Source organism: Azorhizobium oxalatiphilum (assembly GCF_014635325.1).
Lineage (GTDB): Bacteria > Pseudomonadota > Alphaproteobacteria > Rhizobiales > Xanthobacteraceae > Azorhizobium > Azorhizobium oxalatiphilum.
Window position 1 is genome coordinate 285,853 of the sequence record NZ_BMCT01000004.1, and the last position, 57,671, is coordinate 343,523.

At 65.0% G+C, this 57,671-nt stretch carries 44 protein-coding genes, 1 tRNA gene and 2 riboswitches (2 of these 47 only partly in view); of the genes, 29 read left to right on the top strand and 16 right to left on the bottom strand.

Annotated features, from left to right (window positions below; all coding sequences use genetic code 11):
* Nucleotides 1-262 carry the 5' portion of an XdhC family protein gene (locus IEW24_RS15705; protein WP_188580270.1) on the bottom strand. It extends 98 nt beyond the left edge of the window, so 262 of the gene's 360 nt are visible here — the first part of the coding sequence; its start codon is at nt 260-262; the stop codon falls past the left edge of the window.
* 129 nt (nt 263-391) lie between these two features.
* Here IEW24_RS15705 and IEW24_RS15710 point away from each other — a divergent pair, with 129 nt between their 5' ends.
* The 3 genes from IEW24_RS15710 (at nt 392) to IEW24_RS15720 (ending at nt 4,472) form a co-directional block, all read left to right on the top strand.
* Nucleotides 392-1,438 (top strand): lysine-2,3-aminomutase-like protein, encoded by a 1,047-nt coding sequence (locus tag IEW24_RS15710; protein ID WP_188580272.1) that lies wholly within the window; start codon nt 392-394, stop codon nt 1,436-1,438.
* Nucleotides 1,439-1,651: 213 nt separating this feature from the next.
* Entirely contained in the window at nt 1,652-2,359 is a 708-nt protein-coding gene (locus IEW24_RS15715) for a glutathione binding-like protein (RefSeq protein WP_188580274.1), read from the top strand.
* 124 nt (nt 2,360-2,483) lie between these two features.
* Entirely contained in the window at nt 2,484-4,472 is a 1,989-nt protein-coding gene (locus IEW24_RS15720) for a tetratricopeptide repeat protein (protein ID WP_188580275.1), read from the top strand.
* A 461-nt stretch (nt 4,473-4,933) separates the two neighbouring features.
* On the opposite strand, the gene IEW24_RS15725 is transcribed toward IEW24_RS15720, so the two are convergent.
* From IEW24_RS15725 to IEW24_RS15735, 3 genes are all read right to left on the bottom strand, one after another.
* Nucleotides 4,934-5,025 (bottom strand) — tRNA-Ser (locus IEW24_RS15725).
* Nucleotides 5,026-5,179: 154 nt separating this feature from the next.
* Nucleotides 5,180-6,226, bottom strand: coding sequence for a phenylacetaldoxime dehydratase family protein (locus IEW24_RS15730; RefSeq protein ID WP_188580277.1), 1,047 nt, complete (start codon nt 6,224-6,226; stop codon nt 5,180-5,182).
* Nucleotides 6,227-6,297: 71 nt separating this feature from the next.
* Nucleotides 6,298-7,506: an ABC transporter substrate-binding protein gene (locus tag IEW24_RS15735; protein ID WP_244644448.1), complete on the bottom strand. Its 1,209-nt coding sequence runs from the start codon at nt 7,504-7,506 to the stop codon at nt 6,298-6,300.
* A gap of 454 nt (nt 7,507-7,960) precedes the next feature.
* On the opposite strand from IEW24_RS15735, the gene IEW24_RS15740 reads away from it, so the two are divergent.
* From IEW24_RS15740 to IEW24_RS15775, 8 genes are all read left to right on the top strand, one after another.
* Nucleotides 7,961-9,181, top strand: a complete 1,221-nt coding sequence (locus IEW24_RS15740) for an ABC transporter substrate-binding protein (RefSeq protein ID WP_188580279.1) — start codon at nt 7,961-7,963, stop codon at nt 9,179-9,181.
* A 62-nt stretch (nt 9,182-9,243) separates the two neighbouring features.
* The gene (locus IEW24_RS15745; RefSeq protein WP_188580281.1) at nt 9,244-10,095 is read left to right on the top strand and encodes a branched-chain amino acid ABC transporter permease; all 852 of its coding nucleotides are present in this window, start codon (nt 9,244-9,246) and stop codon (nt 10,093-10,095) included.
* Between the two features lie 3 nt (nt 10,096-10,098).
* On the top strand, nt 10,099-11,127 hold the full coding sequence (locus IEW24_RS15750; RefSeq protein WP_188580283.1) for a branched-chain amino acid ABC transporter permease: 1,029 nt from the start codon (nt 10,099-10,101) through the stop codon (nt 11,125-11,127).
* On the top strand, nt 11,127-11,876 hold the full coding sequence (locus tag IEW24_RS15755) for an ABC transporter ATP-binding protein (protein ID WP_188580284.1): 750 nt from the start codon (nt 11,127-11,129) through the stop codon (nt 11,874-11,876). The genes IEW24_RS15750 and IEW24_RS15755 overlap by 1 nt, the downstream gene beginning before the upstream one ends.
* Nucleotides 11,869-12,573 carry an ABC transporter ATP-binding protein gene (locus tag IEW24_RS15760; protein ID WP_188580286.1) on the top strand — a complete coding sequence of 235 codons (705 nt, stop codon included), beginning with the start codon at nt 11,869-11,871 and terminating at the stop codon, nt 12,571-12,573. The genes IEW24_RS15755 and IEW24_RS15760 overlap by 8 nt, the downstream gene beginning before the upstream one ends.
* A 25-nt stretch (nt 12,574-12,598) precedes the next feature.
* Nucleotides 12,599-13,525 carry a carbon-nitrogen hydrolase family protein gene (locus IEW24_RS15765; protein ID WP_188580288.1) on the top strand — a complete coding sequence of 309 codons (927 nt, stop codon included), beginning with the start codon at nt 12,599-12,601 and terminating at the stop codon, nt 13,523-13,525.
* Nucleotides 13,526-13,650: 125 nt separating this feature from the next.
* On the top strand, nt 13,651-14,442 hold the full coding sequence (locus IEW24_RS15770; RefSeq protein WP_188580290.1) for a TrmB family transcriptional regulator: 792 nt from the start codon (nt 13,651-13,653) through the stop codon (nt 14,440-14,442).
* A gap of 511 nt (nt 14,443-14,953) precedes the next feature.
* A complete protein-coding gene (locus IEW24_RS15775; protein ID WP_188580293.1) occupies nt 14,954-15,445 on the top strand; it encodes a hypothetical protein in 492 nt (163 codons plus the stop codon).
* A 32-nt stretch (nt 15,446-15,477) separates the two neighbouring features.
* On the opposite strand, the gene IEW24_RS15780 is transcribed toward IEW24_RS15775, so the two are convergent.
* Together IEW24_RS15780 and IEW24_RS15785 are read right to left on the bottom strand one after the other, a co-directional pair.
* Nucleotides 15,478-18,651 (bottom strand): efflux RND transporter permease subunit, encoded by a 3,174-nt coding sequence (locus tag IEW24_RS15780; protein WP_188580295.1) that lies wholly within the window; start codon nt 18,649-18,651, stop codon nt 15,478-15,480.
* Nucleotides 18,652-18,654: 3 nt separating this feature from the next.
* Nucleotides 18,655-19,773, bottom strand: coding sequence for an efflux RND transporter periplasmic adaptor subunit (locus tag IEW24_RS15785; RefSeq protein ID WP_244644449.1), 1,119 nt, complete (start codon nt 19,771-19,773; stop codon nt 18,655-18,657).
* A 719-nt stretch (nt 19,774-20,492) separates the two neighbouring features.
* Here IEW24_RS15785 and IEW24_RS15790 point away from each other — a divergent pair.
* From IEW24_RS15790 to IEW24_RS15805, 4 genes are all read left to right on the top strand, one after another.
* Nucleotides 20,493-21,797, top strand: coding sequence for a DUF3300 domain-containing protein (locus IEW24_RS15790; protein WP_188580298.1), 1,305 nt, complete (start codon nt 20,493-20,495; stop codon nt 21,795-21,797).
* A gap of 89 nt (nt 21,798-21,886) precedes the next feature.
* Entirely contained in the window at nt 21,887-22,732 is an 846-nt protein-coding gene (locus tag IEW24_RS15795) for a DUF2950 domain-containing protein (RefSeq protein ID WP_244644451.1), read from the top strand.
* Nucleotides 22,733-22,858: 126 nt separating this feature from the next.
* Entirely contained in the window at nt 22,859-23,707 is an 849-nt protein-coding gene (gene ppk2 / locus IEW24_RS15800; protein WP_188580301.1) for a polyphosphate kinase 2, read from the top strand.
* Nucleotides 23,708-23,791: 84 nt separating this feature from the next.
* Nucleotides 23,792-25,459 carry a SulP family inorganic anion transporter gene (locus tag IEW24_RS15805; protein ID WP_188580303.1) on the top strand — a complete coding sequence of 556 codons (1,668 nt, stop codon included), beginning with the start codon at nt 23,792-23,794 and terminating at the stop codon, nt 25,457-25,459.
* Nucleotides 25,460-26,067: 608 nt separating this feature from the next.
* Here IEW24_RS15805 and IEW24_RS15810 read toward each other — a convergent pair.
* Nucleotides 26,068-26,451: a hypothetical protein gene (locus tag IEW24_RS15810; RefSeq protein ID WP_188580305.1), complete on the bottom strand. Its 384-nt coding sequence runs from the start codon at nt 26,449-26,451 to the stop codon at nt 26,068-26,070.
* A 743-nt stretch (nt 26,452-27,194) separates the two neighbouring features.
* Between IEW24_RS15810 and IEW24_RS15815 the strand changes: the two genes are divergently transcribed.
* Nucleotides 27,195-28,283 (top strand): flavodoxin family protein, encoded by a 1,089-nt coding sequence (locus IEW24_RS15815; protein WP_188580307.1) that lies wholly within the window; start codon nt 27,195-27,197, stop codon nt 28,281-28,283.
* Nucleotides 28,284-28,365: 82 nt separating this feature from the next.
* Here IEW24_RS15815 and IEW24_RS15820 read toward each other — a convergent pair whose 3' ends face one another.
* The 3 genes from IEW24_RS15820 to IEW24_RS15830 form a co-directional block, all read right to left on the bottom strand.
* Nucleotides 28,366-28,626 (bottom strand): hypothetical protein, encoded by a 261-nt coding sequence (locus IEW24_RS15820; RefSeq protein WP_188580309.1) that lies wholly within the window; start codon nt 28,624-28,626, stop codon nt 28,366-28,368.
* A gap of 267 nt (nt 28,627-28,893) precedes the next feature.
* Nucleotides 28,894-29,133: a CsbD family protein gene (locus IEW24_RS15825; RefSeq protein ID WP_188580311.1), complete on the bottom strand. Its 240-nt coding sequence runs from the start codon at nt 29,131-29,133 to the stop codon at nt 28,894-28,896.
* Nucleotides 29,134-29,223: 90 nt separating this feature from the next.
* The gene (locus IEW24_RS15830) at nt 29,224-30,114 is read right to left on the bottom strand and encodes a hypothetical protein (protein WP_188580313.1); all 891 of its coding nucleotides are present in this window, start codon (nt 30,112-30,114) and stop codon (nt 29,224-29,226) included.
* Between the two features lie 295 nt (nt 30,115-30,409).
* Here IEW24_RS15830 and IEW24_RS15835 point away from each other — a divergent pair, with 295 nt between their 5' ends.
* Entirely contained in the window at nt 30,410-31,501 is a 1,092-nt protein-coding gene (locus IEW24_RS15835; protein ID WP_188580314.1) for a glycosyltransferase, read from the top strand.
* On the opposite strand, the gene IEW24_RS15840 is transcribed toward IEW24_RS15835, so the two are convergent.
* The 3 genes from IEW24_RS15840 to IEW24_RS15850 are packed head-to-tail and all read right to left on the bottom strand — an operon-like array spanning nt 31,471 to nt 33,982.
* Nucleotides 31,471-32,055: a class I SAM-dependent DNA methyltransferase gene (locus IEW24_RS15840; RefSeq protein WP_188580316.1), complete on the bottom strand. Its 585-nt coding sequence runs from the start codon at nt 32,053-32,055 to the stop codon at nt 31,471-31,473. The genes IEW24_RS15835 and IEW24_RS15840 overlap by 31 nt on opposite strands.
* A complete protein-coding gene (locus tag IEW24_RS15845; RefSeq protein WP_244644453.1) occupies nt 32,052-32,819 on the bottom strand; it encodes a PIG-L deacetylase family protein in 768 nt (255 codons plus the stop codon). The genes IEW24_RS15840 and IEW24_RS15845 overlap by 4 nt, the downstream gene beginning before the upstream one ends.
* Nucleotides 32,816-33,982, bottom strand: coding sequence for an acyl-CoA dehydrogenase family protein (locus IEW24_RS15850; protein ID WP_244644454.1), 1,167 nt, complete (start codon nt 33,980-33,982; stop codon nt 32,816-32,818). The genes IEW24_RS15845 and IEW24_RS15850 overlap by 4 nt, the downstream gene beginning before the upstream one ends.
* A 148-nt stretch (nt 33,983-34,130) precedes the next feature.
* On the opposite strand from IEW24_RS15850, the gene IEW24_RS15855 reads away from it, so the two are divergent.
* The 4 genes from IEW24_RS15855 to IEW24_RS15870 all read left to right on the top strand — a co-directional run bounded on the left by IEW24_RS15855 (nt 34,131) and on the right by IEW24_RS15870 (nt 39,363).
* A complete protein-coding gene (locus IEW24_RS15855; RefSeq protein ID WP_188580318.1) occupies nt 34,131-35,198 on the top strand; it encodes a YihY/virulence factor BrkB family protein in 1,068 nt (355 codons plus the stop codon).
* 345 nt (nt 35,199-35,543) lie between these two features.
* Nucleotides 35,544-36,050, top strand: coding sequence for a 2Fe-2S iron-sulfur cluster-binding protein (locus tag IEW24_RS15860; protein WP_188580320.1), 507 nt, complete (start codon nt 35,544-35,546; stop codon nt 36,048-36,050).
* Complete coding sequence (locus IEW24_RS15865) at nt 36,047-37,033, top strand: FAD binding domain-containing protein (RefSeq protein ID WP_188580323.1); 987 nt, start codon at nt 36,047-36,049, stop codon at nt 37,031-37,033. Before IEW24_RS15860 ends, IEW24_RS15865 begins: the two co-directional genes overlap by 4 nt.
* Before the next feature lie 50 nt (nt 37,034-37,083).
* Nucleotides 37,084-39,363, top strand: a complete 2,280-nt coding sequence (locus IEW24_RS15870; RefSeq protein WP_210324234.1) for a xanthine dehydrogenase family protein molybdopterin-binding subunit — start codon at nt 37,084-37,086, stop codon at nt 39,361-39,363.
* 27 nt (nt 39,364-39,390) lie between these two features.
* Here the strand turns inward: IEW24_RS15870 and IEW24_RS28780 are convergent, their stop codons facing one another.
* Nucleotides 39,391-40,002 carry a response regulator gene (locus IEW24_RS28780; RefSeq protein WP_244644456.1) on the bottom strand — a complete coding sequence of 204 codons (612 nt, stop codon included), beginning with the start codon at nt 40,000-40,002 and terminating at the stop codon, nt 39,391-39,393.
* On the opposite strand from IEW24_RS28780, the gene IEW24_RS15880 reads away from it, so the two are divergent.
* From IEW24_RS15880 to IEW24_RS15895, 4 genes are read left to right on the top strand one after another with little or no spacing between them, the layout of a single operon-like run.
* Nucleotides 40,001-43,435, top strand: coding sequence for a response regulator (locus tag IEW24_RS15880; protein ID WP_210324228.1), 3,435 nt, complete (start codon nt 40,001-40,003; stop codon nt 43,433-43,435). The genes IEW24_RS28780 and IEW24_RS15880 overlap by 2 nt on opposite strands.
* Nucleotides 43,420-44,271 carry a CheR family methyltransferase gene (locus tag IEW24_RS15885; protein WP_210324229.1) on the top strand — a complete coding sequence of 284 codons (852 nt, stop codon included), beginning with the start codon at nt 43,420-43,422 and terminating at the stop codon, nt 44,269-44,271. Before IEW24_RS15880 ends, IEW24_RS15885 begins: the two co-directional genes overlap by 16 nt.
* The gene (locus IEW24_RS15890) at nt 44,268-44,834 is read left to right on the top strand and encodes a chemotaxis protein CheB (protein WP_188580327.1); all 567 of its coding nucleotides are present in this window, start codon (nt 44,268-44,270) and stop codon (nt 44,832-44,834) included. The genes IEW24_RS15885 and IEW24_RS15890 overlap by 4 nt, the downstream gene beginning before the upstream one ends.
* A gap of 8 nt (nt 44,835-44,842) precedes the next feature.
* Nucleotides 44,843-45,958 carry a response regulator gene (locus tag IEW24_RS15895; protein WP_188580328.1) on the top strand — a complete coding sequence of 372 codons (1,116 nt, stop codon included), beginning with the start codon at nt 44,843-44,845 and terminating at the stop codon, nt 45,956-45,958.
* Nucleotides 45,959-46,115: 157 nt separating this feature from the next.
* Here the strand turns inward: IEW24_RS15895 and metE are convergent, their stop codons facing one another.
* On the bottom strand, nt 46,116-48,506 hold the full coding sequence (metE, locus tag IEW24_RS15900; RefSeq protein ID WP_188580330.1) for a 5-methyltetrahydropteroyltriglutamate--homocysteine S-methyltransferase: 2,391 nt from the start codon (nt 48,504-48,506) through the stop codon (nt 46,116-46,118).
* Nucleotides 48,507-48,611: 105 nt separating this feature from the next.
* Nucleotides 48,612-48,837: riboswitch (cobalamin riboswitch) on the bottom strand.
* A gap of 223 nt (nt 48,838-49,060) precedes the next feature.
* A riboswitch (cobalamin riboswitch) is annotated at nt 49,061-49,287 on the top strand.
* A 114-nt stretch (nt 49,288-49,401) separates the two neighbouring features.
* Here metE and IEW24_RS15905 point away from each other — a divergent pair.
* Entirely contained in the window at nt 49,402-52,308 is a 2,907-nt protein-coding gene (locus tag IEW24_RS15905) for a ribonucleoside-diphosphate reductase subunit alpha (protein ID WP_188580332.1), read from the top strand.
* 23 nt (nt 52,309-52,331) lie between these two features.
* Nucleotides 52,332-53,456 (top strand): ribonucleotide-diphosphate reductase subunit beta, encoded by a 1,125-nt coding sequence (locus tag IEW24_RS15910; RefSeq protein WP_188580334.1) that lies wholly within the window; start codon nt 52,332-52,334, stop codon nt 53,454-53,456.
* A 117-nt stretch (nt 53,457-53,573) separates the two neighbouring features.
* Here IEW24_RS15910 and IEW24_RS15915 read toward each other — a convergent pair whose 3' ends face one another.
* On the bottom strand, nt 53,574-54,530 hold the full coding sequence (locus tag IEW24_RS15915; protein ID WP_188580337.1) for a helix-turn-helix transcriptional regulator: 957 nt from the start codon (nt 54,528-54,530) through the stop codon (nt 53,574-53,576).
* A gap of 179 nt (nt 54,531-54,709) precedes the next feature.
* Between IEW24_RS15915 and IEW24_RS15920 the strand changes: the two genes are divergently transcribed.
* Together IEW24_RS15920 and IEW24_RS15925 are read left to right on the top strand one after the other, a co-directional pair.
* The gene (locus tag IEW24_RS15920) at nt 54,710-56,731 is read left to right on the top strand and encodes a TonB-dependent receptor (protein ID WP_188580338.1); all 2,022 of its coding nucleotides are present in this window, start codon (nt 54,710-54,712) and stop codon (nt 56,729-56,731) included.
* Nucleotides 56,731-57,671: the 5' portion of an MFS transporter gene (locus IEW24_RS15925; protein WP_188580340.1), read on the top strand. The gene runs 298 nt beyond the window's last position; the window shows 941 of its 1,239 coding nt (coding positions 1-941); the start codon lies at nt 56,731-56,733; the stop codon falls past the right edge of the window. The genes IEW24_RS15920 and IEW24_RS15925 overlap by 1 nt, the downstream gene beginning before the upstream one ends.

Consider the following 57,671-nt stretch of genomic DNA (forward strand, 5'->3'; position numbering starts at 1 on the left):
GCTTCCCGCTATCGATCACGTCCATGGCTTCCGTGACCACGGCGCCCTCGACGCAACCGCCCGAAACCGAACCGAGAAAGTTCCCGGTATCGTCGATCACCAGATGGCTGCCGACGGGCCGGGGAGCTGAGCCCCACGTCTCCAATACGGTTGCGAGTGCCACGGCCTTGCCCTCGGCGCGCCAGCGGACGGCGGCTTCCAGCACATCGTCTTCCCGGGCCAGCGAGGCGGGCGAGGGGGCCGGTTGGATCTCTGGCTGCATGGCTGCTCTCCGGGCTCGGCGGGACGGAGCGCGTTGGCGCGGGCCGATCCTGCCTATATAGAGCCCAGATATAGTCCCGGCGGCAGCGCTTTGCAGCCGTCGCCTGCTGTCGTTTCCGTGAGTTTCGCCATGTCCACCCTTCGCACGGCCGACGATCTGATCGCCGCCGGTCTGGTGCCATCCGATCAGCGCCTTGCGCTGGAGGCGGTGGGCGCACGCTATGCGGTCGCCGTGACGCCGACGCTGGCCGACGCCATCGACCGGCAGGATGGACAGGATCCCATCGCGCGCCAGTTCGTGCCCGATGCCGCGGAGCTTGAGACCGATGCGCGGGAACTGGCCGACCCCATCGGAGATGAGGCCCATTCGCCCGTGCCGGGTATCGTGCATCGCTATCCCGACCGGGTACTGCTGAAGCTGGTGGGGGTTTGCGCCGTCTACTGCCGCTTCTGCTTTCGCCGCGAGATGGTGGGACCGGGCGCCGAGCAGGCGCTCTCCTCTACCGCCCTCGACGCCGCGCTGGCCTATGTGGCGTCCCATGCCGAGATCTGGGAGGTGATCCTCACAGGCGGCGATCCCTTCATGGTCTCGCCCCGCCGCATGGCCGAGGTGGTGGGACGCCTCGCTGCCATTCCGCATGTGAAGGTGGTGCGCTTCCATACCCGCGTGCCCGTTGCCGCGCCAGAGCGGGTCACGGCCGATCTGGTGGCGGCGCTGAAGGCACCGGGCATCACATCCTATGTGGCGGTGCATGTGAATCATGCGCGGGAACTGGGCGCGCCGGCTGCCGGCGCGCTCGCCCGCATGGCGGATGCGGGCATCCCGCTGGTGTCGCAGACAGTGTTGCTGCGCGGCGTGAATGACGAGGTGGAAACGCTGGCCGCGCTGTTCCGTGCCCTCGTCGAGCATCGCGTGACGCCCTATTACCTGCATCATCCCGATCTCGCGCCGGGCACCGCCCATTTCCGCCTGCCGGTGGCGCGCGGTCAGGAGCTGATGCGCGCCTTGCGGGGGCGGCTATCGGGGCTCGCCTTGCCGACCTACGTGCTCGACATTCCCGGCGGGGCCGGCAAGGTGCCGCTGACCCCCGGATACCTCACCCCGGCGGGCGATGCATGGCAGGTGTCGGACAATTGCGGTGGCATTCATGCCTATACGGAAGCTGCCGGTTCTTGAGCCGTCTTCGGGCCGGTACCATATGAGCTTCAACGCGCGGGATGTTCCGGCCCATGAGGGACCGGAGCGCAGCCGCTCTTGGTGAGAAGCGTGTAATTCCAAGGGCTGGCGCGCAGCATTAACGAACTGTTAACAGTCCCGCTTGCCCCACGCCACAGCTCGGCCTAGGTGTAGCCGCATTCGCCGGCGCGCCGGTCGAGGAGGAGCATTGGAATGGCGGACGCTCAACAACAGCCGATCGAGCTGCTGTATTGGCCGACCCCGAACGGATGGAAAGTTTCCATCATGCTCGAGGAATGCGGTCTGCCCTACGACATCAAGCTGGTGAACATCGGCAAAGGCGACCAGTTCGCCCCCGATTTCCTCGCCGTCTCGCCGAACAACAAGATCCCGGCCATCGTCGATCCCGACGGTCCCGGCGGCGAGCCCATCTCCGTCTTCGAGAGCGGCGCGATCCTCCAGTATCTCGGTCGCAAGACCGGCAAATTCTATCCCACGGACGAGCGCAAGCGCGTTGCGGTGGATGAGTGGCTGTTCTGGCAGGTGGGCGGTCTCGGCCCCATGGCCGGGCAGGCCCATCACTTCCGGCTCTATGCACCGGAAAAGATTCCCTATGCCGTCTCGCGCTACACCAACGAGGTTCACCGCCTCTACGGCGTGATGAACACGCGCCTGAAGGACAATGCCTATCTGGCCGGCGACGAATACACCATCGCCGACATTGCCTGCGTGGGCTGGGCCAAGCTGTGGGAGCGGCAGGGGCAGGACATTGCGGAATTCCCGCATTTCGCCCGCTGGCTGGAGACGGTGAAGGCGCGCCCCGCCGTGCAGCGCGGCCTCATGGTGAATGCCGAGGCCAGGGCCGACCTCAGCAAGGACAAGGCCGCGCAAGGTATCCTGTTCGGTCAGCGCGCGCGCTGACCTTGGGTGAAGGACGGCGCCTGCTCCGTCCGAGCCTCTGGCGTACGGCGTTTAATTCTGTCATTGGCGGCGCGGCGGGCCTTCCAGCCCGGCCGCGCTTTTCGTTTTGAGGATGGAAGCCCCCATGACTGCCGGCATGTCTCCCGATCCGCGCGCCCTGCTGGGGCAGGCTTCCGCTTTGCATCGCGCCGGCAAGCTCGACGAGGCCCTCGCGGCCTATCAGACCGCCGCGCGCCTTGCCCCGCGCTTCCTTGATGCCCAGCGCATGCTGGCGTTCGCCTTGCTGCAGGCGGGGCGCCCGAAGGAGTCGGCACGGGCCGCCCAGAAGGCGCGCGATCTCGCCCCGCGTGATCCCAATGGCCACGTGCTCGTGGGAGCCGGGCTGCTGCTGGCGGGCGAGCCGGCCAAGGCGCTCCCGGCGTTCGAGGAGGCTGCCCGGCTTGCCCCCGGCCTGCTGGAAGCCCAGTTCCAGGCCGGCAACGCACTCGCTGCCCTTGGGCGTCATGCGGCGGCGGTGGAGCGCTTCAGCCGAGCGCTGGAAATCGACCCGCGGGCGCCGGAACCGCGGATGAACCGCGCCACCGCTTACGCCCGACTGGGCCGCGACACGGAAGCGCTCGCCGACTGCGAAATGCTGGTGGCGATGCAGCCCTGGGAGCCCCTGCATCTGGTCAGCAAGGCCGGCACCCTGCTGGGGCTTGGAGACATGGCGGGCGCGCTGGCAGCGGCCGAGGCGGCGCTTGCCATCGCTCCGGACCAGGCCGATGCCCTGCATGTGGCCGGGCAGGCCAAGGCGGCGCTGGACGACCAGACGGCTGCAATCTCCTATCTCGGGCGGGCTGCGGCGCTGAAGGGCGCGGAGAGGCCCGAATGGAGGGCCCGCTTCGCCCGCGTCCTGCGCGTGAACGAGCAGTTCGAGGCCGCCCTGGAGCAATGCGACCTGGCCGTTGCCCAGGCGCCGCGTCTGGTGGAGGCCCTGGTGGAGCGCGCGGAGATTCTGCGCGCCATGGATCGGCCAAAGGATGCGCTGGTCGATGCCGACCGGGCGCTCGCGCTGCAGCCGGATGCCACTTTCGCCCATCTTGCGCGCGCCGGTGTGCTGAGCGACCTCGGGCGGGCGCGGGATGCGCGCACCGCCGTGGACCGCGCGGTGCGGGCGGCGCCCGTGGAGCCGCGCGTTCTGTTCGTGAAGGCGCTCGCCGACCTCGCCATTGGGGACTGGGCTGCCGGCTGGGCCAATTACGAACAGCGCGAACAGATTCTGCCCCCGCCCTTCACCCCGCCGTCCCTGACGCGCTGGGACGGCCGGTCCGCCGTGACCGATCTGATCGTCCTTGGCGAGCAGGGCATCGGCGACGTCCTGCAATTCGGCCGCCTCCTGCCGCTGCTGGCGGATCGCGGCCTTCCCGTGCGGCTGCATGTGAAGCCGGCACTGGCGCCGCTGGCGGCCCTGTTCGACCCGCGCATTCCGGTCATCACGCAGATGCCGGCGGATGCGCCGGGCACCTTCTGGCTGCCGCTGGCGAGCGTGCCCGGCCTGTTTGCGCCGAACCCCGCCATGTGGCCGCAGGTGCCCTATCTTACGGCACCGGCGGATCGGGTGGCGAAGTGGTCCACCTTGCATGACCGCCCCGGCCTGCGGATCGGCATCAACTGGCAGGGCAATCCGTCCCGGCTTCTCGACATCGGCCGCTCGGCCCCGCTTTCGGCATTTGCGCCGCTGGCGGAAATTCCCGGCGTCACGCTTGTCTCGCTTCAGCATGGTCCGGCAGGTGCGCAGATCGGGACTGTGCCCTTTGGCGAACGGATCGTCTTTTTCGGTGATGATCTCGATGCCGACGGCATTTTCCTTGATCGCGCTGGGGTGATGGCCAATCTGGACCTCGTTATCTCCACCGACACCTCGGCGGCGCATCTTGCCGGCGCGCTGGGGCGGCCCGGCATCGTCGCCCTGCGGGCGGCTCCCGACTGGCGCTGGGGAGATGAGGGGGAGGAGAGCCTCTATTATCCGACGCTGCGCCTGTTCCGTCAGACGCGGGCAGGGGACTGGGACGAGCTGTTCACCCGCATCGCCGCCGAAGTGCGCCGCCGGGTGGAGATCGCCAGCCAGTGATCCTTGTCGCGGCGGGGTGAGGGCGGCGGCTTTCGCAGAGAGGCGGCACGGTTTGCAGCCCGACGCCGGGAACGGCAGGCAAACCGCAGCTGTGGCGAGTATATAGCTGTTGCGCAAAGCGCTGGGGCGCTTTGTTGCTGCTGAACCGGTGGCCGAAAATTCCGCAGGTGCCGGATCAATGGATCGGCCGCGCTCCTGTGGAAGGGGCGAATCTTCTGGTGGATGTCGGCATCCACTTGGGAGCTGCTGCGGCGCTGCGCAGATGAGCGATCCGCCTCCTCGCCGAGCTGCAAACTGGTGCCTACAGCTATCGTGCCGCCGCTAGCCGTCCTGTTTCGACATGTGCTGCGCAGCCTTGGCTATCTGTCCCAACCTGCGGGACAGATTGTTGGATGCCAACGTCAAGCAAAATCCAGGAACCACAAGGATTCCCTGCGTCTCAACAGCTCTGGAAAGGTAGGTGGCGGAGACGGAGGGATTCGAACCCTCGAGACCCTTTTAGGGGTCTGCTCATTTAGCAAACGAGTGCCTTCAGCCTCTCGGCCACGTCTCCACGCGGTCTCTCTATGCCCAACCCGAGCCGGCTTGGCAAGCCACGCCGGCACAGCAATCGGTTGACAAATCATCCCGCCGGAACTGCACACTGCCCCCGCTGTCGGAAATCGCGCCTCGCGATCGGCGACAGCTATGCCTGACGCCGGCCGGGCCTACGCTTCTGCGAAATAGGGCAGCAGGCCCGTGCCGCAATGGCAGTTCACATACTCGCCGGTGAGGCCGGGGAGCAGCGCGAACACCTCGTGCCAGGTGACGACCTCGCGTTTCTCTTTGTGCAGGCGGTTCATCGCGATGGCGTGGCGGTAGATGTCCAGGTGGGTCTCGTGGCTGCGGGCCCACGCCTCCAGCTGCGACAGGTCCAGCACATGAGCCAGCACGGACGTTTCGGCGCGGGGCGAACCATCCTCGTTGAGGTTGGTCATGATTCGCAGGGACAGGGTGCCGGTCTCCTGCGGGTGCTCCACCAGATGCTGCATGCCGCGCATCAGCTTGGGCTGGAGATTGTCGTGATAGTCGGCAAGCTGCTCTGCGCCCGCGCCCTCCCAGTACTGGCCGGAGCGGATGGCGATCATGTTCAGCGGGGTTGAGGTCCGCAGCCGGCGGCCGGCGGACTGCGGCAAGCGGCGTGGGGGCAGGGTGGTGCCCAGTGGGCTTTCCAGTGCATCCACCGCCGACACTGGCATGCGGTCGCGGGCGGCGCCGAAATAACCGTTCATGGTGATGGGCTGGCGGCTGGCCTTCGGCGTACGGGCAAGACCGATGGCATAGCCGGGCGCAGAATAGATGGTCTCGTGCCGATCGTAGGGCACGGCGATGGTCTCGCGCCAGATGCCGTGGGCCTCGGTTTCGCGGGCGGGATCGCGGAACCAGACCATGAACGGACTTGCCGCCAGCCAGCGGGCGTGGCGCGTGGGATCGAGCCAGTAGGCGACGAGGATGGCGTTGATAGCCCCGTGCTCGTCGGTGGTGCGCATGATCTCGTGCGCGTCCGGCCCATGTTCGGAAAAGCTCGCACGCAGGCGCTCGAAGAAGGCCGACTGCTCCGACCAGCCGAGATCCTGCCCCTGCAGGCCGAAATAGTCGCTGGTGAGGAAGGGGACAGGATCGTCCCAGCGCAGGGAGAAGCGCGGGGCGGCTGGCTGGTGGCCGGGCGGGCGGCGCTCGGGCAGCAGGCGGGGATAGGAGACGTGGAACACCATGGATCACCCCGGGGCAGGGCAGGCCCCGGCTGGTGCCGGAGCCTGCATTCAGGAAAGGATAGCCGGAAGCCTCAGTTCAGCGGCTTGCCGGACCAGATGGCCGAGCCCTTGGCGTCCTTGTCGGGATAGACGGTGACGAGATTGTCGCCCCGCCACTGCACGAAGATGGGGTAGGCGGTGCTCGACAGGCCGTTGCCGTCGAAGGCGGTGCAGCCACCGGGAATGCCGGCGGCAAAGCCCGTGCCGCAGATCTTCAGGGCGGCGATGGCATCGCGGATCTTCTCCGGATCGCGCGACTTGGCGGTGTCGATGGCCTTGGCCATATGCTCCAGCGCGGCGGCGTACATGATGACCTCGTGGGTCATGAACGAGCCGTACTGGTTCTTGTAGGATTCCGCGAGGCGCGGAATGAAGTCATAATTGGCCGGGGCGATGGAGAATACGCCCTCGGAATATTCGCCCAGCCCCTTGAAGAAGTCGGGGATGATGTAGCCGGCAGCTCCGCCCACGGTGGGGATTTCGAGCTTCTGCTGGCGCATCGCACGAATGATCTGCAGCGCGTCGTTGAAATAGGACACCGGGAAGACGATGTCCGCGCCGGAGGTGCGCAGCTTGTTAATGAGCGGCGCCACATCAGTGACACCCAACGGATAGGCTTCGTCGATCACCACCGGGATGCCGGCGCGCTTTGCGGCATCGCGCAGGCCCTTCGCCTGGGCCGTGCCGTAGGCGGTGTCCTCGTAGAAAATGGCCACCTTGTTGACCGGCGTGTTCGCCTTCTTGGCGAGCGCCACAGCATAGTCGAACTGCGCCTCGCCATAGGTGGTGGCCTTGGCCGAGACCTGGAAGATGTACTTGTAGCCGCGCGCAGTGATCTGGTCGGCGAAGGAATGGGTGATCATGGGCACGCCCGCCCGTTCCGTCACCTCGGACGCCGCCAGTGTGATGGAGGAGACGAAGGCGCCGAGAACGCCGGAGACCTTGTCCTGGCTGATCAAGCGCTGGGTCGCCGCCGCAGCCGTGTTGGGGCTGGGTACGTCGGCGAAGACCAGTTCGATCTTCGCGCCGCCGAGCGACTTGATGCCTCCGGTGGCATTGAACAGCGTGGTCGCTATTTCGATGCCGGCGCGGCTGTTGACGCCGAACTGGGCGTTGGGGCCGCTGAGCGGCAGGACGACGCCGATCTTCACCGGTTCCTGCGCCAGCGCCGGCGTGACGGCGGACAGCGCCATCGCGGCGGCGCACGCCTGCAATCCGCCCCTGTGCCACATGCTGAACATGGTGGTTTTCCCTCTTTTTCTGGAAGGCCTTCAGCATGGGAGTGTGTTGGCGAGACTGTCAATAAGTGCCGACGCGATGAATCGAAAAATAATCATAATAAGGCATGAGTCGTTATCTGATAACGCATCGTCCGAGCGCGTTAAGTGTCGAAAATCGCCGACATATTGGATCCGCGTTAGTGCTGCCATCCTATGCGGCGGAATGCTGAGAATCGGCATGTGTCGCTTGTTTTCGACATTGAAATTGCGGGCGTGCGATGCGGTATATGAACAATTTTGCGCCAGAAAAAATATAAGTAAAACAATGATATAATTGCTTCTTAGGCACATTGTGCGTTGCGCGCTTAAAAAATGGAATTGGGTAAGTGTTGACGAAAAATTCCGACAGGAGGTAGCGTGTCCCTCCATCGAGCCGGGTCGCAGAACGGGCCGAGGCCATCAGAGGGACAGCATCATGACTGTGATTTCCGCCAACCGGCGCCGCGCGCTGGCCGTGCTGCTGGGCGCGACCGTCCTTGCAACCGGCATCGGTGCCGGTGGGGCGCGTGCCGCCGATGAAGTGGTGGTCGGCGTGGTCCAGCCGCTCAGCGGCCCCAATGCGCAGTTCGGCATCGGCTCGCTGCGGGGCACGGAGCTGGCCGCCGACATGATCAATGCCGCCGGGGGCATCAAGTCGCTGGGTGGAGCCAAGATCAAGTTGGTGGTGGCTGATGTGCCCACCCCCAATACGGCGGCCGCCACCACCCAGCGCCTGATCTCGCAGAACGGCGTCAGTGCCGTGGTCGGCGCCTTCGTGTCCTCCACCACGCTGGCGGCATCCGAAGTCACCGAGCGCGCGGGCATACCGCTGGTCACCTTCGCCTTCGCCGACCAGATCACCGGTCGCGGCTACAAGTACGCCTTCCAGGTGTCGCCCAAGGGCACGGTGTTCGGCGCCGCGCAGTTCGATTACGCCATGGCCATCGCCAAGGCGGCGGGCGAGAAGATCGACAAGGTGGCCATCCTCTATGAGGACACCGCCTATGGCACGGCGCAGGCGCAGGGCCTGCGCGACGCTGCCAAGAAGGCTGGCGTGCAGGTGGTGATGGACGAGGCCTATCCGCTCGGCATCACCGACGTGGCCCCCCTCGTCAACAAGCTGAAGGCCTCCGGCGCGCAGATGGCGTTCCCGGTTTCCTATCTCAACGACGGTCTGCTGATCATCCGCTCGCTGCGCCAGCAGCAGATCGACATGCCGGTGATCGGCGGCGCCGCCGGCTACATCATCCCCGACTTCAAGAAAGGCCTGGGCGACTATGCCGAGGGCGTCATCTCGGTGGCTGCCGCCGGTGGCGACCTGATCCCGGATCTGGCCGCCAAATACAAGGAGAAGTACGGCACCTTCATCACCCACGAGGCGCTGATCCATGCGGCGGCGCTCGACGCGGTGGCCAAGGCCATGGAGAAGGCCAAGTCCTCCGATCCGGAAAAGGTGCGCGATGCGCTGGCGACGCTGGACGACTGCACCGGCCTTGCCCAGGGCGTGCCCGGCGGCTGCGTGAAGTTCGACGCGACCGGCCTCAACACCTCGGCCTTCCCGATCATGGTGCAGTGGCGCGGAGATGAGCTGGTCACCGTCTATCCCGAGAAGGCAGCCAAGTCGAAGCCGATGTGGCACGGCAAGCCGATCCCCTGATCAGCCTCACGGCCGGGCCCGCCGCATGGCGGCGGGCCTTCCTCCAACAGAACGGGTGAGACATGGTTCAGGCGCTGGTGGACGGCGTTCTCCTCGGCGGGGTCTATGGCGTCATCGCCACCGGCCTGTCGCTGGTCTTCGGCGTGCTCGGCGTGGTCAATTTCGCCCATGCCGAGTTCCTCATGCTGGGCATGTATGTGGCGTGGTTCGCCTGGCGCTATCTGGGCCTTGATCCGCTGCTCGGTTCGGTGCTGTCCTTCATCATCGTGTTCGGCGTGGGCTATGTGGTCCAGCGGACGCTGATCGAGCGGGTGCTCAAGGCGCCCCCGGCGGCGCAGGTGTTCCTCACCGTCGGCCTGCTCATCGCCATCGAGAATGCGGCGCTGATGGTGTTCGGCTCCGAGTTCCGCTCGGTGAGCGTGCCCTATCAGGTTGAAGGCTATCGCCTCGCCGGCATCTTCATCTCCGCCCCCTATCTCTATGCCTTCGCGGCGGCGGTCATCCTGTCGGCGGCACTGTGGTTCTTTCTCGACCGCTCGTGGACCGGGCGCGCCATCCGTGCGGTGGCACAGGATCCCATGGCCTCCGCACTGGTGGGGGTGGATACCAAGCGCACCTATGGCCTCGCCTTCGGCCTGGGCGTGGCGCTCACTGCCTTCGGCGGCGCGGTGATCCTGCCCTACATCACGGTCAGCCCCACCATCGGCGGTCAGTTCGTGGTGCTCATGTTCACGGTGGTGGTGCTGGGCGGCCTCGGCTCGGTGGCCGGCGCTCTGGTCGGTGGCATCGTGGTCGGCGTGGTGCAGTCCATGTCGGCGCTGGTGTTCCCCATCCAACTGCAGAACCTCTGCCTGTTCGTCATCTTCATCGCTGTCCTCGCCCTGCGTCCGCAGGGCCTCATCAAGGGCGCCTGAGCCATGCGCAAACATCTCTCGCCCGGCCTCGTCCTGCTGCTGCTGTTCTTTGTCGCGGCAGCGGCGCTGCCCTTCTTCGTGGATCCGCGCGGCCATCTGCTGCGGGTCGCTGCCATGGCCCTGCTGTTCGCCGCCATGGCGCAGTCGTGGAACATCGTCGGCGGTCTCGCCAATCAGGTGTCGCTTGGTCACGCGGCCTTCTTCGGTCTCGGCGCCTACACCTCCACACTGCTGTTCCTGCGCTTCGGCATCTCGCCGTGGATCGGCATGTTCGCCGGTGCGGCGCTGGCCGCCTTCGCCGCCGCGCTGTTGTCCTTCCCCACTTTCCGGCTGAAGGGGCACTATTTCGCTTTGGCGACGCTCGCCTTCGCTGAGGTGCTGCGGGTGATCGCCAATTCGTGGGCCAGCGTCACCGGCGGCCCGGTGGGCCTGTCCATTCCCTTCCTCGGTACCAAACCCGAGCTGTTCGCTTTCCGCGCGGTGTCCTCCTATTACTGGATCATCCTCGCGCTGCTGGTCATCGTCTGCCTCGCCTTCCGCCTCCTGGCGCGCGGCGCCATCGGCTATCGCCTGCGGGCGGTGCGCGAGAATGAGAATGCGGCCGAGGTGGCGGGCGTGGACACCTTCCGGGTGAAGCTCACCGCCAGCATCATCTCGGCGGCCTTCACCGCTCTGTGCGGCACGGTGTTCGCCCAGTTCACCTTCTTCTTCGATCCGGACTCCATCTTCGCGCTTTCCGGCATCTCCGTGCGCATGGCCATGATCGCCATCGTCGGCGGGCTGGGTACGCTGGGCGGGCCGATCATCGGCGCGCTGTTCCTGATCCCGCTGGAGGAGGTGGCGAACGCCTATCTTTCCTCCGCCGCGGCCGGCCTGTCGCAGTTCGTGTTCGGCGCCATCCTGGTGGCCGCCATCCTGATCCAGCCGCGCGGCCTGATGGCCTACTGGCCCAAGAGCAAGGCTGGCCGGCTGGCGCGCAAGGACGCCAAACCCGTCACTCCCGCCACCCCCGCCACGGAAGGAGGCCGGTGATGGCCACGCATGGAGCGGCCCCCATTCTCGAAGCCTCCGGCGTCGCCGTCACCTTCGGCGGGCTGAAGGCGGTGGACAAGGTGTCCTTCACCCTGCGGCCGGGCGAGATCGTGGGCCTCATCGGCCCCAACGGTGCCGGCAAGACCACGCTGTTCAACAGTCTGGTCGGCCTCCAGCGCCTGACCGCCGGCGAGGTTCGCCTGAACGGCGAGAAGGTGTCGGGTCTCAAGCCCCACCGCATCGCCCGGAAAGGCATGACCAAGACCTTCCAGAACGCCGCGCTCTTCCCCGACATGAGCGTGACGGAGAACGTCATGACCGCCGCCCTGCTGCGGCACGATCTGGCCGGCGCCCGCGCCAAGGCGGAGCAGGTGCTGGAGCGCCTCGGCCTTACCGCTATCGGCGATGCCGACGTGTCGGACCTGACCTTCCCGCAGAAGGCGCTGGTGGAGATGGCGCGCGCGCTGGCCACCGAACCCAAGGTGCTGCTGCTGGATGAGGTGATGGCCGCGCTCACCCCCACCGAGATGGACGATGTGATGGCGGTGATCCGGTCGCTCAGGGACGAGGGCCTCGCCTTCCTCGTGGTGGAGCATCACATGCGCGCCATCATGGCCCTGTGCGAGCGCCTGATCGCGCTCAATTTCGGCCAGCTCATCGCCGAGGGCTCGCCGACCGACGTCGCCAATCACCCCACCGTCATCGAGGCCTATCTCGGCGCCGGCGCAGCGGAGGCCGCCCATGCTTGAGGTCAGCAATCTCAGCGTCTCCTATGGCGGGCCGGATGTGCTCAGTGGCGTTTCGCTGGAGGTGAAGGCGGGCGAGACGGTGGCCGTGCTCGGTGCCAACACGGCGGGCAAGACGACGCTGCTGCGCACTGTCTCCGGCCTCATTCCCAAGGCGCGTGGCAACGTCGTCTTTGAGAACTCGCCGCTGCTCGGACGGCCGGCGCACAGCATTCCCAAACTGGGCATCGGTCATGTGCCGGAGGGCCGCCACGTCTTTCCGCGCATGTCCACCATGGACAACCTGATGATGGGCGCCTACGGCGACCGCAGGGCGACGGACCTCGGCGCCCGTGTCGATCGCGTGCTCACCCTGTTTCCGCGCCTTGCGGAGCGGCGCACGCAGATGGCGGGCTCCATGTCCGGCGGCGAGCAGCAGATGGTGGCCATCGGCCGCGCACTGATGGGCAATCCCAAGCTGCTGCTGCTGGACGAGCCGAGCCACGGCCTCGCGCCCATCGTGGTGGAGGAACTGCACCGCGCCATCGGCGAGATCAACCGGCAGGGCGTGTCCGTGCTGCTGGTGGAGCAGAACGCCATCCTCGCCTTGTCCGTGGCCCATCGCGGCTACGTGCTGGAGGCCGGCCACGTGGTGCTGTCCGGTACTTCGCAATCCCTCAAGGCCGACCCGGGTGTCCGGCGCGCCTATCTCGGCGTGTGAGCCATTCGTCCCAAGGAGCAAAGCCATGAAAGTGAAAGCCGGCGTCGCCCAGGTGGGCGCGGTTCCGTTCGACGTGGAGGCCAGCGTGGCGAAGGCGGAAGCCTGGATCGCCAGGGCCGGGGCCGAGGGCTGCCAGATCGTGCTGTTCCCGGAGGCCTTTCTCTCGGTCTACCCCAAGGGCTCGGACTTCGACATCGCCATCGGCGTGCGTACCCCGCGCGGGCGTGAGGAGTTCCGCCGCTATTTCGATGCCTCCATCGTGGTGCCGGGGCCGGAGACGGAGCGCATCGGCAAGGCCGCTGCCGCCGCCAACACCTATGTGGTGATCGGCGTGATGGAGCGCGAACTCGGCACGCAATATTGCACGGTGCTCTATTTCGGGCCGGACGGCACGCTCATGGGCAAGCACCGCAAGCTCATGCCCACCGCCGGCGAGCGTCTTGCCTGGGGCTTCGGCGACGGCTCGACCCTGCCGGTGTTCGAAACCCCCATCGGCAATATCGGCGCGGTCATCTGCTGGGAGAACTACATGCCCATGCTGCGCATGGCCATGTACGGCAAGGGCGTGTCGCTCTACTGCGCGCCGACGGCGGACGATCGCGAGACGTGGCTGCCCACCATCCGCCACATCGCGCTGGAAGGCCGCTGCTTCGTGCTCTCCACCTGTCAGGTGGTGAAGCGCGGCGACTTCCCGGACGACTACCGCTGCTCCATCTCCGACGACCCGGAGGCCATCCTCATGCGCGGCGGCGCGGCCATCATCGACCCGCTGGGCAAGGTGCTGGCAGGGCCGGTGTTCGACGAGGAGACGCTGCTCACCGCGGAACTCGATATGGACGAACTGGCGCGCGCCAAGTTCGACTTCGACGTGGCGGGCAATTACGGCCGGCCCGACGTCTTCACCCTGACCGTCAACGAGGCGCCGCAGAGCGCGGTGACGCGCAAGGCCTGACGTCAGCCCCGTCGCACACGCAAGGTCCCGCCGCAGGCAGTCGCGGCGGGGCTGCGCGGGGCGGCGACAAGCGGCGCGGCGGGGGGCACTTGTCGCTCCTTCGCGGATCGCCCAACATACGACGCATGAACGATATGGAAGAAAAACTCGCCAAAATCGGCATCACCGGCAAGCTGTACAAGCTCTATCTTGCTGCGGTGGAACTGGGGGAAGCGCCCGTGCAGGAAGTGGCGGCGCGCGCGGGCCTTGCCCGCACCACCGCCTATGACGTGCTGGAACGCCTCGAGCAGCAGGAGCTGATCCGCATCGAGGAGCGGCAGGGGCGCCGCTATGTGGTGGCGGAAGACCCGGTGGGCATGCTGCAGCGCCTCGAACTGCGCAAGCAGGTGATCGGCGATCTGATGCCGCAGATCCGCTCGCTCTACAACCGCGCCAAGGGCAAGCCACAGATCCGCTTCTACGAGGGCGAGGAGGGCATCCGCACCGTGCTGTGGGACACGCTCACCTGCCAGTCCGGCCTCTTGCGCGGCATCCTCTCCATGGGCGAGCTGACCGAGATGCCGGGCCTCGACGAGATGTCCAGCTACATCGCGCAGCGGGTGGAGCGCGGCATCAACCTGCAGGTGCTGCGTTCGCGCTCCAAGGACACGGAGAACATCTGGGCCACCGGCTCGGAGGAGCTGCGCGAACTGCGCTACGCCCCGGACAGCGTGCTGCTGGGCGTGACGCAGTACATCTATGACGACAAGGTCGCGATCATTTCCTCCAAGCGCGAGAATTACGGGCTGATCATGGAGAGCGAGGACTTCGCGCGTCTGCAGACCGTGCTGTTCGAGACCCTGTGGCAGGTCAGCACGCCGGCGGCGCAGGTGGAGAAGGCCCCGGTGCGGCGCAGGAAGGCCCGCGCATTGGGCTGAGTAAACGTGCCGTGCGGGCTCACGCTGCCGGGCGCCCCCCATGGGGGCCTCGTGGTCGAGATGAGCACGTCCGGGGGATGGGGCCGGGATCTTCCAGAGCCGTGCGTGCTGTGTCCGTCGCATTCTCCGGGATGAGATCGCACGGCCAAACGCATGCGCTCAAATGCATGACCCGCACTGCATTCCATGCGCGAGATTTAGCGACAATTCATCACGTAAGAGAAACTTACTTTTCTTCTCTCATCACCTTGATGGCGTCATCACATTTAGATGTCGCGCTTGCCATTATGCAGTGACCGGAGTCAGAATAACGTTGCCAGTTGGGTCGATATCGACTGCGATGGCACGGATTATAGCTGTCGAAGACGTAAATGCGTAAGCCTGGATGCGGTGAGCGCAGAGTGAGGACATGGCCGTGACGGAGTGATCGCACGGTCAGCCTGGAGTACGTCCGGCTTTGCTTCCATCCGATCCGGCTCTGAGAATCCGCTTGAGCAGTGAGGGGGGCGAAATGTCCAGCACCGCCGCGCAATCCGAAAAGCACGATGTCCTTGACGACGAGACATTCATGTCCGCTGCGGACCTCAGGGCCTATATGGAGCGGGTCGAACTCGCCAAGGCATCAAAACAGCTGAACGCCTTCGAGGGCGCGGAATCCGCCCGACGCGAGCTGATCAAGACGCTCTCGGAGCCTATCGCCCTGACACCCGAGAAAGTCGCGGAGCTGAAACAGACGCTCGCGCACAAGATCAGGAGCGCGGCAGAGCGCGGGGAAATGGAAATCATGGTGATGCGTTTCCCCAATGCGCTGTGCACCGACCATGGGCGCACCATCAACAACGCAGCGGAAAACTGGCCGGACAGTCTGACCGGCCGGCCTCGACAGGCCTATGAATTCTGGCGCGATCATTTGCAGCCAGCCAATTTCAAGCTGCGGGCGATGATCGTGGACTGGCCGGAAGGCATGCCCGGCGACGTCGGCTTCTATCTGAGTTGGGCGTGACCGGCGAATAGGCCGGGGGCCACCTGCCGGCCTCAGTGGACCTCCTGGCGCGGCGTTGAATGGGAGGCGTCAGACTCGGCCGGCTTCGGCCTTGAACCCGGCCGCAGACGCTCCCGAACGCTCTGGAAAAGAACGTAGAGCGGCGGGATCACGAAGATGCCCACAAAGGATGCGAGGATCATTCCGCCAAACACCGGCGTGCCTACGTTCTGGCGTGCGATCTGTGAGGCGCCGGTGGCCACCACCAGCGGATAGAGGCCGAGGATGAAGGCCAGCGAGGTCATCATCACCGGCCGGAAGCGCAGGCGCGACCCCTCTGTGGCCGCCGTGTGCAGTGGCACTCCGCGTTCGCGCTGCTCCTTGGCGAACTCGACGATCAGGATGCCGTTTTTCGCGGCGAGCCCGATCAGCACGATCATGCCGATCTGCCCGTAGAGATCGAGCGTGAGATGGGCGATGAGGATGGCGGCATAGGAGCCCAGCATGCCCACCGTGACCGAGAGCAGCACGGGGACCGGGATCGACCAGCTCTCATAGAGGGCGACCAGAAAGAGGAAGGCGAACAGTACCGCGAAGGCGAGGATGATGCTCGTCTTGCCCTCCGCCCGCTTCTCCTGGAACGAGGTGTCCGTCCAGGCACCCGCATAGCCGCTAGGCAATGTGGCCTGCGCCACCGCATCCATGGCCGCCAAAGCCTGGCCGGACGAAACGCCCGCCGCCGGCGCGCCCTGCACCGTCACGGCGCGCTTGTTGTTGTAGCGGATCAGAGCGGGCGGCCCCACCTCGACCTTCACTTCCAGAATGGAGCGGAGCGGGATCATCTTGCCCGCCGCATTGCGCACATTGATGCGGTAGATGTCGTCGATGCTCTGCCGGTCGGCGGCCTCAGCCTGCACCTGCACCTGCCAGGTTCGCCCGAACAGGTTCATGTCATTCACATAGAGGCCGCCGAGCGATGCCTGCAGCGCCTGAAAGACATCGCTCAGCGACACGCCCAGCACCTGCACCTTCTCGCGGTCGATCTCCAGATTGATGGAGGGGTTGGTGGCCGAATAGGTGGAGAATACACGCGTCAGGTTCGGATCCTGATTGGCGGCCACCAGCAGCCCGCGCAGCACCTGTGCCAGCGCCTTCGGATCGCTGCTGCGCAGATCCTGAAGCACGAAGGCGAAGCCGCCGCCGGTGCCGAGGCCCACGATGGGCGGCGGCGCAATGGGAACCACCGTCCCGCCGGGGATCTGCCTCATCTGTTCGCCGAGCCGGGAGATGACGGCGGCCGCACCCAGCGCCGCGCCCTTGCGCTCCTCGAAGGGCTTCAGGGTGACGACGATGAACGCCGCATTGGACTGGGAGTAGTTGTCGATGAAGTTCAGGCCGATGACGGAGGTGAAATCCGCCACTGCCTGCTCCTCGCGCAGCATCTGTTCCGCGCGCCGGATGACATCGCTGGTGCGGGCGACGGACGAGCCGCCGGGAAGCTGGACCACGACGAAGAGCGCGCCCTGATCGTCCTCCGGCAGGAAGCCCGTGGGCGTTGCCCGCGCCAGCGCATAGATGCCAGCGCTGGCCGCTGCCACCGCCACAAGGCTGAGCACGGAGAAACGCACGATCCGCGCCACCGCCGAGCCATAGGCATCGCGCACATGGTCGATGCCGCGCATCACGTAGCCGATCGGTCCTCTCTTCGGGCCATGGGCGCCGCGCCGGAGCAGCACGCCGCAAAGCGCGGGGGAGAGGGTCAAGGCGTTGATGGCCGAGAGGAACATGCCGACCGCAACCGTGACCGCGAACTGGCGGAACAACTCGCCGGAAATGCCGGGAATGAACGCCACGGGCACGAACACCGACAGCAGCACGAGGGTGATGGCGATGATCGGCGCCGTGATCTCCGCCATCGCCATCTTGGTGGCATCGGCGGGGGAGAGTTCCGGATGCTCCTCCATCACCCGCTCGACATTCTCCACCACCACGATGGCATCATCCACCACGATGCCGATGGACAGCACGAGCGCCAGCAGGGACACCGTATTGGCCGAATAGCCGATGGCGTTGAGGACGATGAAGGTGCCGATGAGGCTGACCGGAACCGCGAGTGTCGGAATGAGGGTCGCCCGGACGCTGCCGAGAAAGAGATAGACCACGATCACCACGAGGATGAACGCTTCCACCAGCGTCTTGCGCACCTCGTGGATGGTCTCGGTGACGAAGACGGTGGGGTCGTAGGTGATCTTCCAGGCCAGATCCTCGGGAAACGCCTTGGCCAAGGCCTCCATCCGCTCGCGCACGGCGTTGATGGTGGTGATGGCATTCGCGCCGGGCGCCTGATAGAGCGCCAGAACCGACGCGGGGCCGCCATTGAACGCCGTCTCGCGATCGAGATTGGCCGCGCCCAGTTCAAGGCGGGCCACATCGCCAAGGCGCAGTACCGAGCCGTCCGGATTGGTCCTGATGACGATCTTCTCGAACTCCTCCACCGAGGTCAGGCGGCCCTTGGTCCGCAGGTTGAGCTGGAGCTGCTGGTCGTCGGAAATCGGCCGCGCGCCGACGCGGCCCACCGCCGCCTGCACATTCTGCGCGCGGATCGCCGCGGCAACGTCGCCCGTGGTCAGGCCGAGGCCGGTCAGGCGATCGGTGTGGATCCAGGCCCGGATGGCATAGTCCTGCGGCCCCCAGAGCGAAGCGTCGCCGACGCCGGGAATGCTCTTGATATCGTCCAGAATATTGATGGTGACGTAGTTCGAAATGAACAGCGGATCATGTGTCGCCTTCGGCGCATAGACCGCCAGCACGCCGAGCAGCGCGGAGGACTTCTTCTTGACGGTGACGCCCTGCCGCTGGACATCCTCCGGCAGCTTGGACAGCGCCACCTGGACGCGGTTGTTCATGTTGACGGTGTTGATGTCCGGGTCGGTCCCCAGCTCGAAGGAGCCCACCAGCGTGTAGCTGCCGTCGTCGCCGCTGACGCTCTTCATGTACATCAGCTTGTCGACGCCCACGACCTGCGCCTCGATGGGCTGGGCAATGGTGGCATCCACCACGTCGGCCGAGGCGCCAGGATAAGTGGTGGTGACGGACACCTGCGGCGGGATGATGTCGGGATACTGGGCGACGGGAATGGCGAACAGCGACAGGGCGCCCGCAATCACCGTCACGATGGCGATGACCACCGCGAGGCGCGGTCGATCCACGAACAGCGCCGAGAACATGGCTCATCCCCCGTTGGCAAGGCCAGAGGCCTGTGGCCGCGCCTGCACGGCAACGCCCGGCTTGAGGCTCTGGAAGCCATCCACCACCACCTGATCGCCCGGATTCAGACCGCTGGCCACGACGACGAAATTGCCCTGCGCGCCCGCCGTCTTGATCCGTCGCACGGCAGCCTTTCCGCCCTCGACCACGAAGACGTAAAGGCCTTCCTGATCGGCAATGAGGGCCGCCTGCGGAATGAGAATGCGTTCTTCCGGCTTTGCGGTCTGAAGGTTGACCCGCACCAGTTGGCCGTCGGTCAGGATGGCCTTGGGGTTGGGGATATCAGCGCGCAGAACGAGCGTATCGGTGGTCCTGTCCACGCTGACATCGACGAAGCTGATGCGCCCCACCTCGCCATAGGTGGTGCCGTCGCTGAACTTCACCTTCACATCGAGGGATTTCAGGTCGGCGGTGCGCCCATCCTTCTGCGCCTGCAGATAGTCCCTCTGGCTGACCGGGAAGGTCACATACATGGGGTCCTGACTGACGATGACGGTGAGGACGCCGCTCTCAGGCCCGACGATGTGTCCCTTGGTGACGGTGGAGCGGCCGATGCGGCCGGAGATGGGGGCGGTGATGTCGGTGTAGCCGAGATTGATCTGGGCGGTCTGGACATCCGCCTCGCCCGAGAGGACGGCACCCGTGGATTGCGCTTCGGCGGCGATCGCCTGATCCCTCGCGACCACCGTTCCGGCATTACGTGTGAGCAGCTCTTCCGCGCGCTCGCGCTGTATCTTGGCCAGCGTGAGGGCAGCCTTGCTGCGCTCCAGATCACCCTCGGCCTGCTGCACGGCCGCACTGAACAGCGGCTTCTCGATCCGGTAGAGCGGCGCGCCGGCGCTCACGGTCTCGCCATCCCGAAAAAGCACGGCTTCCAGCATGCCCTTCACCCGGGCGCGGATCTCAACTTTCTCGGGTGCCTCGATCCGACCGACGAACTCCAGGCTCGGCGTGATGGGCCGCAACTCAGCAGGCGCAACCGTGACAGGAATGGCCTGCCCCTGAGCGAAAACCGCTGATCCCGTGAACAGCAGCGTGGCGCCCGCCATGATCGCCATACGCATATAAGGGAACGAACGCATGCTCACACCCCTTTTACGCAAGCCAAGACAAGATGTCCCTGAAGCCGGAAACCCCACCGCATGACGTGCCGGTGCCGCGACACGCATATGGCTCGGCACCAGCGGATCTCTCGTGACAATGCACCATCATGGCCACACGCCGCCGCCATGACGCGCACGCCGCAACCCATATCCGCGCGGCATACGCCCTCGCGCCGCCGACCGCACATCAATCAATACATAAAGACAGCTCGAAACCATCCATGGGAACAGCCGACGTTACAAGCGGCCTGCGCCCCAATAGCCAGCCATCGATAAGTTCACCTTACGGGCGAACATGTATTGGCCTGCGGTATGAATAGTCCCAAACGTGGGCGCGATCAAGCGTGACGGTCGCGCTTAAGTTTGGCCTCGATACGCTGCCACGCTCTTTTGCTGAGCGATATATTACCAGACCATGTCGCCATATGCATCCGATAAAACGTTGACTTTAAAGGTCCTTACAAACAACACTCCCCCAGTGGCAGCAGCGATCGAGGGGCAGAGGCTACATAGTCGCCTCCTGATCCGATGCCCAACTGGTGTCGCAGAGCGCGTCGAGCGACTGAATTTGCTATGCAAGCAATGTATTTCGCAGAGACTCCACTTTGCGCGAATGTTGATGTATTAAAGCGCAAGCCTGTCCGTCGATGGTCGTTTTTATTTACGCCCCATAGACGTAATCAAGAAGGCATCCTGTCATGCGTCGACGCGCGCTTGTTCGTGTAACGCAGTGTCTTTGCGCCCTGGCGCTGGTTGCCGTGGTCACCGGCGCCCATGCCCAATCTTCCGGTGATGCTGCCAAGCCAGCCTCGGCGAGCGGGACAGCGGAAGCCGCCAGCTCCTTCACCGCCGAGGAACTGCGGAAGCTGCTGGCGCCCTATGCACTCTATCCGGACGAATTGCTGGCGCAGCTCCTGCCCGCATGTGCCTATCCGGTCGAGGTCGTCCAGGTCGCACGCTGGCTTGAGAAAAACCGGCAGGCCGCGTCCGAAGGCAATTTCGCGGCCCTCGATGCGCAGGGGTGGGATCCGAGCGTCAAGGCGCTCGCGCGCTTCCCGGATGTGATCTCGAAGCTCAACGACAATCTCGATGCGACGAGCGATATCGGCGATGCCTTCGTCCACCAGCCGAAGGATGTCGCGGACACCATCCAGCGCCTGCGACAACAGGCCAGAGGCTCCGGCTCGCTTGAGACCACGCAGCAGCAGATCGTGACGGTCGAGAAGCAGGGCGACACGGACTATGTGGTGATCGAATCCGCCCAACCGGGCGTCGTCTACGTTCCCACCTACGACCCCGAAGTGGTCTACGCTCCGCCAGCCACCAACTGGGGGGCTGGTGCTCTCGCCTTCGGAACCGGCATCCTTGTCGGTGCGGCTCTGGACAATGCGTGGGACTGGGGGCGCGGCTGGGTCTATCCGCCCCGGTGGCCCGGCTATCCCGGTTACCGCCCCGGCTATCCGGGTTATCCCGGCGGTCGGCCCAGCGGCATAAACATTGGCAACGATATCAATATCGGGAATGGCAACAACCGGCCGTGGCGCCCGGACGCGTCCCGCTACCGTCCCGGACAGGGTACCAAACCCGGACTGGCCGGCCCCGGATTGGCCGGACGCGGACCGGGAGGCCCCGGCCCCGCCAGACCGGGCATCGGCCCCGGCCGTGATGGCATCGGCCCATCCTCGCCACAACAGCGCCCCGGCGCCGGCTCCCCACGCGCCGGCGTCGCCGATCGGGCGCAGGCGGGACGGCCGAATGCGGGTGCGCGGCCGCCACGCCAGAACGTTTCCCGCCCCAATGCGGGAGCCCCCAGAAACATCCAGCACGCACCACGCCCTGCGCAACCGCGCGCCACGGCCTTCAGCGGCGCACGATCCGGGCCGGCCGCGGCCCAGTTCTCGAACCGCGGCCACATGAGCCGGCAGTCCATTTCCCGCCCGCCATCGGGCATGGGACATGGCGGGGGCATGGGACGTGGCGGCGGCGGCGGGCGGCGGCGATGAGGGAGAGCAGGATGGAGAAGACAGGGAACATCGCAGCCTTTCTGGGCATCCTCGCCGTTTGCTGGAGCCTGACATCCGGCGCGCCTGCAATGGCGCAGCAGAGCTTTGCCAGCCCGGAGGCGGCCGCGACGGCTCTGGTCGAGGCCGCACGCCATCCCGGCGACGGACAACTCGAGAAGCTCTTCGGACTCGGAGCGCGCGATCTTCTGCTATCGGGAGATGCTGCGGTGGACCATAAGCGCATCGACACGTTCCTGGCGCTGGCGGCTCAGGGAACGACTGTCCTGGATGGTCCCAATGCAACGCGCATCATCGCTTTCGGGCGCGAAAACTGGGCCTTTCCCATCCCGCTGAAGCCGAGCAACGGACAATGGGTCTTCGACCTCGCCGCCGGACGGGACGAAATCATCACCCGCAACATCGGCCGCAACGAGACCATCGCGATCGGCGCCTGCGGTGATTTCGTTGCAGCCCAAAGGGAGTATTTCAGCCAGACCCATGATGGCGATCCCATTCCCCAATATGCCCGCCGCTTCATCAGCAGTCCGGGTCTGCGGGATGGGCTCTACTGGCCTCCGGACACACCGGATGACAGAAGCCCGCTCGGGGACCGCATCGCCGACGCGGGCCTTGATGGCGTAACCGCTTCCGATAGGCCCCAGCCCTACAATGGCTACATCTATCGCATCCTGACCCGTCAGGGAGCGGGCGCGCCGGGAGGCGCCTTCGACTATATGGTGGCAGGCCGGCTTCTCGCGGGCTTCGCCATGCTGGCCTTTCCGGCCCGCTGGCAGGAAACGGGCGTCATGACCTTCCTGTGCAGCCAGAATGGCAGCGTCTACGAGCTTAATCTCGGCCCCCGCACCGAGAAGCTGGCCACCCAGATCCGTAGCTTCGATCCGAAGGGGTGGCGCCGCGTGGGAGAGGATTGGTAGGCCTTCCCACAAGGTGAGCTGATCCCGTTGGATGTTTGCCCTGGCCTGAACTGCCGGCGACGGGGCGCCCGGTGCAACGAGAGCGGGGCGATGTAGGCTTTCTCAGTTCGCGTGAGTGAGGCGATCATGTCCAAGCATGGCAAGCGGAAGAACAAGCATCAGCATCATCCGCCCCTCGTCGCCGGTGAGCGAATGAGGCGCAAGCCCTATGAGGCCCGGCTGCGAAAGCTGCATGGGGAACTGGTGAAGGTGCAGGAGTGGGCGAAGGTTCACGGGGCGAAGATCTGTCTGGTGTTCGAGGGGCGGGACGGTGCCGGAAAGGGCGGGGTCATCAAGTCGATCATGGAGCGGGTCAGCCCCCGCAGCTTCCGTGTCATCGCGTTGCCACCGCCCACGGAGCGCGAAAAATCGCAGATGATCATTCAGCGCTATCTGCCTCATCTGCCTGCCGCCGGGGAGGTCGTGATCTTCGACCGGAGCTGGTACAACAGGGCCGGCGTCGAGCGCGTGATGGGCCTCTGCACGGAGGAGCAGACGAAGAGATTTCTCGCCACGGTCCCGGCAGTTGAGCAGGCAATCATCGAATCCGGAGTGATCCTCCTCAAATACTGGCTCGAGGTCAGCCAGGACGAACAGACCCGGCGGATCGAGGAGCGGATCGAGGATCCGCGGAAGATCTGGAAGCTGTCGCCGATGGATCTCGATTCCTACTCACGCTGGTACGACTACTCGCGGGCACGCGACGACATGTTCGCTGCCACCGACAGCGAATGGGCGCCATGGTATGTGGCCTATTCGGATGACAAGCGGCGTACGCGGCTCAACATCATCACCCATATCCTCTCGAAGATCCCCTATGAGGACGTGGAGCGAAAGAAGGTGTCGCTGCCGAAGCGGCAGGGCGCGGAAGGCTATGTAGAGCCGCCCTATGCCAGGCATCCGATACCGGACATCCATGCCGGTATGGACGCCTGACATTGCGGTCACGACTGACGAGGATTGAACCGGAACCGAGCTTTGGGCGCCAGTTTCACCGCCCGCCAGCATGAGGAACGAACCATGAGTGGCGGGTGGCGTCCCGGCGAGGGCTTTGCAGGCTTCCGGGCCGCATGGCTTCGAAACGACGCCATGGCGGGGCTTGCGGTGGCAGCGGTCTCCATTCCCAGCGCTATCGCCTATCCGGCCATCGCGGGCCTGCCGCCACAGGTGGGCATCTATGCCAGCATGATGGCGCTCGTCGCCTATGCGCTCTTCGGCCCGTCCCGCCTGCTCATGATGGGGCCGGATGCGGCCACCATGACCGTCGTCGCAGCGGTGCTCGCCACCTTGCCGCTGGCAACGATGGAGGATCGCGTGGCTGCGGCGGCACTGCTCGCAGTCGGTGTCGGCATCCTCTGCATTCTTGCCAGTGCGCTGCGGCTCGGCATTCTGGCCGCCTTTCTGTCCCGCCCCATTCTCGTGGGCTTCATCAGCGGCGTCGCCATCTCGATCCTGATCAGCCAGATCAACCGCATCACGGGCCTCGGCATCGATACCGATGGGCTCGTTGTCGCCCTCATCGATCTCGCACGCAATGCCGGTTCGATCCATTGGCCTTCGGTGGCATTGGGCGTCGCCATGTTCGTCCTGCTCCAGCTGCTTGCGGCCTGGCGCTCGCCCGTGCCGGGGCCGGTGGTGGTCGTCGTCGCGGCGACCGTGCTGTCCGCTGTGCTGGACTTCAGGGGGCTCGGCATCAAGGTTGTGGGTGAGATCCCCATGGGTCTGCCGGCTTTTTCCCTGCCCATGATGAAGGGCCTGCCACTGCAGGAATTGGTGCAGGGCGCGGCTGCCATCTGGCTGGTCAGTTTCGGGGCGGGCATCGTCACGGCTCGCAGCTTCGCAGCCCTTGGCGGATTCAGGGCAGACGTGAACAAGGAACTGATCGGCTTCGGCGCCTCCAACATCGCCGCAGGCTGCTTCAGCGGCTTTCCGGTTTCGGTCTCGGACTCCCGCACGGCCATCAACATGTCGGTGGCCGGCCGATCCCAGGCCAGCGGATTGTTCGCCGCACTGGTTCTGGGGCTGACCCTCATCTATCTCAACGATGCCGTGCGGCTGCTTCCCGCGCCTGCATTGGGCGCGATTCTCGCCTCGGCGGCCGTCTCGCTGATCGACCTGAGGGGCCTGCGGGAGATCTGGCGTATCAGCCGGGTGGAGTTCGCCTTTGCGTGCATCGGCCTCTGGGGCGCCGTTAGTCTGGGCGTCCTGCGGGGTGTCGTCATCGCCGTCTTCGCAACGCTCGCCTATGTCCTGTTGCAGGAGATGCGCCCACGAGACGCTGCGCTGGGGCGCATTGCGGGCAGCGCGGGATTTTTCAAGCTGCACAGAAGAGGCGATGCGGCAGCCGTGCCGGGCCTTGCCGTCCACATCGTTCAGGGGAGCATGTTGTTCTTCAACGTCGAATATGTGCAGGCGCGGCTTGAGGCTGTAGCGCATGACCTGCCGCCGTCCACCCGCTGGTTCATTCTTGATGCCAGCGCCATCTCCCAGATCGATTCAACCGCCGCTGCCATGCTCAAGGAGGTTCACGCCTCGTTTGCCAAGGCCGGGATCGCCTTCGGGATCGCGGAGCTGCATCACGAGCCGATGACAATCCTGAAACGGGCCGGCGTGCTGGACGAGATCGGCAGGGACATGCTGTTCGATGATCTGGAGGAGGTTCTTCCCGCGTTCCTGAAGCGGGCATAGCACTGCGGCTATCAGAATTGAATGGCTGCTCAGGGGGGGCGAGCGTCAGCTCCCACCGCTGGCGGGATGAAAGCGTCTTCTCGATCCAATCATGATGTTGGACGGCCGAAGCCGTCTCTACACACAAGTCAAATTCGGCGGTCAAGCCAAAAGACGAGCGCATATACTCCGATGACGGACGATGCGACCACTAGGGTCAGCACCACTGCCAAGATGATTTCCATTGAAAGAATCGATCAGAACTCGGCGCGCCGTGCGCAGAAGCTGAAGCGCCAATTAGCAGACGCTTTCCCAGCCGGAATTGGGTTCACCGCGACAAGGAAACATGCGGCGCTAAGCTGAACCTCGAAACGTCATCATGCGCGCCTTCTTCGCTTCACACGTTAACATTTGTATGGGTGGGAGACGTTTCGAAGAACTTTTGGCGAACGCCTGCGGACTGTCAATTCATCCTGGGTTCATACTTGGGGGGCAGATCGTTCGCACTTGGGTCTCATAGCTCTGAGGGATCGTGTGCCTTTGGCCTCACCCTCAGCGACCGCCACTCCCAGGTATGTGCGCGCCGCGGCATCCTTCTTCATCTCCTCTTCGGATCGATGTGCTCGGTATCATTTGGATGGCGCGCGCAGGCTCGGCCAGAGCTCTTGGATGAAACGTTCGTCGGAGGTCGGGATGGGGCTGCGCTCACGGCGGGGCAGGGTGGTGTTGATGGGGCCGATACGGGAAGGCTCCATCCGCCCGGCCGTCACATGCTCCGTCACATCAATCTCCGCGGACCGGCGGTCACGCCAGTCGACGCCGCCGATCTGGCCGAGATCCGGCTGCAGGAGCATTACCGCATAGCGCGGTTCCCGCCATGTGGCCTGTCCGTCGTCGCCGATGACGACTTCCTGCCGCTCGATGCCTGTGTAACGTCCGGCGGGCAGGGGAAAGAACTCAGTTTCGCAAGCTTCCTGTGATTGCAAATAGATTGACCTGACCGATACGCCCAACTCTCTCTCCCGTCGATGCAGCGTCGGTTTTTCACTTTGGTACGCCTCGGCTCTGTCTAGGAGACTAGGCATTCGCAGCACCCGACTGTCTGCATCAAGCTGCGGCGCAGCCTTGCCGATCGTCATTATCAAACGATAAGAATTTTCTATTCTTCTGTTTGCGGAGCTGTTTTTCAGCTACATCCGGGCTGTGCGGCTGACGGGCTGGGCGCGCCAAAAGCGCGATGTCAGCGGTTGGTAATGGGGGCAACCGCCACTCCTAACAAAAATGAGTCTAGCGCGCCGAGGGGGCGAGACGCCACGATCTCCTACTCGGAACGAAGCTCTTGCTCCTCTGTTGATCCTGAGAGGCTCGCAATAACGGAGCCGCCATGAAACCGGGAGGCCCGCGATGACCCGAGATGCCCGCAACCTCGACCAGAACCCTCTGGTCGTGGACCCGGCCAACTTGGATGCGGTCCTGAAGGATCGGCCCAGTCCTGCCCGCCCACCACTGAAGGAGCCCCTGAAAGAGCATCACGCGGAATATAAAGATCAACCCCGCGAAAAGGAGGACGGACACCCTGACGCGCGCGTCCCGCCTAGGGAGAAACGCGCATGATTTCAGCCGTCTCTGCTGTTTTTCTTGCGCAGCGTCGTGTGTACGTACCTTGTTCCGCAGTGGGGATGGCGTCGGGAGGCGCAGATTGGAACCATTCTCGGCACTGAGGGCTTGCTGTATCTCCCTGGTGTCGAAGGTTTCCATGTCTGATCACCCCTCTGCCCCCGCACCCCGGAAGGGCATGCCAAGCCCTCGGCTGGCGGAAGACGAATTCAAGGCGCGTTTCCTCTCCCCGTTTCGCGATCCGGCGTATGCAAACCTGCAATCAGAACTAGCCCGCATCGCCGATGCTGCATGGGATGCCTATGCCCACAGCCGGAAGAGCCCGCAGACTGGGAAGGCCGGCGCAGGTTTCGAGGATCCATCCTACGACCTTTCCACGGACTGGCTAGCGGCACGGGCGGCCATTGCGGATGCGCAGGCCCGACACGAGGATCCGAGCGCGCGATCCCGAATATTGGTCATCAACGCATCACCGCGTAGCGAGCACACCTGCCCCGGTGAGATGTCCAAGAGCTTCCGCATGGCACAGCTTGCCGGGAGGGCGCTCGAGAGCGAAGGCTGCTCCGTTGTCCATCTCGATCTTTCTCGCGTAACCTCCGAATACGGGCGTCACATTCATCCCTGCAAGGCCTGCTTTTCCACCGCGCCAGCGCTCTGCCATTGGCCATGCTCCTGTTATCCCAACTACTCGCTGGGCCAGACGCACGACTGGATGAACGAGATCTATCCGCTTTGGGCCGACGCGCACGGGGTGATGATCATCACCCCGGTGAATTGGTATCAGGTCTCCTCGCCCCTGAAGCTGATGATGGATCGCCTCGTGTGCGCAGATGGCGGAAACCCGGACCCAACGCGGACGCAGGGCAAGGATGCCGTCAGGGCGAAGGAGATTGAACTGGAGGGCTGGGACTATCCCCGCCATCTGGCCGGCCGTGTGTTTTCGGTCATTGTTCATGGCGATGCCGAAGGCGCCGAAAACGTCAGGCGTTCGTTGTCCGATTGGCTGCGGGCGATGGGACTTGTTTCTGCGGGCCCGAGTGCCGAGATCGATCGCTATATCGGATACTGGAAGCCTTATGCGGGCAACCATGAGGAATTCGACGCCGACACCGCCATTCAGGCCGAGGTCGTAAATGCTGCGCTCGCCCTCGCCGAAGGGGTGACGGCGCAGCGCACCGGCAAGCTGGCGACACCCGGAGAGCATCTGAAGGCGCCGCGCGATAAATGACCGGTTTCGCGGCCGGGCGGCGGCCTTCGCTCCGTTCTCCCATTCAATGTTTCGCGCGCCGGTCGTTTACGCGAAGCGGCTTTTAACTGAAATGGTGCTGTCGCCAGCCGGCGCCGTTCACCGCATCCAGCGCCTCTTCCGAGAGCGGCTCTGCGCCATTGGCGGTCTGGCGGTTTGCCTCGGCGATGAACGCTTCCGCGGCTGCAAGGGAAATCGGGTGGCCGCTGGACAAAGCGTAGTCCACGAGCGCATCGGGACTGGTCAGCGCAGCTTGAAGCGCCGAGCGTTCGTCCGCATCGTTTGCGATGCGCGCGACATATTCACTGAAAGGCCGATCACTCATAATCCAGTCTTCCCCCTGATCAACGGAACGTGGTGCCGGTGGAGCTTCCCGGCCGGAGCACTCTAATTCACGTAGCACCCCGGCCCAAGCGTTTCAGGGATGCCGTGACGCACTTGCGCCGGGGCAACGTCAGGTTTTTGAAGTCCGATCGGAAGGATGGGTGGACCTGGAAATGAGAAGCGAACGCATTCGCTCCAGAAGCGTGCCCGGGGTGGTCGGGCACGCCTTTTTTGCACCCTGCTCAGGACCGGCTTTTCGCGGCCATCGTCAGCCTCTGCCGAGAATGAAGCCAACGGCAAGGCCGACGAGACCTGCAACCATCAATGAACTGACAGGATTGTGCGCCACGTGGTCCTTGGCGCGGCCCATCTGTCGCTCGGCAGCGCCGGAAGCCTGATCGTAATAACCTTCAGCCCGCAGTTCCTTGTCGTCCGCCAAGGCACCGATGGCCTCCTTCGCGCGGCCTGCATATTCGGTGGCAGCGCCTTCGATACGGCTTGTGTCCATCTGTCTCTCCTCTTCCACGATCCGAGCGCTGGCCGTGTGGGGCGGCCGGAAGTTGCATCGGTGGCGCGCGTTCAGCGCCACCGATGGGCGTCAAAAGCGGGCGACGGCGATTGCGTCATCCTTGCGGGCCCGGCCGCCGATGGCGCCGGCGACGGAAGCGATGAAGGCGCCGATGGCCATCGACAGCACGCAGAAGAGCGCGAATGTCGCTCCGGCCTTGCGGGATGCATCAGCCGCCTCTTTGGCCTTCTGCGCGGTCGCTTGCGCATTGGCGACGAGGTCTGACACGCGCTTTTCCGCTTCCGGCGGCGCGATCCCGGTTCGGGCCGAAACGAGCTGGGCGAGATAGCTCCGGTCAGCGGCCGGAATATCGCCTTTGGCGATCCCCGAGACGATGATGCGCGCCGCTTCTCCACGCGCGTCATCCGGACTGCCCGGTTGCGGCGTCGGTGTGCGGAACAGCATATCGACGGCATAGCCAACCGGATCCCCAGACGTAGCGGATGTGCCTTGCTGCGCGGCGCCCTGGCTCGCGCCTTGAACGGCGCTGCCTGCCACCGCTCCCACGGCGCGCGCGGTGCCCGACGCCAGAGTCCCCATGGCGGAGGCGAGGATGGTCACGACAAATACTGTCGAGAGACACCAGGCCAGAAAGCCGTGGGCGGTGTCGCGGAAGAGAACCTCACCCGTGTCGAGGCCCGACCATTTCGTGCGCAGCCGTCCGGTGAGATATCCGCCGAGGCCCGAGGAGAGCCACTGCATGACGATGAGCCAGATCGCCGCCGAGATCGCCAGCGTCTGACCGGAGGGTGGCCCGCTCCATGGCGACAGGGTCGTCAGCCCGACGCCGACACCGATCAGAGTGAGAAGAATGCTGCATGCCGCAGCGGCAAGGCCGCCGGCGAAGATGGCGGCCCATGAAACGCCGGAGACGGAAGCTTCGGCTCCCGGAACAACGGCCGGATCTGATGTGAGGGGCATGATCTTCTCCTCAGTGGAAGAGCAGGAGAAGGATGATGATGACCGGGATTGGAACGCCCAGGAGCCAGAGCAGGATTGCGGGCATTGAGGCCTCCTTTGTTTTGCAGGGGCTCAACGCCACGATTGGCCGCGCGTTCCCGTTCGACGAAGTGGGAACCGGCTGTCCGCCGGCCGGTTGTGAAAGACAGATATCCGAGTGAGGCAGATGCCGCTTTCAGGAACCGCCGTCAGGGCCGCTTCAGAGTTCGTGTGTCGGGGGCGCGTATTCCGAAACGCGGAAGCTCCACTCCATGCCGTGATTGCTGTCCCGGCCCGGGAGGAGGCGGCGCGCATCGGCGCCTGTATCCGGGCCATCGCACGACAGACCTGCATCTTATCTTCTTGCCTGCATCCGCTCTTCGGCGTTGTGGTGCTGGTCAACAACAGTGCTGACAACACTTTCGCAGTGGCAGCCGAAGCTTTGCAGGACACGCAGCTTCCGTTCATTTGCCTCGACGTGGAACTACCGAAAGCCCAAGCCCATGCCGGTGGTGCCCGTGGTCTCGCCATGGATATGGCAGCGGATTGGCTTGAAGAGGGTGGACACGGGCAGCCGGGCTTCATCCTGACGACCGACGCGGACAGCCGCGTTCCTTCCGACTGGATGGGCCTGACGCAGCGCGCCTTGGCTTGCGGTGCCGGCGCCGTGGCAGGGCGGGTGAGGCTGGATGATGACGAAGAGCACCATCTGCCGGCGGATTTGAAGCTCCGTCGATGCCATGAGCAGCTCTACGAGCAGGTTCTGCTGGAACTCTCGGCGCGCATCGACCCGGTTCCGCATGATCCCTGGCCGAACCACGGTACGGCGTCGGGCGCGAGCCTCGCGGTGACGCTCGCTGCTTACAGGGCGGCGGGCGGTCTGCCGGATGTGCCCTGCGGCGAGGATCGTGCGCTTGTCGATGCGCTACGGGCGCGCGACATACCGGTGCGTCATGCCTCGGAGATCGTCGTGACCACCTCGGCCCGGCTTGCCGGGAGAGCGAAGGGCGGTTTTGCGGACACCATGCGTCGCCGGTCGGAAGTGCGCGATTCTCCGGGCGATGATGCGCTGGAGCCTCTGGCCAATGCGGTGCGCCGCTATGCGTGGCGGCGTCGGCTGCGGAAGTGGCACGCCGGCGGCACGCTTGGTGAGCGTGTGTGGGCGCAACCGCTTCGTCTTCCTGCAACGGTCGAGGAGCAGGCACGAGAAGGATTTGGCGCATTCTGGCGCAGGATCGAAGCCGCCAGCCCCATCCTCGCCAAAGCGCCGCTGCACCGGGATCTTCTCGCCGCTCATGCCGCAGCTGGCCGGCGGTTTCTCGATGGGCTGGACGACGTCTATTCCCGCTCCAGCAAAGCGAGCCGATAGGCGGACGTCGCCTCCTGCCGCAGTAAACGGGCGTGGGGCGCAATGGCCGAGATGAACCATTCCGTTGCTGCGTCACCGCTCAACGGATAATCGGTTTCACCCGTCCAGTGCACAAGGAGGATGTGTCCGCCGGACCGCGTGCTCTGCCCCGCACGCTGCGCGACCTCTCGCAGATCGACAGGGGCGAGATAATACAGCACCTCGGACAGAAGGATGAGGTCGAAGGTGCCGTCAGGCCATTCCTCCGGCACGCGGCGGCGTTCGATCCGCACATGCGCCTCGTCCGCACAGCGCCGCCGGGCCTGGACGAGGGGAGCCTCGGCGGCATCCACGGCGAGAAGCCGGCCGCAGCGCTGAGCCAGTGAGGCGGTCAGAACCCCGATGGAGCAGCCAACCTCAAGAGCCGAACCGTAACGTTCGCGCGGCAGAGCCTGCAATGTGTGCTGGTACTTTGCATGCTCGTAGGCGCTCTCAGCGAAATTCCACGGGTCCGCGGCTTCGGCATAGAGCCTGTCGAAATAGGCGGCGTCGAGCGAAGGTCGCATCTCGGTCATGGGGCCGCCCCAAGAAAGATTTCGTGGGGCCGGTCGAAGCGGGCCAGATCTTCCGCAGTCAGGCGGAAACCATCCGGGTCGTCGTCTATGAGGGCCGTGATCTGCGAGGCATGGGCCGCAACAGCGCGCCGCTTTGCGGCTCGATGCTCGCCGATGATCAGGCGGAACCCGGAAATCTCCTTTTCGCTGATCCGCTCGTGCGCCGGGCGGCTCAGGCCCCAAATGGGATAGGCCAGTACGCGCACCTGCGGCAGATCGCGTGCCGCACGTGTAACGAGGGCATGAGCGGCCTGATGGTCGCAATGCGGGTCATGCTGCCACGTGACCGCGATGGTGTCAGCGCCCATGGATCGCGCCGTGCTGGTGATCGCCAGCACTGCCGCATCCGCCTCCGGCCCTGCGGTCGGCACAAAGCGGTCCGGCAGGCGGAGGAATGGGACATCACCGGGTGCGACACCCAGCTCGGCTGCTGCTGCCAGCGTCTCGCTTTCCCGCACCTGCCGGAGGCGATCGGCCGGATAGGCGGACGAATTCGGATGAGATCCTGTTCCATCGCTCACCACCATGATAGTCACAGGGAAACCGACGGCACAGGCCGCTGCGATCAGACCGCCACATCCAAGACTCTCGTCGTCGGGGTGGGGCGCGACCACAAGCAGGCGCCGGATGCCGAGGTCCGCGAAGTCCCGCGCCGGGAGATCGGCCATGCGACGGAGCGCGTCGTCGATACGCATTCCAGCTTGAGCGGAGGCAGAGTTGCTCATGGCCAGAGATCTCCGAGGCGGGCGTTGGCGCCGAGCACATAGTCCCCCGCTTCAGCCAGCGCGCGATCGGGGGCCGGCTGCCGGAGATAGGTCGCCAGGTCGCGGCTGATGCGTTCGATAGGATGCGGGCGTTGAAAAGACGCCAGCCCGACCGAACGATGGACACGCTCCAGCACATCCAGCCCTGCGCGTTCGACCACCCCGCGCGCGAGACCGACATAGGCGATGCATGCGGCAGCGTCAGAAGGCTGGGTCGCGATCCGGGCGGCCTGCGCGACCCAGAGCCGGGCGGTTTCGGCTGCCGCCGCGGCTTCGCCCATGCGCGCCACCTGATGGGGGTCGCCGGCACGCCCGGCAGCGGAGAGGTGCGTGCGGGCTTCGTCGACGAGGCGCTCGATCCCACCCGTCTGCACGGCGAGGAAGCGCCATGCCCCGGCGGAGAAATAGGGCTGCATGTGATAGTCGCCCGGTGCGCCGATGATGTCGCCCTCCCTGACATCGATGCCGGAGAAATCGAACGATCCCGTGGCCGAGGCACGCATGCCGTGCGCGCGCCAGCCGCTCAGATCTGCCCGCATGGTGAGATCGGTCTCGCTGAGACGGGGCAGGACCATCAGGAGCGAGCCGTCTTCCGTTCGTGCCGTGACCAGAGGGCAGGGCACGAAGCCGGCACCGGAGGCAAAGGTCTTCCCGCCCATCAGGCGGAGGCCTCCTGCAATTCTCTCAAGGCGAAGCGCAGAAGAGGGGGCCTCGGTGTTCCAGACCCCGAAGAGCTGTCCATTGCGCGCGGCACGGGCTGCCCGACCGATCTGTTCGGGGCTGCCGAAGTGCTGGATAAGGACGAGGGCGTTGACATGCCCCTCATAGAGCCGTCCGAGCGGCAGGCTGGCCCAGCCGATCAGGCGCAACGCGCGCGCGAGATGCCCGGCCGTCTGCGCTTTGGACCCCAGCCCCATGCCTCCGAAGGGCTCGCCCAGCGGCGCCGCTAGGGCATCCATTCGGGCGAGGAGGGCGATGTCTTCCAGAGGCGCGGCCTCGTCATGGTCGAGCTCTGCTGCGTGGCCGGCGATCTCCGCAACGATGCCACGCAGCCGCCCGAGGAGGCGGTCGGCTTCCGTTTCCTGCTGCTGCAGCTGTGGTGCGAGGGAAATGGGCTTCATCATCCTGACTACTGTTCACGCAATGACGTTTCAGCGGTCATCCTTGTTCCGGATGCCGGCACGCCCGCAGAAAGAAACCATACCGCCCCTGAATGGGTTTCAGGCTTGAAGAAGGAGGCGGGAATGGCGGGTGTGCGCCTGGAAAGGGTTCATGGCAGTCGGGCTGATGGCCGCTGTCATGGGACTGGCGATGGCGGTATCGCGAGAGAACGCGCCAGCGCGGATCGCAGGCAAGCGGCCGGAGGGAATGAATTCTGCATCCTTGCGCGGTCGCGATGCACGAAGCCCGCTGGCGTTCCGGAGGCTGGCGTGGAAGGACGTGGCTATCCGGACGATGAGCGAGTTCAGCTCCGATCGCGTGCTCAGCCTTGCCGCCGGTGTGACCTTCTACACGCTGCTGGCCGTTTTCCCGGCAATCGCAGCGCTGGTTTCGCTCTACGGCCTCTTCCTTGATCCTGCCGTGCTCCAGTCGCAGCTCGAGGCTGCGTCCTGGGTCTTGCCAACCGGGGCGATCGAGGTGATGCGGGATCAGGCCCTGCGCATCGTCGCCCATGGCAAATCGACCTTGGGCTTCGGCTTCATCTTCAGCCTGTGCGTGGCGCTTTGGGGCGCGAACGCGGGCACGAAGGCTATGATCGAGGCGCTGAACGTCGCCTATGGGGAAACCGAACGCAGATCATTCCTGCGGCTGTCCCTCATCACACTCGGCTTTACGCTGATGGGTATCCTGTTTGCCTGTGTGGCGATGGCCGGAATCCTGGCGGTTCCGGTGGCGCTTGAGTTGCTGTGGCTGGATCAGGGCACGGAATGGTTCATCTCCCTGATCCGGTGGCCTTCGCTCCTCGTGGTTGTTTCATGCGCCATCATGCTGCTCTATCGCCTCGGCCCGTGCCGCGCGCACGCGCGCTGGCGCTGGGTGATGCTGGGAAGCGTGGTCTCGGCCATGCTCTGGCTCGCCGTATCGGCCGGCTTCTCCTGGTATGTCAGCCATTTCGGCAGCTATAACGAGACCTATGGTTCGCTCGGGGCGGTGATCGGCTTCATGACGTGGATCTGGCTTTCCACCGCTGTGGTGCTGTTTGGTGCCGAACTGAACGCAGAACTCGAGCACCAGACGGCCGTGGACAGCACCACGGGATCGCCTCGCCCCATGGGTGCGCGCGGCGCGCACATGGCCGATACGGTGGGAGAGGCGAAGGCTTTTCGGGACCTGCTTTGACACGTGGGACCGTGTTCCAGATCGCGATGGCGGCGGGATGCCGGACACGCCCCGCCGCCATCAGAAAGCAAGCGCTCAACCGTTCTCAACGCCGATCCGGCGAGGGGCGACGCGCGTGCGGGCGGCTCCAGAGAGCAGATAGACGAAACAGGCCCCGCGCGAGGCTTGGTGGAACTTAGAGAGGTTCCAACGGCTTTAGTGGTCGTCATCACCGGCGCGCCAGCGACATGAGGCTGCCGGAACAGCAGCGAGGAAGCCCTTAGCGGATCAGGCTTCTCTCGCATGCCACCGCGTGGGCCGGGATGACCGAACGAACCATCGGGGGCGATAGATCGCGAGGTTTCCATGACGATTTCCGTCAACGGCGTCGAAGCGATGCTTCCATCCGATCCACGCGTGTCGTTGCTCGATCTGCTGCGTGAGCAACTCGGACTTTCCGGAACCAAGAAAGGGTGCGACCAGGGCGCGTGCGGCGCTTGCACCGTGCTGGTGGACGGCGAGCGCATCCTGTCCTGCCTGGCGCTGGCGGTCCAGTATGATGGGCGGTCGGTCACGACGATCGAGGGCTTGGGGACGGCGGAATGCCCCCATCCGCTTCAAAGCGCCTTCATCGCGCATGATGGTTTTCAGTGCGGCTACTGCACGCCGGGCCAGATCTGTTCCGCCATGGGCATGATCGAGGAGGTTCGTCGCGGCACCCCCAGTCACGTCACGTCGGATATTACGGCGGAGGTCATCCCCTTCAGCCGGGATGAGGTGCGCGAGCGCATGAGCGGCAACCTCTGCCGCTGCGGCGCCCATAACGGCATCGTCGATGCGATTGCCACCCTCTTGCCGGAGGCCGCCGAATGATCCCCTTCACTTATGCCCGCGCCACGGACGTCGCCGATGCCGTCCGCCGGGGCGGCGCCGAGGCCGCCCGCTATCTCGGCGGCGGCACCAATCTCGTTGACCTCATGCGCGAGACCATCGAGCGGCCGGACATCCTCGTGGACGTGACCGGCCTGTCCCACGCCATCACCGAACGGGACGACGGCGGGCTTCTGATCGGCGCCGCCACCAGCAACACCGCGCTGGCCGAGCATCGCGCAGTGCGCACGCGCTATCCCGCGTTATCGCGGGCCATCGTGGCGGGGGCCTCGGCACAGATCCGCAACATGGCGACCGTGGGCGGCAATCTGCTTCAACGCACCCGCTGCGCCTATTTTTATGACGAGGCGGGCGCGCATTGTAACAAGCGCCATCCGGGCGACGGCTGTGACGCCATGGACGGCTTCAACCGCATGCACGCCATCCTTGGCGCCTCGCCATCCTGCGTCTCCGTGCACCCCTCGGACATGTGCGTGGCGCTGGCGATGCTGGATGCGCAGGTGCATCTGGAAGCCCCTGCCAGCACCCGTCGCCTGCCGCTGACCGAGCTGCATCGCCTGCCCGGCGACCGGCCCGATGTGGAGACCCATCTCGCGCCGGGCGAACTGATCACGGCCATCGAACTGCCTGCCGCGTCGCTGGCCGTGCGCTCCACCTATCGCAAGGTGCGGGACCGCGCGAGCTATGCCTTCGCGCTGGTGTCGGTGGCGGCGGCGCTGGAGGTGGAAGAGGGCAGGGTGAAGGAGGTGCGGATCGCGCTGGGCGGTGTGGCGCACAAGCCATGGCGGGCCTGGACGGCGGAAGCGGCGCTGCTCGGCCAGCCGGCGACAGAAGCGTCCTTTGCAGCTGCAGCGCAGGCCGAGCTCGCTGCTGCGCGGCCGCTCAAGGACAATGGGTTCAAGATCGAGCTGGCGCGCCGCACCATGGTCGCGGTGCTGGGTGAACTGGCGGGAGAGGCGGTATGAGCATCATCGAGGATACCAAGCAGCTCGTGCAGGGCGCCGTCATGGCAGGCATGTCCAAGGCCATCGCGCTCGCCCCGGATCGCTGGATTCCCGGTGGCACGCCTGATCCCCTGATCAGCCATCGCCACGGCCACATCGGACGGCCCACCACGCGCATCGACGGGCCGCTCAAGGTGGCCGGAGCGGCGCCCTTCGCGGCTGAATTCCCCATGGAGGGCATGGTCTATGCCGCTCTGGCGAACAGCACCATTGCGAAGGGGCGCATCGTCGAGCTGGATACGCGCACGGCGGAAGAGGCCCCCGGTGTGATCGCCGTGATGACCCACAGGAACGCCCCGCGCCTCAGTCCGCCGCCGGCCTTCATGTCCAGCCCGAAGGCCGCCGGCGGCGACAGCCTGCCGGTGATGCAGGACGCCTCCATTCACTGGAACGGTGAGCCGGTGGCGGTGGTGATCGCGCAAACACAGGAGCAGGCGAACCATGCCCGCTCGCTGGTGCGCGTGACATACGAAGCCGAGCCGGCGATCACCAGCCTCGGTGCGGCGAAGGCCAGAGGCAGCCGCACCGCCATGTTCATGGGCCAGCCGCTGCATGACGAGGTGGGGGATGCGGACGCCGCGCTCGCGGCTTCGGCGGTCAATGTGGATGCCAGCTACAGCACGCCCCGCCACAACCACAACGCCATCGAGCTGCACGGCGTCACGGTGGCGTGGCAGGATGGCGTGCTGCGCATCCACGATGCCTCCCAGCTCGTCGCGCACGAGGCCTGGACGCTGGCGCAGATGTTCGGCATCGATGAAGACAAGGTGGTCGTCACCTCGCCCTTCGTGGGCGGCGGGTTCGGCGGCAAGTGCCTGTGGCAGCATCAGGTTCTGGCCGCTGCAGCATCGCGCATGGTGGGGCGGCCGGTGCGGCTCGTCCTTTCGCGCGAGGATGTGTACCGCCTCGTTGGCGGACGCTCCAATACCGAGCAGCGCGTTGCGCTTGGCGCCGATCCGGACGGCAGGATCAAGGCCATCATCCATGAGGGTGTCACGCCGAAGACGGCGTTCAACGCCATGCCCGAGCCCTTTATCCTGCCCACGCGCAGCGCCTATGCGTCCGAGACCATCAAGCTCGATGTGCAGGCCGTGGAGCTGGACATGCTGAGTAACACCTTCATGCGCGCGCCCGGCGAATCCGTGGGCACCTTCGCGCTGGAATCCGCGCTGGACGAATTGGCGCACAAGCTCGACATGGACCCCATCGAGCTGCGCATCCGTAATGAACCGGAGAAGGACCCGACCAACGGGCTGCCCTTCTCGTCACGCCATATCGTGGAAGCGTGGCGAGCAGGGGCCGAGCGGTTCGGCTGGTCCGCGCGCAAGCCCGCGTCGGGCACGGTGCGGGACGGGGAGTGGCTCGTGGGCATGGGCTGCGCCACCGCCACCTATCCCTATTATCGCATGCCCGGCGGAGCAGCGCGGATCACGCTCACCCGCGAGGGGCACGCCACTGTCGATATCGCCGCGCATGAGATGGGCATGGGCACGGCGACAACCCACACCATGGTGGCGGCCGAGCGCCTTGGACTGCCGCTGGAGGCGGTGACGTTCAACTATGGCGATTCAACGCTGCCCGGCGTGGTGCTGGCGGGCGGATCCCAGCAGACAGCCTCCATCGGCGCGTCAGTGATCGCTGCGCACCGGGCGCTGGTAAAGGAACTGTTGAAGCTTGCCGGTAACGACTCCCCGCTCGCTGGGCTGAAGCCCGATGAGGTGGGCGGCACGGACTGCGGGTTGTGCAAGCTGGATGATCCGGCCCTGTACGAGAGCTACGCCTCCATACTCGGGAGAGCGCAGCGCGTCAGCGTGTGCGTGGAGGCGAGCCCGTCCGCTCCGATGGAGATCATGCATTGGTCCATGCACAGCCACGGTGCCATGTTCTGCGAGGTGCGTGTGCACGCCGTGACCGGCGAGGTGCGGGTCAGCCGCTTCCTGGGTTCGTTTGATTGCGGCCGCATCCTCAACCCCAAGACCGCCGGCAGTCAGTTTCGCGGCGGCATCATCATGGGGCTCGGGCTGGCGCTGATGGAGGAGACACGGTTCGACGAGCGCAGCGGACGCATCGTCAATCCCAGTCTCTCCGAATATCACGTGCCGGTGCACATGGACGTACCGGAGATCGACGTCATCTGGACCGACATTCCCGATCCTCACGCGCCCATGGGCGCGCGTGGCATCGGCGAGATCGGCATCACCGGCACGGCGGCGGCGGTCGCCAATGCGGTCTTCAACGCCACCGGCAAGCGGGTGCGCGACCTGCCCATTACCCTCGACAAGCTGATGTAGGACGAGCCGTCGCTCGAAGCGGGCTTGTCAGAACGAGGATAGGGCCCGCATCAGATCCTCGGTCGAATATGGCTTGGGCAGGAAGCATGTTTTCGGGGGAAGCTCATCCGTGGATGGGCGGACACGCCCCGATGCGATGATGATCACCAGATCCGGCCAGCAGTCGCGTGCCAGTGCTGCGAATTCCAGACCGTTCATCGTCCCGGGCATGTTGATGTCCGTGACGATGGCTCGAATATCGTTTCTTTCTTCAAGAATCAGCAACGCCTCATCGGCGGTTTGTGCCGAGATGACCTCGTATCCGGAGGTCTCCAGAACATCCGTCGTGACCCAACGGACCAGAGCGTCGTCTTCCACCACCAGACAGACTCTTGCACTGCCCCCCGGCATCACCACCTCGAAATATCGCTGCCTGTCGCGAGCTTGCCGACAGGTTCGAGCGGGCAGAAACGCACCTGAGGGGCGAAAGTTCCCTCCGCTGATGAGCAATGCACCGGAAAGCAATTGCCGATCGATCGGCGGCGCGAAACCGGCACTAATTTGCTCCGAAAATGCCTGAGCCATAAAGCGGTTGTTGCGGCGGATGGGCAAGGTAGCGTAGCAAACCTCGGCTGCTGCATTGCTCCGAGGAACATTCATGAACCGTAGCCTTACGCCGGACCACTCCATGAGACGGCTGGGGCTGGACCCGGCTGTGGCGTTGGGGCTCGTCGGCGCCGTGCTGTTCTTCCTCGTCAGCGGTGCCATTGCCTATCTTAATCTCCAGGCCCTTCGGAGCGGCACGGAGAAAGTCACCCAGACCCACGAGGTGATCATCGCGCTTCAGCGGGTGCTGTCGAGTGCGCAGGACGCCGAGACGGGACAGCGCGGTTTCGTTCTCACGAACGACGAGAGTTACCTTCAGCCTTACAGTCGGGCGGTCGGCCTTCTGCCCGGGCGACTGGACAGCATTTCCGAGCTGCTCCAGGCCGATCCATTGCTGCGTGCGCGGGTCGATGTGTTGCGGCAGCATGTTGAAGCCAAGCTCGCCGAACTGGCCGAGACCATCGCGCTTCGCCGGGCCAGGGGGCTTGAGGCCGCCCTGACCGCGGTGCAATCCGACCGCGGCAAGATCGAGATGGACGGCATCCGGGCCGAAGTCGCGGCCATCGGTCAGGAGCAGTTGCGCGTCCGCGCGCTCCGGCTGGCCGAGATGGACAGTGCCCAGCAGACCGCACTCGTCAGCGGGCTCCTGTCCGCGCTTCTTGGCGTGCTCCTGACGGTGAGCATCGGCGTGCTGATCCGTCGGGCCACCCTGGCGCGGCGTCGGGAGGATTGGCTCCAGCGCGGAAAGGTCGAGCTGACCGCCGCCATGATGGGCGATCCGAGCACCACCGAGCTCGGCGAGCGCATCCTCCGGTTTCTTGCGCAATATGCCGGGGCCGTTGCCGGTGCGATCTTCATCGGCAAGAACGGTGACTACCGCCGCGCTTCCGCCTACGGCGTGCGCGGGGATGCGAACATTCCCGGCCAGTTCCATCAGGGCGAGGGATTGCTGGGGCAGGCTGCGGCCGAAGGTCGGCCGCTCGTCGTTCAGGACGTTCCCGACAATTATCTCACCTTCGGTTCCGCTCTGGGGCAGGCCAAGCCAAGGCACCTCATCATCACGCCTGCCGGCGTGGATGGGGTTGTCAACGCGGTGGTCGAATTGGGCTTCCTGCGCCGGGTGGACGAGGCCACCGTTGCCCTTCTCGACGAAGCGTCGGGGGCGATCGCCATTGCCGTAAGGTCGGCAAACTACAGGCGGGAGCTGCAGGAGCTTCTGGAGGAAACGCAGCGGCAGTCCGAGGAGCTTCAGACACAGAGCGAGGAACTGCGCGTCTCCAACGAGGAGCTGGAGGAGCAGGGGCGGGCACTCAAGGAGTCCCAGGCGCGGCTCGAACAGCAGCAGGTCGAGCTTGAGCAGACGAACTCGCAGCTTGAGGAACAGGCCCAGCAACTGGAAGGCCAGCGCGATGATCTCGAACGGGTGAATGCGGCCGTGGAGCTCAAGGCCCGCGAACTGGAGCAGGCCAGCCAGTACAAATCCGACTTCCTCGCGAACATGTCGCATGAGCTGCGCACGCCGCTGAACTCCTCGCTCATCCTTGCGAAGCTGCTCGCCGACAACCCCAATGACAACCTCACCGCCGAGCAGGTGAAATTCGCGCAGACCATTCAGTCGTCGGGCAACGACCTGTTGAACCTGATCAACGACATCCTCGACCTGTCCAAGATCGAGGCGGGCCACGTGGAGGTGGTGCCGGAGGAGATGAGGGTCGAGCGGCTGGCGAATACCCTGCGCAACCTCTTCCAGCCCATAGCCCAGGAAAAATCGCTGGAGTTCGCGATCGAGATCGATCCCGATGCGCCGGCCTTCATCGTGACCGATCCCAAGCGGATTGAGCAGGTGCTCAAGAATCTGCTCTCCAATGCCTTCAAGTTCACGGAAAAAGGCAAGGTGAGCCTGGCTATACGTCCCTTGGGCGACGGGCAGGTCACGTTCTCCGTGTCGGATACGGGCATCGGTATCGCCGAGGAGCACCAGCGGAGCGTCTTCGAGGCGTTCCAGCAGGCCGACGGGACGATCAGCAGAAAGTTCGGTGGAACCGGGCTTGGGCTTTCGATCTCGCGGGAACTGGTCCGCCTTCTGGCAGGCACGATCCATCTCCAGAGCCAGCAGGGCGCGGGCAGCACCTTCAGCGTGACGCTGCCCGAGGAATATGATCCGATGCGCGTGCTCTCGCGCCGGGCGCCGGAGAGCAAGCCTGCCATCGTGACCTCTCTCTCTACCGGGGTGGTGGCGGCTCCCCCCGTGGAACTGCATCGCAGCGTAGAGGATGACCGCGACGCGCCGCCGGATGAGAAGCGCGTGCTGCTGGTGGTGGAGGATGATGTCTCGTTTGCGGGCATCCTGCGGGACCTGTCGCGCGAAATGGGCTTCCGGGCCCTGATCGCCGGCTCGGCCGAGGAGGCGATGAAGCTGGCCAGGGAATTCCGGCCGAACGCCGTTGTCCTCGATGTGGGCCTGCCCGACCAGTCGGGGCTATCGGTGCTGGATCGCCTCAAGCGCGATGACGCGACCCGGCATATCCCGGTCCATGTGGTATCGGCCGACGACCATGCGGAAACGGCGCTGGCGCTCGGCGCTGTCGGATATCTTCTCAAGCCCGTCAAGCTTGAGCAGGTGGCCGACGTGCTTCGGAAGCTGGAAGCGCGGCTGACCCAGCACATGCACCGCGTCCTGATCGTCGAGGATGATCCGGTGCAGCAGGAGGCCGTCGCGCGGCTGCTCTCGTCTCACGACGTGGAAACGGTGACGGCGGGGACTGCGGCAGAGTGTCTGCGCCTGCTCAAGGAAACCGTCTTCGACTGCATGGTCCTCGACCTTACGCTGCCCGATGCATCGGGCTACTCGCTGCTCGAGACGCTCAGCGAGGAGGGGGCGTATTCCTTCCCGCCGGTGATCGTCTACACCGGCCGCGAATTGTCCGCCGCCGATGAGCAGCGCCTGCGGCGCTATTCCAAGTCCATCATCATCAAGGGCGCAAAATCACCTGAGCGGCTGCTCGATGAGGTAAGCCTCTTCCTGCATCAGGTGATATCCGACCTGCCGCCGGATCGGCAGAGCATGATCCGCAAGGCCCGCAACCGGGATGCGCTGCTCGAGGGACGGCGCATTCTCGTGGTCGAGGACGATGTCCGCAACGTCTATGCCTTGACCAACATTCTCGAACCGCGCGGTGCGGCCGTCGAGATCGCCCGCAACGGGCAGGAGGCTCTCGACCTGCTGGCACGGGCCGGGCAGGGCGCCAGTCCGGCGATCGACCTTGTCCTCATGGACGTGATGATGCCGATCATGGACGGCCTCACCGCCACCCGCGAGATCCGCCGGAACCAGGCCTGGAAGAAGCTTCCGATCATCGCGCTGACCGCTAAGGCCATGCCCGACGACCAGCAGCGATGCATCGAGGCCGGCGCCAACGATTACATGGCCAAGCCCCTCGACGTCGATAAGCTGCTCTCCCTCGTGCGCGTGTGGATGCCGAAGTGACCGACAGGATAGGCGAGGAGAAGGTCGAGGACATCGAGATCCGGCTGCTGCTGGAGGCGATATACGCTCGGTATCACTACGACTTCCGAAGCTATGCCATGGCGTCCATCAAGCGGCGCCTGAAGCAGGCGCGCCAGCACTTCGAGTATCCCACCTTCTCGGCCTTGCAGGAGGGGCTGCTCCACGATCCGGACATGATGCCGCGCCTGCTCGCCTATCTGACGGTGCAGGTGAGCGAGATGTTTCGCGACCCCACCTACTTCAAGGCGTTGCGTGAGAGCGTCGTTCCGCACCTGCGCACCTATCCATCCCTGAAGGTCTGGGTCGCGGGGTGCAGCAGTGGGGAGGAGCTATACTCTCTGGCGATCCTCTTCCGGGAAGAGGGGCTCGAGGAGCGCACGCTCTTCTACGCCACGGACATCAACCAGGATGCCCTGAAGGCTGCGGAAGCCGGCATATACAGCCTGGATCGCATCCAGGGCTTCACACAGAACCATCGCATGTCCGGCGGGCGGTCGTCGCTTTCCGATTATTACACCGCAGCGTATGGCCGGGCGTCGTTCGACAAGTCGTTGCGGCGCAACGTGGTTTTCTCCGATCATAGTCTGGTCACGGATGCGGTGTTCGGCGAGATGCACCTCATTTCCTGCCGCAACGTACTCATCTATTTTGATCGCACGCTCCAGGATCAGGCTCTGAAATTGTTCAGGGACTCACTGGTGCGAAAGGGCTTTCTCGGCCTCGGATCAAAAGAGAGTCTCCGCTTCTCCGCCTATTCCGAGGCTTTCACGGACTTCGTCCGGGAGGAGAAGATCTTCCAGAGGCGGCCGGTATGAGCAAGGTTCAGCCACGCGCCGTGGTGATCGGGGCATCGGCGGGCGCGCTGGAGGCGCTCTCGGCCATTCTGCCTGCGCTCCCGGCAAGCTTCAGCCTGCCGATCATGGTGGTGGTTCACGTGCCGCCCGACAAGCATTCGCTGATGGCCGAGCTCTTCCAGGCGAAGTGCCGGATCGCGGTTCGCGAGGCCGAGGATAAGGAGCCCATCGAAGGTGGCACGGTGTATTTTGCGCCGCCGGACTATCACCTGCTGGTGGAGAGCGACGCATGTCTTGCCCTCTCCACGGATGCCCCGGTCCTGTTCTCGCGTCCCTCCATCGATGTTCTGTTCGAGAGCGCGGCTGATGCCTACGGCCCCGCATTGATCGGGATCGTTCTGACGGGCGCCAATCAGGATGGAGCGCGTGGGTTGCGCGCCGTGGTGGATGCCGGCGGGACGGCGCTGGTTCAGGACCCGGCGAACGCGTTCGCGGGGGCGATGCCCGAAGCCGCGATTGATCTTTGCCCTGACGCATTGGTCCGCCCCCTGGCGGACATCGCTATATTTCTTCAAGAGGTTTGAGCCCCGGCATGAAACCTGTCTCATTTCTTCTGGTGGATGATCTCGAAGAGAATCTGCTCTCGCTCGAAGCGCTGTTGCGCCGGGAGGGGCTGGTCCTGCTCAAGGCACGCTCGGGTGATCAGGCGCTTGAGATCCTGCTCCAGAACGAAGTCGCGCTGGCGCTCGTGGATGTGCAGATGCCCGGCCTGAACGGCTTCGAACTGGCGGAGCTCATGCGCGGCAATGAGCGCACGCGGCGCATCCCGATCATCTTCGTTACGGCGGGGACCGCGGACAGTCAGCGTCGCTTCCGGGGATACGAGGCGGGGGCGGTCGATTTCATCCAGAAGCCGATCGAGCCGGATATCCTGCGCAGCAAGGCCGATGTGTTTTTCGAGCTATACCGGCAGCGGCAGCAGATCGCGGCGCAGCGGGATGAGCTTGAAGCTCAGGCGGCCATGCTGAGGGAGGCTGGCCGGCGCAAGGACGAATACCTCGTCACCCTCACGCACGACATCCAGCAGCATGAGCATGAACGCGCGCGCAAGGACGTGCTGCTGCGCGAGATCAATCATCGCATCAAGAACCTCTTCAGCATGACCGCGGCGCTCATCGCGCTCAGCGCGAAGGAGGCGCAGAGCCCCAACGAGCTCGCGACCGACCTGACGGGGCGGCTCCAGGCGCTGGCAAGGGCGCACGATCTCACTTTGCCGGACCTCAGCGAGGGCGGTGCTTCTGGTGCCGCTACCTCCGTGCTTGGGTTGACGCAGGCCATCCTTGCGCCCCATGAATACGCCCATTCCGCACGCATCCATCTGTCAGGAGAGGACACCGCGCTTTCCGGCGACGCGCTGACGCTTCTTGCTTTGCTGCTTCATGAGCTCACGACGAACGCCGCGAAATATGGAGCGCTGGCATCGACCGAGGGCCGGCTGGTGATCCGCTTCGCCATCGAGGACGGCAAGCTCCGCATGGAGTGGGAAGAGACGGGCGGGGTTGCATTGCCGCTCGCGCCAGCGCGCGAAGGGTTTGGTACGACCCTTGAAAATGTCGCGTTGCGCGGTCTCGGTGCGTCGCTCGTTCGGGACTGGGAAAAGGGGCTGGCGATAAAGCTGGAGATCCCGGTGCGACGGCTGACGGCGTAGGTCGAGGCCGATCCGAAGCCCCCGTCGTATGGCATCCGGGCCCGCTTTCGCATCACGCTCAAACGGGCCCGAATGGGCGATTGAGATCAGAGCAACTGGCGGACGTCGCCTTGCCTGATCGTGGTTGGTTCTCCAGCTCGCGCAGAACCGGCAGAGGTCATTGCGCTGCCTGCCCGACGCCGGAGCGCAGGGCGCGGGCGGCGGCGACCATGTTGACGAGCGCCGGGCGCACCTCTTCCCACTTGCGGGTCTTCAGGCCGCAGTCGGGATTGACCCACAGCTGACCATCCGCGAGCCGGCCACGGGCCAGCGTCATCAGTTCGGTCATCTCCCCGGCGTCCGGTACGCGCGGGGAGTGGATGTCATAGACACCGGGGCCAATCTCGTTGGGATATTTGTAGGTGCGGAACGCCTCCAGCAGCTCCATCTTCGAGCGCGAGGTCTCGATGGAGATCACGTCCGCATCCATGGCGGCGATGGCGTCGATGATGTCGTTGAACTCCGAGTAGCACATGTGGGTGTGGATCTGCGTGTCGTCGGCAACGCCCGAGGAGCAGATGCGGAAGCATTCCACCGCCCAGTCGAGATAGGCCTGCCAGTCCGAACGGCGCAGCGGCAGCCCTTCGCGCAGGGCAGCCTCGTCGATCTGGATCATGGCGGCACCGGCTGTCTCCAGATCCTGCACCTCGTCTCGGATGGCGAGCGCGATCTGGTGGCAGGCGGCCGCGCGAGGCACGTCGTCGCGCACGAAGGACCAGTTGAGGATCGTCACCGGGCCGGTGAGCATGCCTTTCATTGGCTTCAGGGTCAGCGACTGGGCATAGCTCCACCATGTCACTGTCATGGCGGCGGGACGGGACACATCGCCGAACAGGATCGGCGGGCGCACATAGCGTGAGCCATAGCTCTGCACCCAGCCGTGCTTGGTGAAGACGAAGCCGGAAAGCTGCTCGCCGAAATACTGCACCATGTCGTTGCGCTCGAACTCGCCATGGACGAGCACGTCGAGGCCGATCTCCTCCTGCCAGCGCACCGTGCGGGCGGTCTCTTCACGCAGGAACTGCTCGTAGGCGGCATCGTCCAGCGCGCCCTTGGTGTGGGCGGAGCGGGCCTGCCTCACTTCCGGGGTTTGCGGGAAGGAGCCGATGGTGGTGGTGGGGAAGGTGGGCAGGGCGAAGCGTGCATGCTGGACCGAAGCGCGGGCCGCAAAGGCGCTCTGGCGGCGCTTCATCCCGGCGGTGACGGCGGCCGTACGCGCGGCAACCTCCGGATTGTGAACCTTCGGCGAGGTTTTCCGCGCAGCGGCGGCCTTCGTCGAGGCATCAAGCTTGTCCTGCACACCGGCGGCATTGCCTGCGAGCGCGGCACCGAGGGTTGCCAGTTCGTCCATCTTCTGGAGCGAGAAAGCGAGCCAGGACTTCACATCCGCATCCAGATCCTTCTCCTGCTCGAGGTCGATCGGGACATGGAGCATGGAGCAGGATGGCGCGATCTGCACATGGTCCGCGCCCCGGCGGGCGACCACGGCCCGGAGGCGGGCGGCCAGCGCCGGCAGATCGGCACGCCACACGTTGCGGCCGTCGATGACGCCCAGCGACAGCACGAGCCCGCGCGGAATGCCGGCAAGCGCCGCATCGAGCTGCTCCGGCGCGCGGACGAGATCGAGATGCAGGCCCGCGATGGGGAGGCTCTGCACGGTGGCCAGATTGGCATCGAGCCCGCCGAAATAGGTGGCGAGCATGATCTTCAGGTTCGGCAACGCATAGGCGATGTTGCCATAGGCCGTGCGGATGGCGGCCTGAATGGCGGGGTCGGGATCGAGCACGAGGCACGGCTCGTCCATCTGCACCCAGTCGGCGCCGCAGGCGGCAAGGCGGCGCAGCACTTCCACATAGACCGGGAGCAGCGCGGGCAGCAGGGTCAAGGGATCGAAGTTCGGATCCTTCGCCTTGGCGAGCTTGAGGAAGGTGACGGGGCCGAGCAGCACCGGGCGGGTGTGGTGGCCGAGCGCCCTGGCTTCGCGGAATTCATCCACCGGCTTGGTGGAGGACAAGGCGAACGTCTGCCCGGCGAACACCTCCGGCACCATGTAATGGTAATTGGTATCGAACCACTTCGTCATTTCCTGCGCGGGCGCGCCATGGCCGTTACCGTGGGCATCCTGTTCGCCATGGGCATGGCCATGTGCGCAGGTCTCGTCATGGGTGCCGCCGGTGGAGCCGCGTGCCATGGCGAAATAGGTGGCGAGCGGCACCTTGCCGCTGGTCCAGCCATAGATCTTCGGGATCGCGCCGACCATCACGCTGGTATCGAGCACGTGATCATAAAGCGAGAAGTCGTTGGACGGGATGATGTTCACCCCGAGGGCCTTCTGGCGTGCCCAGTTGGCGGCGCGCAGTTCGGTGGCCGTGGCAAGCAGCGCGGTTTCGTCGGTCTTGCCGGCCCAGAAGCTTTCGAGTGCGACTTTCAGCTCGCGGCGCGGGCCGATGCGCGGCGTGCCGAGCGTGGCCACGGGCAACGTGGCGAGGGAGAGGGAAGAGTTCGTCATGGCTTTACCCCGATTGATCCGGGAAGGGGCCATGGCGGATACGGCAAGGGTCTCCCGGCAGACATGCCGATGGAGCCAAGCGCACCACCGGGACACCCCGCCCGAGGACGATATTGTGTCGGGGCAGGTCTCCTGGCTCGCGGGTCGTCGCCTTTGTCCTGTCTTCCCGGAATTGCTCCCAGTGACGTTCGCTGGACTTTGGCTCGCCGCTTACAGTTGCGGGGGCAGCCCCGGCTTTGGCGCGCTCCAGAGGAGCAGGCCGCACCGGATTCCCTCTTAGCTCCGGCCGCCGCTGACACAGCCCCAGAGAACCTCGACAGCCTCACTCTGACCGAGCAGATCAAGGACGTCAAGGAATTATATAAAGACATCCTTATATCGTGATATTGCTCCTGGCCGGGCACTTTTCCCACACCCGACGCGCGGCGCAGAACCGCAGGCCGCGCATTGTGCTTGCAGGGATCGCGCTCCGGCTATGCCCGCTATCCACGCAGCTGACGGGCATACGCCACGCAATCATTCCACCATCCGTTGACACGTGTAGGCCCGTGGGCGCTATATCTAGTGGTCACGGTCTTTCGACTCGCGTCAGCGGGTGAGAGCTAAGAGGGAAGCCGGTGCGGCGCGATCTCCCATGGAGTTCGCACCTAGTCCGGCGCTGCCCCCGCAACTGTAAGCGGCGAGCCAAGGTCCATTCGAACCACTGGGAGCAATCCCGGGAAGGTCGGACCCATGGCGACGACCCGCGAGCCAGGAGACCTGCCGCGACACCGAAATCGTCCTCGGGCGGGGTGTCCCGGTGGAACGCTTGGCGGTCACGCCGGCTGTTCGCCGGGGCGTGATCTTCCCTTGCGCGTCCGCTCGGCCTTTGCCCCCACATTTGGGGTCCAAGCCGATGTCTCTCCAGACTGAAACCACCAGCGCCAGCGCGATCCCCGCGCCCGCGCGCCCGGCCTCCGGCACGAAGAGCGCAGAGCCCGGCTATCAGGTGATCCGTCGCAACGGCGCGGTCACGCCCTTCGATGCCTCCAAGATCAGCGTGGCGCTGACGAAAGCCTTCCTCGCCGTGGAGGGCAGCACCGCCGCCGCTTCCCGTCGCGTGCATGATGCGGTGGCCGAGCTGACACAGCAGATCGTCGCCGGCCTTACCCGCCGCGCCGAGGGCGGGCGCACGTTCCATATCGAGGACATTCAGGATCAGGTGGAACTGGCCCTGATGCGCGGCGAGCACCACAAGGTGGCCCGCGCCTATGTGCTCTATCGCGAGCAGCAGGCCCGTGCGCGCACCGTACCGTCCGCGCCCGTGGTGCCTGCACCCGCGCTCCACATGACGCGCGCCGATGGCACGCGGGTGGCGCTGGATGCCGCCCGCCTCGCCACCATCGTGCGCGAAGCCTGCGGGGGACTGGAGGGCACATCCGCCGAAGCGGTGGTCGCGGAAGCCCAGCGCAATCTCTATGACGGCATCTCCGAGGACGAGCTGAGCCTCGCGCCCATCCTTGCTGCGCGCACGCTCATCGAGACCGAGCCGAACTATGCCAAGGTCTCCGCTCGCCTGCTGCTGGACAAGCTGCGCCGCGAGGCCCTGAGCCATGTGGAGGGCCGATCCGAGACCGCCACCCAGTCGGAGATGGGAGAGCGCTATGCGCCCTATTTCCATGGCTTTATCCGGTCCGGCGTCGCAGCCGAACTGCTCGATCCGGAACTTGCCCGCTTCGACCTTCCCCGTCTCGCGGCGGCACTGAAGCCAGAACGGGACCTCCAGTTCGACTATCTCGGTCTCCAGACCCTCTACGATCGCTATTTCCTGCACGAGCGCGGCACGCGCTTCGAGCTGCCGCAGGCCTTCTTCATGCGCGTCGCCATGGGGCTCGCCCTGCGCGAGATCGACCGCGAGGAGAAGGCCATCGCCTTCTATGATCTCCTGTCCTCCTTCGATTTCATGGCCTCGACGCCCACCCTGTTCAATGCCGGCACGCTGCGCGCCCAGCTCTCCTCCTGCTTCCTCACCACGGTGGCGGATGATCTGGACGGCATTTTCAAGGCGGTGAAGGACAATGCGCTGCTGGCCAAATATTCCGGCGGCCTCGGCAATGACTGGACGCGGGTGCGCGGCCTCGGCGCCCACATCAAGGGCACCAATGGCGAGAGTCAGGGCGTGGTGCCCTTCCTGAAGGTGGCCAACGACACCGCCATCGCGGTGAACCAGGGTGGCAAGCGCAAGGGCGCGGTGTGCGCCTATCTGGAAACCTGGCACGTGGACATCGAGGACTTCCTCGACCTGCGCAAGAACACCGGCGACGAGCGCCGCCGCACCCACGACATGAACACCGCCAACTGGGTGCCGGACCTGTTCATGCAGCGCGTGGCCGAGGACGGCCCGTGGACCCTGTTCTCGCCTGACGAGACGGTGGACCTGCACGATCTCTACGGTGCGGCTTTCAAGACAGCCTATCTGAATTACGAGGACAAGGCCGCGCGCGGCGAGATGAAGGTATGGAAGCAGGTGCGGGCGCTCGATCTGTGGCGGCGCATGCTGACCATGCTGTTCGAAACCGGCCACCCGTGGATCACCTTCAAGGATCCCTGCAACATCCGCTCGCCGCAGCAGCATGCAGGCGTGGTGCATTCCTCCAATCTGTGCACTGAGATCACGCTCAACACATCAGATGACGAAGTGGCGGTGTGCAACCTCGGTTCCATCAACCTGCTGGCCCACATCGTCGATGGCCGGCTGGACACCGCGAAGCTGGCGCGCACGGTCCGCATTGCCATGCGCATGCTGGACAATGTCATCGACATCAATTTCTACACCATCCCGGAAGCGCGCCGCTCCAACCTGCGTCATCGCCCCGTCGGCCTCGGCCTGATGGGATTTCAGGATGCCCTGCAGGCGCTGCGCCTGCCTTATGCCTCCGACGCCGCCGTGCGGTTCGCAGACGAGAGCATGGAGGCCATCTCCTTCCATGCCATCTCCGCCTCCGTGGATCTGGCCGCAGAGCGTGGCCGTTATCCCAGCTTCGAGGGTTCGCTGTGGTCGAAGGGCGTGTTGCCCATCGACTCCATCGAGATGCTGGCGGACGCGCGAGGCGGGCTCGATCTCGACCGCTCGCAGACGCTGGACTGGGAAAGCCTGCGCGCCCGCGTCGTTTCCACCGGCATGCGCAATTCCAACACCATGGCGATCGCCCCCACCGCCACCATTTCCAACATCTGCGGTGTCAGCCAGTCCATCGAGCCCGGCTACCAGAACCTCTATGTGAAATCCAACATGTCGGGCGACTTCACGGTTGTGAATGCCGCTCTGGTGCATGATCTCAAGGCCCGCGGCCTGTGGGACGAGGTGATGGTCTCGGACCTGAAATATTTCGATGGCAGCCTCGGCCAGATCGACCGCGTGCCGGATGATCTGAAAGCGCTCTACGCCACCGCCTTCGAACTGGATTGCGAATGGCTCCTGGAAGCCGCCGCCCGCCGCCAGAAGTGGATCGATCAGGCGCAGTCGCTGAACCTCTACATCGCCAATCCCTCGGGCAAGAAGCTGGATGCGCTCTATCGGCTGGCGTGGCAGCGCGGCCTGAAAACCACCTATTATCTGCGCTCGCGCTCGGCCACCCACGTGGAGAAATCCACGCTGAAGGGCACGGACGGCAAGCTCAACGCGGTGTCCGCCACCGTGCCGACCGCCGCTGCACCTATCGCGGTTCCCCCTGCCGTTGTCGCCTCCACCGAGGCCATCTCCGGCGAGGCCTGGGGCAATGCATGCTCCATTAACGATCCCACCTGTGAAGCCTGCCAGTGAGCAGAAAGTAAGGAAGAAAAGACATGCTCGACTGGTCCGAACCCAAATCCAACGCTCCCACCCCGACCTTCCCCGGCCTCGCTCCTGCGGCGGCGGACGCCACCGGCCTCGGCGAGATCAACCGCTCCGGCGGTCGGGTCAGTGTTGATGAAAAGCGGATGATCAACTGCCGCGCCGACGTGAACCAGCTCCTGCCGATGAAGTACGGCTGGGCGTGGGAAAAGTATCTGAACGCCTGCAACAACCATTGGATGCCCACCGAAGTGTCAATGCAGGCGGATATCGCGCTGTGGAAGTCGCGCGACGGCCTCTCCGAGGACGAGCGGCGCATGCTGAAGCGCAATCTCGGCTTCTTCGCCGCTTCCGAAAGTCTGGTGGCGAACAACATCGTGCTTGCCATCTACCGCCACCTCACCAATCCCGAATGCCGGCAATATCTGCTGCGGCAGGCGTTCGAAGAGGCGGTGCACACCCACACCTTCCAGTACATCGTGGAAAGCCTTGGCCTCGATGAGGGCGAGCTGTTCAACATGTATCGCGAGGTGCCCTCCATCACCGACAAGGCGGCCTGGGCGCTCAACCACACCCAGAGCCTTGATGATCCGCAGTTCCGCACCGGCACGCCGGAGACGGATCAGGCATTCCTGCGCGATCTCGTGGCCTTCTACGTGGTGTTCGAGGGCATGTGGTTCTACACCGGCTTCGCCCAGATTCTCTCGCTCGGCCGGCGCAACAAGATGGTGGGCATCGCCGAGCAGTATCAGTACATCCTGCGCGACGAGAGCATCCATCTGAACTTCGGCATCGACGTGATCAACCAGATCAAGATCGAGAACCCGCACCTGTGGACCCGTGCGTTCCAGGACGAGGTGCGCGGCATGCTGAAGGATGCGGCCGAGCTGGAAGCCGCCTACGGCCGGGACACCATGCCCCGTGGCCTCCTGGGCCTGAATGCGGCGCTGTGCGAGCAGTATATGCACTTCATCGCCAACCGTCGCTGCGCCCAGCTGGGCCTCGCCCCCGTGTTCCCGGAGACGGAAAATCCGTTCCCGTGGATGTCGGAAGCCATGGATCTGAAGAAGGAGAAGAACTTCTTCGAGACCCGCGTCATCGAATACCAGAACGGCGGCGCGCTGGCCTGGGATTGAGACGTTCCGGGCGTCCGCTGGTCTCCTGCGGGAGAAACGGCCGGCGCCCGGTCTCGCATCCGTCCCGGGCGTGATCCGCTATCGGATCGGCATGCCGGTCGATCGACTGATGTCTGCCTACAGCCCGCCCGCTTGCGCGGTGTCCTTCGCATAGTCGCGCGGCGCGATGCCCGTGGCCTTCCGGAACGTCTTGCTGAAATGGCTGAGATTGGAGAAGCCGCTGGCCAGCGCCACGTCGGTGACGGAATGCCCGGCCCTGAGCATGGCGGAGGCGGCCTCGATCCGCACCGTGATGAGATAGGCATGGATCGGCTGCCCCACCTGGGAGCGGAAGCCGGCCTTGAGCGTCTTCTCATTGAGGCTCACCGCCTTGGCGAGGCGGGTGATGGTCCAGGGCTCCTGCGGCCGAGCTTCGATGAGCCCCTGTGCCTCCGCCACCTTGCGCCGCAGACGCACCTGCGCGCCGGTCTCGCGCTCGCGTGCCTCCCAGAACAGAGCGATTACGATGGCCAACACTTCCAGCGCCTTGGCCCGCAGATAGAGGCGGCGGATATCCTCGCGCCGGAAGCTGCAATCGAGCATCTGCCGGGCTGCGAGCAGCAGGGCCGGGGTCGCGGGAAAGCCGATCATGAGCGCGCCGAGATCCGGCATGCTGCGATCGGTCAGCATCCCGCCGATGTCCGCGCGCCAGACCGGGCCGCCGATTTGCGAGAGCATCTCCGGATCGAAGCGGATGTCCACGAGCCGCAACCGCACGCCGCCATTCACCTTGTTGGTGCCGGCTATGGTGCGGTCGGTGGAGCACACCACCACCACGCCCGGCGTGATGCGCAAGGGTTGTCCGCCGTCGATGGAAATGCTGCCTTCGCCCTCCACGAACAGCGAGATGCTGAAGGTGGGCGGCCCTTCCACCGCGATCTCCACATCCTGTGGCGGCAGCACGTCGAGCATGGCGACCGAAAGGCCGCCGCCCAGTTCGTCCATCATCAAGTGGCGGTCCCAGCCGAAGTCGCGCACGGAGGGGGCGGCGGCGGTCAGCCAATCGGCATAGCCGTCTTCCCTGGGCTCGGTCATGGCGGCCTTCGGCTGTTTCATTCGCGGCGACCCCAAAAATCCCCGATCAGCAAAATGCCATCCCCGAAAGCGTTAGACACGGATATCGATAGTTCATATCGACCGATCAACGCAAATTTATGGCCGGAGATAGTTTAGAAATGATCTCAAATAGAAAAGCCATCCCGGCATTTGTTTGTATGTCTCTTATTTCCGGCCCGGCGCTGGCCCAGCAGAGCGGAGCTTCCGACAGCGGAACGATCGATCTTGAAGCCGTCACCGTCACCGCCGGCAAGCGCGCGCAGGAGCTGGAGAAGGTGGACGGCGCCGTGTCGGCCCGCAGTGGCGAGGAGTTGCAGCAGGCCGGCGTAACCACCGTGGCCGACCTTGAGAAGGTTTTCCCCGGCCTCGTGATTCGCACGCGCGGCAACCGCGCCTACGCCAATATCACGGTGCGCGGCATGTCCTCACCGGACTTCTACAATCCGACCGTTCAGGTCTATGTGGACGGCGTTCCCCAGCAGCCCTCCGCCTTCACCCAGCCGCTGCTGGACGTTGAGCGCGTTGAGTTCCTGCGCGGCCCGCAGGGTACGCTCTATGGCCGCAATGCTTATGGCGGCGTCATCAACATCATCACCAGGAAGGCCGAGACCGGCCGCCTCGCCGTGACCCTCAACGGCGCCAATCTGGAGGCCGGCGGCGAGCTTGTGGGCACCGTGCCGCTCGTGCCGCATTCCACCTGGCTCGACGTGGGCGTGAAGGCGGAGCGTGCTTTCGGCTCCATCAGCGATGTGTCCACCGGCGCCAACAATGTGGACACCGCCACCGACATGATCGGCCGCGTGGCGCTGCGCTACGCGCCGCAAGGCGGCATCTTCGACGGCTCGCTGGTGGTGAGCCGCGAGCATACACGCAGCCGCGAGGAGATTTATCTCCTCGATTCGAAGATCAACAATCGCGAATACTACAGTGCGACGCAGGGCCCGGTACCGCTGCTGGACCGCACCGTGACCACCATCGCCGCCACCGGCAACTGGCAGCTGGGCGATGTGAAGGTCACGTCCGTCACCTCCTATCAGGATGTGGACATGACCCGCGACATCGCTGCCGGCCCCGGCCTGCTGATGTCCTTCCCGGAGACGGACCGTGCCATCTCGCAGGAACTGCGCGCCGCTTACGATGCGGGCGGCCCGCTCGCCATCGTCGGCGGCCTGTTCTACCAGAATGACCGCTTCACGCGGAATGCGCAGGGCTACGCCGGCTTCTATGGCGACAGCGACAATGTGGTGAAGACCGACAGCTACGCCGCTTTCGGCGAGGCCACCTGGCACATCACCGATCGGCTCGACCTCACCGGCGGCCTGCGTTTGTCCTATGACGAAACGTCCATCGACTTCACCCGCTACGGCAGCAATTACTTTGGCTATTATGCCGGAAGCTTCTCGAACTCCGCGGACTTCACCGGCACGACGCCGAAGATCTCGCTCGGTTATCAGCTGACCGACACCACCCGCGTCTACGGCCTGATCTCGAAGGGCTACAAGCCGGGCGGCTTCAACCACGCCGTGACCTATCCGGACGATGCCAACGCCTATGATCCGGAAACCGCGTGGAACTATGAAGTGGGCGTGCGCACCGCGACGCCGGATCGCCGCATCGAGCTGTCCACCTCGCTCTATTACATCAACTCCGACAACAAGCAGATCTATGTGGGGCCGGTGGGCTTCCAGGTGATCCGCAACGTGGGCAAGGCGGAAAGCACCGGCGTGGAGGTGGAGGCCCGCTGGAAGGCCACGGATCGCCTCTCGTTTGGCGCCACCGCCACCTATGGGCGCTCCACCTTCACCGATTATGTCGATCCCACCACCGGCACCAGCTACAACGGCAACACGCTGCCCTATGCGCCTAACGCCACCGCCAACCTGATGGCGCGCTACGCGTTCGATCAGACGCTCATCAACGGCACCATCGCTGCCGAGGGTGCTGTTCACTACGTGTCGAAGACCTATTTCGACGAGGCCAACACGCTGTCCCAGCCGGACTACACCACCGTGGACGCCTCGCTGGAACTGGCGTGGAACTCTGGCGTCAGCTTCAAGCTGTTCGCCTCCAACATCTTCGACGAGACCTATCGCACCTATTCCTACGCCTCCGGCGCCAACGTCTTCAGCAACGTGGCGCAGGGCCGGCTCGTGGGCATCGAGCTGCGCGGGGCCTTCTGATGGCAGTATTGACGGAATCGCGCGGCCTGCCGCTGCCGCGTGTTCTCCTGGCGATCGGTGGCGTCTATGTGGCGCAGAGCCTCGTCGGCGGCCTGAGCTTCATGGGCATACCCACGGCGCTCAGGGCGCAGGGGCTGGGGCTGGAAGTGCTCAGCCTCGTCTCGCTGCTGATGCTGCCCTGGGCGCTGAAATTCATCTGGGCGCCCTATGTGGAGCGCTACCGCATCCGGCCCGATGGACGCCGTCGTTCACGGCGCGTCGTGATCGTCGGGGAGCTTCTGTGCGTAGCCGCCCTCGCGCTCGCAGCGGTGGTCGGCCCGCAGAGCCTGTCCATCCTTCTTGCCGTGATGGCGCTGGTTGCCCTCGCGTCCGCCACCGTCGACATCGCTGCCGATGCCTTTGCGATCGAGCAGCTCTCGGCCGCCAACCGTGGCTGGGGCAATGTCGCCCAGGTGGGGGGAGCGTATTTCGGCATCCTCATCGGTGGCGGCCTGTTCCTCTGGCTGTTGCCATACTGGGGCTGGACCAACAGCCTGCTGGTCATGGCGTGCGGCGTGCTGCTGCTCACCATTCCCTTCGCCTTCACCCAGGATCCGGCGCCGACCATTCCGCAGGCCGGTCCCGCGCACCGCCCCTCCCTTGGATATGCCTTGCGTCGGCGGGAGGTGCGTTTCGGTCTCGCCATCACCATGCTGTTCGAGCTTGGCGTGCGTCTGGTGCAGTCCGTCGGCGGTCCTCTGCTGGTGGATCGGGGCGTTGATCTGCAACTCATCGGCACGCTGAACGCGGGCGGCGCCGTGCTGGCGGGGCTCACCGGCACTATCGCCGGTGGACTTCTGGTGAAGGGGCTTGGCTTCCGCAACGCGGTGGTCGCTGCCATGTCGGCGCAGGTTCTGGTGCTTGCTCTCTATGCGGGGGCGGTCATCCTCGTGCTGCCGAA

Bases quoted from the DNA above. Each gene is read 5' to 3' on its own strand.
- IEW24_RS15710 (WP_188580272.1), top strand. From the start codon at position 392: ATGTCCACCCTTCGCACGGCCGACGATCTGATCGCCGCCGGTCTGGTG.
- IEW24_RS15715 (WP_188580274.1), top strand. From the start codon at position 1,652: ATGGCGGACGCTCAACAACAGCCGATCGAGCTGCTGTATTGGCCGACC.
- IEW24_RS15720 (WP_188580275.1), top strand. From the start codon at position 2,484: ATGACTGCCGGCATGTCTCCCGATCCGCGCGCCCTGCTGGGGCAGGCT.
- IEW24_RS15730 (WP_188580277.1), bottom strand. From the start codon at position 6,226: ATGGTGTTCCACGTCTCCTATCCCCGCCTGCTGCCCGAGCGCCGCCCG.
- IEW24_RS15735 (WP_244644448.1), bottom strand. From the start codon at position 7,506: ATGTTCAGCATGTGGCACAGGGGCGGATTGCAGGCGTGCGCCGCCGCG.
- IEW24_RS15740 (WP_188580279.1), top strand. From the start codon at position 7,961: ATGACTGTGATTTCCGCCAACCGGCGCCGCGCGCTGGCCGTGCTGCTG.
- IEW24_RS15745 (WP_188580281.1), top strand. From the start codon at position 9,244: ATGGTTCAGGCGCTGGTGGACGGCGTTCTCCTCGGCGGGGTCTATGGC.
- IEW24_RS15750 (WP_188580283.1), top strand. From the start codon at position 10,099: ATGCGCAAACATCTCTCGCCCGGCCTCGTCCTGCTGCTGCTGTTCTTT.
- IEW24_RS15755 (WP_188580284.1), top strand. From the start codon at position 11,127: ATGGCCACGCATGGAGCGGCCCCCATTCTCGAAGCCTCCGGCGTCGCC.
- IEW24_RS15760 (WP_188580286.1), top strand. From the start codon at position 11,869: ATGCTTGAGGTCAGCAATCTCAGCGTCTCCTATGGCGGGCCGGATGTG.
- IEW24_RS15765 (WP_188580288.1), top strand. From the start codon at position 12,599: ATGAAAGTGAAAGCCGGCGTCGCCCAGGTGGGCGCGGTTCCGTTCGAC.
- IEW24_RS15770 (WP_188580290.1), top strand. From the start codon at position 13,651: ATGAACGATATGGAAGAAAAACTCGCCAAAATCGGCATCACCGGCAAG.
- IEW24_RS15775 (WP_188580293.1), top strand. From the start codon at position 14,954: ATGTCCAGCACCGCCGCGCAATCCGAAAAGCACGATGTCCTTGACGAC.
- IEW24_RS15780 (WP_188580295.1), bottom strand. From the start codon at position 18,651: ATGTTCTCGGCGCTGTTCGTGGATCGACCGCGCCTCGCGGTGGTCATC.
- IEW24_RS15785 (WP_244644449.1), bottom strand. From the start codon at position 19,773: ATGCGTTCGTTCCCTTATATGCGTATGGCGATCATGGCGGGCGCCACG.
- IEW24_RS15790 (WP_188580298.1), top strand. From the start codon at position 20,493: ATGCGTCGACGCGCGCTTGTTCGTGTAACGCAGTGTCTTTGCGCCCTG.
- IEW24_RS15795 (WP_244644451.1), top strand. From the start codon at position 21,887: ATGGCGCAGCAGAGCTTTGCCAGCCCGGAGGCGGCCGCGACGGCTCTG.
- ppk2 (WP_188580301.1), top strand. From the start codon at position 22,859: ATGTCCAAGCATGGCAAGCGGAAGAACAAGCATCAGCATCATCCGCCC.
- IEW24_RS15805 (WP_188580303.1), top strand. From the start codon at position 23,792: ATGAGTGGCGGGTGGCGTCCCGGCGAGGGCTTTGCAGGCTTCCGGGCC.
- IEW24_RS15815 (WP_188580307.1), top strand. From the start codon at position 27,195: ATGTCTGATCACCCCTCTGCCCCCGCACCCCGGAAGGGCATGCCAAGC.
- IEW24_RS15820 (WP_188580309.1), bottom strand. From the start codon at position 28,626: ATGAGTGATCGGCCTTTCAGTGAATATGTCGCGCGCATCGCAAACGAT.
- IEW24_RS15825 (WP_188580311.1), bottom strand. From the start codon at position 29,133: ATGGACACAAGCCGTATCGAAGGCGCTGCCACCGAATATGCAGGCCGC.
- IEW24_RS15830 (WP_188580313.1), bottom strand. From the start codon at position 30,114: ATGCCCCTCACATCAGATCCGGCCGTTGTTCCGGGAGCCGAAGCTTCC.
- IEW24_RS15840 (WP_188580316.1), bottom strand. From the start codon at position 32,055: ATGACCGAGATGCGACCTTCGCTCGACGCCGCCTATTTCGACAGGCTC.
- IEW24_RS15845 (WP_244644453.1), bottom strand. From the start codon at position 32,819: ATGAGCAACTCTGCCTCCGCTCAAGCTGGAATGCGTATCGACGACGCG.
- IEW24_RS15850 (WP_244644454.1), bottom strand. From the start codon at position 33,982: ATGATGAAGCCCATTTCCCTCGCACCACAGCTGCAGCAGCAGGAAACG.
- IEW24_RS15855 (WP_188580318.1), top strand. From the start codon at position 34,131: ATGGCAGTCGGGCTGATGGCCGCTGTCATGGGACTGGCGATGGCGGTA.
- IEW24_RS15860 (WP_188580320.1), top strand. From the start codon at position 35,544: ATGACGATTTCCGTCAACGGCGTCGAAGCGATGCTTCCATCCGATCCA.
- IEW24_RS15865 (WP_188580323.1), top strand. From the start codon at position 36,047: ATGATCCCCTTCACTTATGCCCGCGCCACGGACGTCGCCGATGCCGTC.
- IEW24_RS15870 (WP_210324234.1), top strand. From the start codon at position 37,084: ATGTCCAAGGCCATCGCGCTCGCCCCGGATCGCTGGATTCCCGGTGGC.
- IEW24_RS15880 (WP_210324228.1), top strand. From the start codon at position 40,001: ATGAACCGTAGCCTTACGCCGGACCACTCCATGAGACGGCTGGGGCTG.
- IEW24_RS28780 (WP_244644456.1), bottom strand. From the start codon at position 40,002: ATGAATGTTCCTCGGAGCAATGCAGCAGCCGAGGTTTGCTACGCTACC.
- IEW24_RS15890 (WP_188580327.1), top strand. From the start codon at position 44,268: ATGAGCAAGGTTCAGCCACGCGCCGTGGTGATCGGGGCATCGGCGGGC.
- IEW24_RS15895 (WP_188580328.1), top strand. From the start codon at position 44,843: ATGAAACCTGTCTCATTTCTTCTGGTGGATGATCTCGAAGAGAATCTG.
- metE (WP_188580330.1), bottom strand. From the start codon at position 48,506: ATGACGAACTCTTCCCTCTCCCTCGCCACGTTGCCCGTGGCCACGCTC.
- IEW24_RS15905 (WP_188580332.1), top strand. From the start codon at position 49,402: ATGTCTCTCCAGACTGAAACCACCAGCGCCAGCGCGATCCCCGCGCCC.
- IEW24_RS15910 (WP_188580334.1), top strand. From the start codon at position 52,332: ATGCTCGACTGGTCCGAACCCAAATCCAACGCTCCCACCCCGACCTTC.
- IEW24_RS15915 (WP_188580337.1), bottom strand. From the start codon at position 54,530: ATGACCGAGCCCAGGGAAGACGGCTATGCCGATTGGCTGACCGCCGCC.
- IEW24_RS15920 (WP_188580338.1), top strand. From the start codon at position 54,710: ATGTCTCTTATTTCCGGCCCGGCGCTGGCCCAGCAGAGCGGAGCTTCC.